Raw genomic sequence first — 57,671 nt, 5'->3', positions numbered from 1 at the left:
TTATTAAATTGGATAGTCTTGTGGGTTTAGATAGTTTAGAAAAAAATATCAGGCATAGCGTATAGAATATTTATAGTCTTGAAATCTCACTATGCATTCGAACATGTAGAATGAGTTTAACAACGATATGCTGACAGTTGACTCCATAAGGCCACTGCTTGCTGCATCATCGCTACATTATGCGTACGAATGATACTTGCGCCTTGCTGTAAGGCCAATAGCCCAGCTGCGGTTCCTGCCGAATCACGCTCTACCGCTTGCGTCGTACTTACGAATTGCACCCCACTTTTGGTCAATATTTCTGCTAAAAAACGCTTGCGAGAAATGCCAAACATTATCGGCAGCCCTAATGTTTTCAAGCTACTCAGCTGGCTTAATAATGCGCAGTGATGCTCATAGTTTTTGGCAAAACCAAAACCTGGGTCGATAATGATATTGCTTTGTTTGACGCCGATGCTCACTACTTCATTAATACGGTCGAGCAGCTCTGTACGCACTTCATCGATCACATCGTCATACTGTGCCAGATTATTCATTGTCGTTGGCTCACCGCGCATATGCATTAGCATAACAGGTATATCAAGTTTAGCCGCCAGCTCTGCCGCACCCGTACGTTTCAGTGCTCGTACATCGTTCCAAATGTCAGCACCTTCATTAAATGCTGCCTGCATGACTTCAGGGCTACTAGTATCAATCGATAACCAAATACTGTCGCCACAGTGCTGACGAATGGCTCGAATCACTGGCACAACTCGTTGTATCTCATCATCAGTCGCCACATTTTGCGCATTTGGACGAGTAGATTCACCACCGATATCAATAATAGTAGCCCCTTTATTTATCATCTGCTGGCAATGAGCGACGGCTTTATCTACTGCGTTAAACTGCCCACCGTCCGAAAATGAATCTGGCGTTACGTTCAGGATACCCATGACATGCGGCTGTGATAAATCTAAGGTTTTATCACGGCTAGATACTTGGTAGTTGGGTAAAGGTTGGAATAATGACATGAATAATCCATCGCAAGTAAAGTTTATAATGTAGCTTTAGTTATTGTTATCTACGCTTATGATACCAGTAAATCTTATGGGGTTCTAAATCCTTGATAAAATGATGACAATAAAAAGCCCTTTATCATAAAGGGCTTTCTATAAAACATGAATGTGCTAACACTTACATCGCTGGTAGTGGTGGCGGTGTAGCACCCGTTGTTTTAACATCATTTTTCGACAAGTTTACTTCGTTATGCTGGTAAACTCTTGGTGGACGTGGTTCCTCACCTGCTAAAATATCTTGCAGCTGATCACGATCAATAGTTTCCCAGTTCATAAGCGCATCAACCATTGCATGCATCTTATCCTGATTAGCTTCAATCAACTCACGAGCGATATCATACTGCTCTTCTAGCATACGACGCACTTCTTCATCGACTTTCTGCTGCGTGGCTTCAGAGATAGTACGCCCACCACCGCCGAAATATCCTTGCGAGTTGTCGTCATCTTCGTACACCATGATACCAAGTGCATCAGACATACCGTACTTTGTGACCATTGCACGTGCCATTTTGGTAGCACGTTCAAAGTCGTTCGAAGCACCCGTCGACATCTGATTGATAAACACTTCTTCAGCAATACGACCACCGAACAAAATAGCAATGTCGCTCAGCATTTTCGACTTATACATACTGGTCTGATCATGCTCAGGCAACTGCCAAGTCACACCAAGGGCAAAACCACGCGGCATAATAGTGACTTTATGCACCGGATCTGTACCTGGCAATAGCTCAGCTACTAACGCATGACCCGCTTCGTGATATGCAGTTGCACGGCGCTCTTCTTCGCGGATTACCATTGATTTACGTTCAGGACCCATATATAGCTTGTCTTTTGCATCTTCGAAGTCATTCATATCGACGCTAGTCTTGTTACGACGCGCAGCAAATAATGCAGCTTCGTTTACAAGGTTGGCAAGCTGTGCGCCACTAAATCCAGGCGTACCACGAGCAAGAGAACTGGCATCTACACTGATTGTGTTCGGCAGTTTCTTCAAATGAACTTTCAATATTTGCTCACGGCCTTTGATATCCGGCAAACCTACTTGCACCTGACGGTCAAAACGACCTGGACGCAATAATGCTTTATCCAGTACATCAGCACGGTTAGTTGCTGCAATGACGATAACGCCTTCATTGCCTTCAAAACCATCCATCTCAACCAATAGTTGGTTCAATGTCTGCTCGCGCTCATCGTTACCGCCGCCCATACCGGAACCACGATGACGACCGACTGCATCAATCTCATCAATAAAGATAATACAAGGAGCGCTTTTCTTTGCCTGTTCGAACATATCACGGACACGAGATGCACCAACACCAACGAACATCTCAACAAAATCAGAACCTGAAATTGAGAAGAACGGTACTTTAGCTTCACCAGCAATAGCTCTTGCTAGCAAAGTTTTACCTGTACCTGGAGGACCTACCATCAAGATACCACGAGGAATCGTTGCACCCAGTTTGGTAAATTTATCTGGATCACGTAAGAACTCAACCACTTCAACAACTTCTTCTTTGGCTTCTTCACAACCCGCCACATCTTCGAAGTTAACGTTGATTTGATCTTCGGTCAGCATTTTTGCTTTCGACTTACCAAAGCTCATTGGGCCGCCGCCTTTACCGCCAGCGCCGCCTTGCATATTACGCATAAAGAATAAGAACAGACCAATAATCAATAGAATTGGGAAGCTGGCTATCAGTAATTGCATTAATACGCTTTGGCGCTTTGGTGCAGTTCCTTGAACTTCGACTTGGTTCTCACGTAGCATTGGCATGAGCTGGTCATCTGACACAGCTGGTCTAATGGTCTCAAAAGATGAGCCATTTTTCTTTTCGCCGGTGATCTGTTCGCCGTCGATCTCGACACTGGCTACTTGGTTTTCTGACACTGCGGTCACAAACTCAGAGTAGTTAAGGTTATCCGGCTCAGAGGATTGATCAAAGCCGCTAAACACCAGCACCAAAACGCCGATTACCACCAGCCACAATAAGGTATTTTTTACCATGTCGCTCACTAGTTATTCCCATCCCTTACTTATTGGTGTGTTTATTAAACACGTGACATCTATAAACGTATTGCTCATTTTTAACGAATATCCCGATAATAAAAAGCTGCTAAATTAAACTTATATGATTTATAGGTAGCATAAAAATTGTTTTTATAAATAATCAGTATGAGATAAACATAGATATACGATCATTGAGCTTGTAAAACGCTTATTATCAGACGACTTTGCCTAAAACGTATGCTAAAAACAAAGGTAATATACCATGATATGTGGTGTTAACCCGCATAATTCAAGCAGGTTTCACGATTATTCATCTAACAATTGATGTAGCTTTTATATCGCGATAATAACACTTTATGGTGGTTTACCCTCACGCTTACAAGAGCAGCAACCTATTGATGTTAAAACTATTTAATCGCTATCCAAAACATCTCTTTTGAGCGTGGTCGTGACGCACCTGGCTTTATACTACGAATCTTACTAAAATCCTGCTGCATCTGCTTGCGTAATTCTTGTGTACCCTCGCCTTGAAACACTTTCATAATAAGTGCGCCACCTTCTGGTAAGGTTGCAAGCGCGAAGTCTACTGCCAACTCACATAAGTACATCATACGTGGCTGATCGATAGCACTGTTCCCAGCCGTATTGGGTGCCATGTCAGACAATACGACATCGACTTGTCTATCACCCACTTCTGCCATAATGGCATCAAACACTTCAGCTTCACGAAAATCACCCTGAATAAAGGTCACATCAGGCAAGGTATCCATCGCCAAAATATCAGAGGCAATCAAGATACCATCGTCACCTACCAATCGACCAGCGACTTGTGACCAACTACCAGGCGCACTACCCAAATCTACGACCGTCATACCTTTTTTGATTAGATTGGTTTTTTCATTAATCTCTAATAATTTATAAGCGGCACGGGCACGGTAGCCATCTTTTTGAGCCTTTTGCACATAATGATCGTCAATATGCTCTTTCATCCAAGCACTGCTGCTCTTTGATAGTTTTTTGTTTTCGATACGCGTGGCCAAAATACCTGCTCCTATTGCTTTACTAAATCTAACTGCTTTAATTGCTCTATCACTTACAAACTGATATTAATCCGTTGCGGATTATTCTAAATACGGTGTTAATCAAATTTTTTATTCATGGTTGGTTGCAAACTGACCAAATTCTATTGGTTAAATAACTGTTTTATAAGGCAGTAGCGTTTATAATGTACCAAATACTCAGTTTAACATTTTCGTCACGTAAAATCGTGCAAAATCCTGCTGATCTTATGCAAGATGGTCACAGATTATCTATAATGATCAATAACTGTTTTTGACAATACCATTTTTATTTTTACCAACACTTAGGAATTCTATGCAACTCGATAACGCTACCATCAAACGTCTAAAGGGCATCGGTCACGAGCTAAAGCCTATCGTTATGATCGGCAACAAGGGTATTACTCCAACCATTACTGAAGAAATCGATCGCGCGCTAACAGATCATGAGCTTATCAAAGTGAAATTGCCTGCTGGCACGAAAGAAGAGCGTGACATCGTTGGCGCTGAACTTGCTAAAGCGGCTAATGCGTCTTTGGTTCACTCTATTGGTCGTATGGCATTATTACTACGTAAAAACCCAAATGCCAACCCAAAACTGTCTAACCTAGCACGTCACGCGCAGTAATATGTCATGATAGACTGGCATTAAGTGACTGGGTTTTATGTTCACTTACATCATAGCTAAACGATGATGAAATACAAAAGCCGCGACGCATCTTGCTCGCGGCTTTTATTTTTTCTGATAGTCTCGGTTATACTTAACATATAGTATTAGTGCCCTGAATTAGTATGATTTCTCTTGTCACTACTACCTCTTTATTATTACCGTCGAGATGTACTCATAATGAACCAATCTTTTAACCTCTGTATAGCCACAGAGACGATAGCGAAAGACGCTCAGCAATTAGGTGTATCTATAGAAGCGCTTGAGAATATCTCTATCGAAGTAAGTGCAGAGATCATCCAGCAACCAGCTTTGCAGCTAGTGCTGACCTATCAAGTGACTCTGCCTAGTCAAATTCTAGCCAATCAACTCCATTGGCCAACAGGGCAACAAACTCAAGTAAATTTCACTGATTACCTATGGGAAGAAACTTGCCTTGAATGTTTTATTGCTGGCAGTAAAGTTGATGGTAGTAAGATTAATAACGAAGATATCGTAGCACGCCACCAGACAGAACCTCACAAGATACCATTTCAGCAGACAACCGCTTATATAGAGATTAATGCGAGTCCTGATGGTCGTTACGCTGTTTATCAGTTTGAGGGCTATCGTAACCCTGCGACACTACCGCCAGTACCATTGTACGAGACCGACGGAACCACACGCGCATCTATTAATTGGCATAACTGTAAAGAGCTAGCAGATATATCAGGGGAGAACCCGTTATCTAGCACTCCAATGGTAGCGCAGACACCTGCTCATTATGAGCGCAGCTTTAGACTGCCTATAATTCAACTACCGAATCAACAATACGCTATTGCCAATATGATGATTGAACAAATACATCCTTGTGTCATCTTATGGTTTGGCGAAACTGATTTATACTTTGCCTCGGGCCATGCCTCCCCGCCTGATTTTCACAAACGCGACTATTGGCCCAAGTTTGAGCTTTAATTCGGTTATATAAACTGTACTCACTTAGGCATCACCTTTTGAAACACAAAAAAAACCCAGCAATGTCATAAAGAGCATTACTGAGTTTGGAGAAAACTTTAGTCTTATTTAACTAATGCTTACTGCATCTAATCGATGTTTATTTGTCAGCCATCGCAAGGTAGATACCACGATCTGATGCATCATCAACATACCGCGAATCACGCCATGTCGTATAGCTGTAATTGCCGCTATATGGGCTGATGCTGTTTTGACGGAAATCAGATACCCAGTCGTTGCCATCAAAGATCTGGATATGACCATGTGGACGGCTTGACGTGCGGTTATAGACAACGACATCACCAACTTGTGGTGCCATGTCGTTACTGATCTTGGTAAAGCCGGCTTGGGCTAGCGTGCCACGAGAGGCGTACTGATAAGCTGAAGGGTTAGGCGTAAACTTATAACCTGCTGACTGTAATGCCTTACGCACATAGCGAGCACAGTAGCCAGAGCTTCTAGATAGAGCGACACGAGAGGCATTTGCTGCTGCAATAGCAGGAGCAGAGTTGCGGTCAGGTACACGGCTGGCTTGCTGCTGACGCTGCTCGTAAGACAAACGACTGGTCAGTGAAGCCAGTTGATATTCTTTTTGCTTAGCATGAGCGCTTAGATTGTCAATTGCTTGACTGATCTCATCGTTGCTATATACATGTGCACCACTGTTAGTGCTATAGATGTTGCGACTAGAACCATAGTTCGCAGAAGTAGAAATATTTGTGATGGTATGACTCAAGGTATTATTTGGTTGAAAGGTTATTTCGGCAGCACCACTCGTCTGTGCGATACCCATTCCCAATACTGACAAAATTAATAAAGCTTGTTTCATAAATTTACTACCTATTGTTAATACAAGTCTGCTCGTCATCCGTAACGAAGCATCAATTAATTTAGAGGATATAATCATCAAATAGACGTGATAAAATCCCTATTACAACGGTTCATTCTTTTCAAATAGTGACTAGTGCCAGTAGTACCTCCCACCTAGTCAACTATCTTATAAGCCATCTGCTATATATTGCTTTTAGCATGTCTGTTATGAGTATCGAGTTTGTCACCTATTAGATGAGTACTTACGATGTCAAAAAAACAACCTAATCGGCTTGCCCAGCTTATAGATCATCAAGCATTTGCTGGTAGCGCGCTACCTCAAACCCTTGCTAACAACATGCGACTATATATAGAAGCAACCAACGAGATAAAAGAGCTATTGGTAGACTGTCTACCTGAGGAAATCCTCAATACCTGTTGGGTTGTAGGCTTAACACCTGAGCAGTTGATATTGAGTGTTAGCTCAATGACAGCAGCAAATCATATTCGCTATTTACATAGCTCGTATTTGCAAATACTAACGGAGCAGTCAATTACATTTAAACAACTCAAGCAAATTCGCGTCGTTGTGGCTAAAAGCTCTGCCGATAATTATTCATCTAAACAATCATTAACATCATCACTGCACTTGCCAAATTCTCGTAAAGCCAATGAAAATCAGGCGCTTAGCCAGAACACAAAACGGACTATATCACAGGCCGCAGAGCATGTCACCACTGATGAAAATCTCAAAAAAGCCCTTTTGAGTTTGATTAATCATTAAAAATACCGACTATTAAATGTAAAGTTATGTAAATAAGAGCAGGTGATGGCATCGATAAAGATGGATTTTTGTAATGTATTAGATAAAAAAAATCCTTCGTTAGTTACATCCAGATTATGGATATAGCTAACGAAGGACTTAAAAATCATCTACAGCTTTTGTATTATATGCCTTAACGGAAAATTCGTATATTCATATAGACAATATATTCATAATATAAAATATTATATAAATGTAATTATGAGCCTACTATGTAATATTGCGTAAATGTTTCGATACTTCCTGTATATTCCTGTATTTATCCTTCAATAACCAAATCGTTAAGCGGTAAATACTCTATAGGACAGGTTACATTGTCATCAAAAGTTACAATTTCAAAGTTATCTGCGTCAGACAGTATTTCACGTACTAATAAATTATTTAGAGCATGACCAGACTTATAGGCGTTAAAACGACCTAAAATTGGGTAGCCAATCAGATGCAAATCTCCCAAAGCATCTAAAATTTTATGACGAACAAACTCATCGTTAAAACGTAAGCCTTCTGCATTAAGTATGTTGACATCATCGATAACGATGGCGTTTTCCATACTGCCGCCAAGTGCTAAGTTGTTTTGACGTAGTGCTTCTATATCACGTAAAAATCCAAAAGTACGCGCAGTGCTTAATTGTTCGATAAAGTTCTGTGTAGAGAACTGCAACTGTGCATGCTGAAAGTTCTTATCAAATGCAGGATGATCAAAATCAATTTCGAAATTTAATTCATACCCTTCATAAGGACGTAGCTCTGCCCATTTATCTTCTAGTTTTACTCGTACTGGACGTATAATTTTAATAAATTTCTTGGCCGCTTCTTGCTCACAAAATCCTGCATCAAGTAAGAGCGCAACAAAAGGCGCAGCACTACCATCCATAATTGGTATCTCTGAAGCAGAGACACGAACTAACAGATTGTCTACTCCTAGACCAGCGATGGCACTGAGCAGATGCTCAACCGTGCCCACTCGCGTACCACCAAACACTAAGTTCGATGACATCATCGTGTCTTGTACTAAAAACGCACTCGCTGGGATTGGTTGACTACCTTCTATGTCAGAGCGCTCGAAAACAATACCAGTGTCAATCGGCTGTGGATGAAACTCCAAGTCAACAGGCTGACCACTATGTAGACCAGTACCCGTAACGGCTATTGCTGTTTTTATGGTTCTTTGGTTCATGGTTGTCTTCTCACATATTTTGTTACAATTGACATAGTGTACCATTACCGACCCCTTATTCGCTATATATAAAAAGCGCTAATTTTCTTATCTCCTTGATTGATAACACTTATCGTCAACTTCCTATTGCTGATTTTTACTTTATATGGTCTATCTAATGCTATAAAAAAGTGAGACTCACATAATTTTCGACAGTCATATACATATAGATTACATAGAAAACTGTCATGACTTTTCTTATAGAAACGGTTCATCTTTCTTTAAACACAAAAAAACCAGCGTTGAAACGCTGGCTCTTTCTTACTTACAGTAAATTAGAATTACTATTTATTCTGTTGACGCTTTAAATAGTCCTGAATACTGTTTGTTTTCGTCTTAGGCTGCTCTTGAGGTGCACTTGCACTAGGACGTGCAACGCTATCTTGATACTGCTGAGCTTGAGACTGCTTCTGACTGTTTAAAGCGCTGGTATGCACATTAGGATCGACAGGTTGCGTGCTATTAACAGAAGGGACTGGTTGCTCTACTACTTCTGGCTCTTGACCTGCGTTTTCGTCTAATGTTAAGCCAGTTGCGATGACAGTTACATGTAAGTCGTCACCCATTTTTTCATCAATCACAGAACCGTAGAAAATGTGAGCGTCGTCGATGTCAGTAATTTCTTCGACTATTGCACTGATTTTGCTCATCTCATCTAATGACAATGACTCTGAAGAAATAACGTTAACCAGTAGACCTTTTGCATTTTCTAAACGCAAATCATCAAGTAGTGGTGATCTGATGGCTTTTTCAGTCGCTTGACGCGCACGATCATCACCGCTAGCACGGCCAATACCCATCATCGCATGACCTTTAGCAGTCATCGCCGTACGGATATCGTTAAAGTCAATGTTGATCATACCTTCGCTAGCGATGGTTTCCGCAATACCTTGAACGGCATGCAGCAATACATCATCCGCTTTTTTGAAAGCATCTTGCATAGAGATGTTGCCGTATACACTCATTAATTTATCATTTGGAATCGTGATAATTGAGTCGACAAAGTTAGTCAGCTGCTCAATACCTGCTTTAGCAGCTTTGATACGCTTACCACCTTCGAATTTGAATGGCGTAGTCACAACAGCAACTGTTAATACTTCCATTTCTTTCGCAATACGAGCAACAACTGGCGCGGCGCCTGTACCAGTACCGCCGCCCATACCAGCAGTGATAAATACCATATCTGAGTGCTCAAGCAATGCGCGAATCGCTTCTTCTTCGCTCTCTGCTGCTTCACGACCGACTTCTGGATTTGCGCCTGCCCCTAGACCACGGTTCGTTTTTGCACCTAATTGCAGTTTGTGCGGTGCAGTAAGACGATCTAGCGCTTGTTTATCTGTATTGGCACAAACGAACGTTACACCTCTGATGCCTTGCTGTACCATATGTTCAACTGCATTACCGCCGCCGCCACCAACACCGAATACAGTGAAGCTTGCTTGGCCATTGTTTTGAAGCTGATTATCATCTGGCATGGTGTATTTTGACATAAAAAAGATTCTCCAGTTGCAGATAGCGTGTAAGTCGATACATAGTAACGCACTCATGTGGCGCGCTATCGACATACTATATATAAATGTATTTAAATAAAACAGGGTATGACTAAAATCGATCAGTATAGACAATAATATGTCATTATCACTTAATACTTTATTTTTAAAACGAATTTATTCGCAATATTGCTCTATTTTTTTTGCTTAACCAACTTAGAGACATTCCATAACGTATGGATGCTTTAGATATGAGGTTAAACAAGTCTATAATATTTTCTTCAAAACATTTGCAAACCGTTGACCCGCACTCCGAAACACGCCTGATACTCGATTGTTTTGAATCGCTTCAGGTTCGCTTTTTTCGCTACGGCGGAATTGCTCACTCTGACTATATAGCAATGTGCCAAAAGCGGTCTGATAAGCACGATCATTTACTTGACTATTTAATAGCTTAAATGACTCGTCATTATCGAAATGATTATAAGCACTGATAGCAGGATGAGTATTGGTCAATACAACAGGCATTTTTAGTAGCTTTTTGGCAAAGGGTATCATACCTTTAATCGTACTACCGCCGCCAGTCAACACAATCCCTTTATCGATATAGCCTATCAAACCTGCTTCGTGTAATTGACGCGCTACTTCAGTGAATATCTGAACGTAACGAGCCTCAATGATGCGTGCTAGGTTATAGATGCCAATATTGATTTCGTCGCCCGATCCTTGAGGCTTGAATAAAAAGAATGCGCTTGGATCGACACTATTAACATCTGCTGTACCATGAGACTTCTTCAGCTTTTCAGCTTCAATCATGGAAATACCAAAATCAGCTGAAATATCCATTGTCACTTCATGACTGCCTGTTGCTATACAATGTGTAAAAATCAGTTTATTCTCTTTATACACACAAATGCTGGTCGTACTAGCACCGATATCGACCAAGCATACCCCTTGCTGGCGTTCCTCAGTCATCAAACTATACTCAGCACTGGTCACTGCATCGAAAACAATATGATCAATGCCGACGTCACAACTTTGCAATAGCTTTTGGATATTCTGACGGCTGGCAACAGGCATCATCATCATGTGGTACATCACGGTGATATTGTGTGCCATCATTTCGATGACATCATCCACCATAAAGTCTTGCTCATCGACATAAATACCTTGCTGACAGCAATGCATCAAATAATAGTCAGATGATAAATCACGCGACTTTGCATTGGCCAATGCTTGTACCATGTCTTTGGCACGTACAACTTCATCTTCTACTTTGACCTCTCCAGCACTGTTTTTGCTAGATAGCTCAGGGGTCGCAAGCGTTAACCAAACACTATGCACACGGCAGTTAGCGGTGTCTTCTGCTTCTTGAATGGCTTGCTTAATAGCACCTTGCAGACGTTCACGATGCTTTATTTGACCTTGATAAAAATCGCTGTTTTTAACTTGTCCTACGCCCAAAATACGAATGTCTTTTGCAGAGACAACATTGCCTATGACGACATATACTGCCGTGGCACTTAGATGGACAACAACCAGATTTTCATTATTTTTCATGGTACCAGACAAATTATCGCTAAATAGAAGAACAGGTAATGCTCTTCTATTAAATCATTAAAAAAAGCGTTACTAATACGCTATGATGTTGTACATATTTTCTTTAAACTAAATAAACCGTATTAGCTCACATCGGTTATGCATAGATGTAGTGCTTATTTAGGCTATTCTGATTCAGCACTCTGTGTCACGTTCCAAGCGATGGTAAAGCCATTTTTATACCGTAAATCTACAGACTGCATATCATCTCGACGCGTACTTAACTGATTGCCAAGCAGTTGGCTTAAATTCAGTAGTTTTTGCGCCGTATTTTCATTGTCTACAATCACACGTAGCCCATTGTCAAAGCGGATTAGCCAAGTCATTCTCGGTGACAAAATGATATCTTCGACCTGCATACCTAGCGGTGCATACCAATCATTGACCTGCTGCATTTGTTGCATAATAACTGGTGCTTGAGACATCTCACCCTGTAAGGTCGCAAAACGTTCTTGTGTTAAATCTCTACTATCAGCAGGAACAAACACAGCGCCTTTTGCATCGACCAAACGTTCTGTACCAAAATTAGCAACTGCTTGTTTGGGTAACGCATTGACGACGATGCCACGTTGCCAATCACGAGAGATACTCACTTGGTCTACCCAAGCTAAACCCATCGTGATGTCTCGCAATGCTTGCAAATCAGAAGTAAAGAAGCTACTTACTTGTTGTTGTTCCATCACGTCTTGTAATGAGCGATATTGAGCAGCAGACAAACCTTGATTACTGACATAAATATTTGCGGGCGGCGCATCACGTAACGCTTTGCCGCCCATCATTAATATTAGCACTAGCAAACCTAAGACCAGTACCATAAATAGATACTTTACCGTTGCCGGTATTTGGATCTTAGATTTTGGGCGACCGGCTTTATCACTCATCAAGTCAGTTACCTCGTTGACAGTTTGAGCCATAACGACCTTTGTCCCTATATTTGCATAAAACTGATCATGCTATTTATTGATATAAATCTGCGTATTTTTGGCAGAAGCTTATTAAGTCGATATGTTATCAAATTTTATTAAAAATATAGCTTATATACAGTGATTACGTTGATTTAAACGTAACATTTTTCTTAAATTATGAATAAGTTATCAGTTGTATTCACAAAACAACATAAATATCACCGAAATAGACTTATTCTTACAATATTAACGTATTTTATGGTTAAACAATAGCCAAACACCAACTAGCAGCAGCGAATTTACACAAGTTTACATGAAGCTGTGGTATAGCAGCTCTAGTGACACAAAGAGTCGCCACTATCTGCTCAATTTAGTTAATTTGAGAGTTATAGCGTTTGCGCCAAAATATGCCAGCATAGCGCGTCAAAATCTAGTCCGCGAGCTTTAGCCGCCATTGGCACCAAACTGTGACTGGTCATACCTGGTACGGTATTGATTTCAAGCAACCAAAAATTGCCTGCTTCATCTTGCATGGCATCGATACGTCCCCAGCCTTTTGCATCTACTGCACGAAATGCTGCAAGGCTTAAATCTTGCAGGTGCTTTTCATCAGCAGCGCTCAATCCACAGGGGATGTAGTAACTGGTATCGTTGCGATTATACTTTGCTTCAAAATCATAGAAGTTAGTAATATCGGCAGGCTCAAGGCGAATAACTGGATAGGCTTCGTCATCGATAATCACAATCGTAAACTCGCGACCTGTAATCCAGCGCTCAGCCATCACCGCATCACCACATTCCACTGCAGTTGCATAAGCGGCAGGCAGTTCGTCAAGGTGGTTGACCTTGGTCATGCCAATACTTGAACCTTCATGAACTGGCTTAATAATAAGTGGCAAACCTAGCATGTTAACCACTTGCTGCCAGTCCGTATCAGCCGTCAATAATGAAAATGGTGCAGTTGAGAGACCGCAACCTTGCCACAGTTGCTTGGTACGTACTTTGTCCATACCTAGTGCAGACGCTAGAATCCCTGAACCAGTTTGCGGTATATCAAACCACTGTAATACGCCTTGCAGCAGGCCATCTTCGCCGCCGCGACCATGCAACACATTAAACACGCGGTCATATTTGCGTAGCTCAGTAATGTCTTGATGCTTTGGATCAAAATGAGTCGCATCAACACCTTGGTTTTGCAGCGCTTGCAATACTGCCGCACCACTGTCCAAAGACACACTGCGCTCATTGCTACTGCCACCATAAATAACGGCTACTTTGCCAAACTGACTGGCATCTTTTGCATGAGTCGTCGTATCTACAGATGTATCATTGATAGCTGCATTTTGAGTGCTATTATTGTCTTTATTATCAGTTGTCATGAGGATCGTCCCTAAATTTTAGCTTACTTAATATAAAGGTTATTGGCAGCCAAATCGATAGCAATCTGCCCGACATTACCAGCGCCTTGGGTAATCAGCATATCGTTGGCTTTTAACAAACGCTGCATAACAGGGGCTAGATTGTCTTTATCAATAATAGTCGGTTCAACTTCACCGCGCAAACGGATACTGCGCGCTAGTGACTTGGTATCAGCGCCCATAATCGGACTCTCCCCTGCTGAATAAACATCTAATAATAATAGCTCATCAACACTCGATAGAACTTCTACAAAATCATCGTAGCAATCACGGGTACGGCTATAACGATGCGGCTGAAATAGCATCACCAAACGACGATCAGGGAAGCTTTGACGAGCGGCTTTGATGGTCGCATCGACTTCTTTTGGATGATGACCATAATCATCAATCAATAAGACATTACCATCATCGATATCGACAGAAGCATGCTGCTCAAAACGACGACCCACGCCTTCAAATTTTTGCAGGGCGCGCTCAATTGCTGCATCATCAACGCCTTCATCGGTCGCCATTGTAATAGCAGCAAGAGCGTTATAGACATTATGTGTACCAGGAATGTTCAACGTCAGGCGTAATGGCTCATGGTCACGGCGTAATACGGTAAAGTGAGTTTTGGTTCCCTCTGTCACCAAGTCTACAGCCTGTACGTCATTGAACGGCTCAAGACCAAAGGTCAATACTGGACGACCGATATCATCGATCATTGCATACAACTCAGGGTCATCACCGCAAACCACTGCTAAACCGTAAAACGGCATATTTTGTAGAAACTGGATATAAGCGGCTTTTAATTTATCAAAGCTGTTTTCGTAGGTTTCCATATGGTCTTGGTCGATGTTGGTCACAATCGCGGCCATCGGATGCAATGACAAGAATGATGCATCAGACTCATCAGCCTCTGCTACCAAGAAACGGCTGCTACCCAATGCTGCATTTTTGCCTGACGCATTTAACTTACCGCCGATGACATAGGTAGGATCTAGCTGTCCTTCTGCCATCATTGTGGTTAGCAAACTGGTCGTCGTCGTTTTGCCATGCGCGCCAGCAACTGCGATACCGTGACGATAGCGCATTAGCTCACCAAGCATATCGGCGCGGCGTACTACTGGCAGACGAGCTTCAAGTGCTGCTTTTACCTCAGGGTTGCTACGATCAATCGCTGATGAGACAACGATAACGTCAGCATTGGCAATGTTTTTGGAGTCATGACCAATCGATATTTCAATACCGATTTGCTGTAAACGCTTAGTCACTAAGCTTTCTGCGATGTCAGAACCACTGACTTGATAGCCTTGATTGTTCATCACCTCAGCGATACCGCACATGCCTGAGCCACCAATACCGATGAAATGCAAATGCTGAATACGGCGCATTTCTGGTATTTCAATCAAACGCTTAGGTAGAGCTTTCGCAGAGGTAGGCATAAGGATCTCTCTTTATTAAAGGTCAATAAAACTTAGTAAATTCAAATAAGGGGTATAAACGACAGACTATAGCGCTTGCCAAATGATATCAGCAACTTGCTTACTCGCACTACGGTTGGCCAATGCATGGCCTTTTTTTGCCATCGTTAAGCACTTCTCTCGATTGAGTACGCTAAGCTCGTCACTTAGACTCTTGGCAGTTAGCTCTGACTGCGGTAATAGAATTGCAGCATCATGCGAGGTCAGCGTGCGTGCATTGGCCGTCTGATGGTCATCCACTGCATGCGGTAACGGTACAAAAATAGCGGCGATGCCGACGTTTTGAATCTCGGTCACGGTCAACGCACCTGCGCGGCAAACGATGATATCTGCCCAGTTATAAGCTGCAGCCATGTCATTGATAAAGGGCTGTACAGTAAACTGATGGTTGTTTAATTCTTGTTCGCTATAAGCCGCTTGCGTGACTGCTTCATTATTGCGTCCGCACTGGTGTAGGACTTCAAACGGCTGATCTAGTAATGCTAATGCTTTTGGTACTGTATCATTTAATACCTGAGCACCAAGTGAACCGCCGACTACCAACAGTTTAAGCGGTGAACTGTCATTTACATCGTAGCGTACCGTTGGCTCTGCGACACCAGTAATGGCATTACGCACAGGATTGCCCACTGTCTCAAGCTTGGCATCTTGCTGACTATTGGCAAAGGTATTCTCGAACGCTTGTAATGTCTTGGTCGACAGTTTAGATAAGTAGCGGTTGCTCATGCCAGCGATGGCATTTTGCTCATGGATAATCAACGGGGTGTTAGTCATACGTGCAGCGATACCGCCAGGTGCACTCACATAACCGCCGAACCCAACGACCACGTCAATCTGATTACTACGAATCACTTTTACGGCAGCCATCGTCGCGGATAGCAGAGTCATTGGTAACTTTAATAGTCGACCAACGCCTTTGCCACGAAGCCCTTGCATATTAATAGCATGAAAAGGATAACCTGTCGGCTCAACCAAACCGTTTTCCATACCATTTGGCGTTCCTAACCAATGAATCACTGCACCGCGTTGGGTTAACTCGTCGCTCACTGCAAGCGCTGGAAAAACATGCCCGCCCGTACCAGCTGCCATCATCAATATATGCGGTGTTTTCATGAACGCCTGCCTATCTTTACTTTATTTATATGAAGGGTTTATCTCACTGCGGCGGTAACAATTATGAAAAATAATGACCTAGCCAAAGCCCGCATAGTATAGAGGAAATTATTGTCTTATATACAGTACTTTATGCAGCAAAAATAACAAAAATCCAAGCCATGATCGGTCATAGCTTGGCGTCGTGTAATACTAATAAACGGTAAGAAAAATAAATGACTAACAATACCTCAAAATATGTGTTTTACGTAGTCAAAATATTCTTAAACTCAAAACGTTCCTGAACATAGCGAAAGCTACGCCGTAAATTTATTCTCAATCGCCATGATAAAGTCGGTTGCGATATCTGTACCACATTGGTCATCAATCTCACGTACGCACGTTGGGCTAGTAACGTTAATCTCAGTGATACGCCCACCAATTAAGTCTAGACCAACGAACATTAGACCTTTTTCTTTAACGATTGGCGCCACAACTTCTGCTACTTGGCGTTCGATATCAGTCAATGGCATGGCAACACCGTTACCACCAGCTGCTAGATTCCCGCGGGTCTCGCCTTTGGTTGGAATACGAGCCAAACTATAATCTACCACGACACCATCGACGATCAACACGCGTTTGTCGCCTTCTTTAATCTCCGGCAAATAACGCTGCGCCATGATGGGCAAAGTCTCAAGCTCAGTCAGTATCTCTAACGTCACTCCGATGTTTGGGCTATCAGCGGTTAAACGGAAGATGCCAGTGCCGCCCATACCATCTAGTGGCTTGACGATTACATCCTGTTGTTCAGCGATGAACTTACGAATATGTGCTTGTTTGCTGGTCACAATCGTTGGGCTCATATAATCACTGAACCACGTCGCAAACAACTTCTCATTGCAGTCGCGAATCGCTTGTGGATCATTGACCACGAGCAAGCCTGCTGCTTTGGCATGGTCAAGCATATAAGTAGCATAAATAAAGCGCATATCGAACGGTGGATCTTTGCGCATCAAAATTACGTCATAGTCGCCGACTGGCCCTGTGCTTTTATCACCCAACGTATAGAAATCTGCAGGATCACGCTTTACCGTCAATGGCTGCGTATCGACCATCAACTGACCACGGTCCAACCACAAGTCATGAATCTGACAATAACCAAGCTGATGGCCACGGTCTTGAGCGGCCCACATCATAGCGAGACTGGTGTCTTTTTTATAATTGACCCGCTCGATAGGATCCATAATAACGAGTATTTTTAGCGATTTTTCTTGTTTTTTTTGGCTCATGATAAGACTCACTTACGTTATATTGTTGATATGAAACAAACTTATTAAATAACATTCGTGCCCAACTATACGCCGTACTGCTCACGATAGTGTTGCATTTTGGCTAACTGGGTCGCGTCTTTATATTGACTATTTTCATCGGCCAAATAACTGATCAAATCATCGATATCGACCAATGCACGTACAGGTACTTCTAGTGTCGCGGCAAGCTCTTGAATAGCAGAATGCTCGGCTTGACCTTTTTCTTTACGATCGAGTGCAACGATAATACCAGCAACACTTGCGCCTGCTTGCTCTAAAATCTCCACTACTTCGCGCATGGCTGTACCTGCTGTAATGACATCGTCAAGCACCCAAACGGCCTTGCCAGTTACATCAGCACCTACCAAATTGCCGCCTTCGCCGTGAGTTTTAGCCTCTTTACGGTTATAACCCCATTTGGCATTAATACCATGATGTAGCCATAACGCTTGCGCTGTCGCTGCGACAAAAGGAATACCTTTGTAAGCCGCACCAAAAATGACCAGCTCCTGCTCATTCTCGCCATTATTTGCACTCATTTGTTCAGCTAAGGCATCTGCATAACCACGTGCTAGCAGTGACAACATCTCACCAGTTGCAAGCAAGCCTGCATTAAAAAAGTACGGACTGATACGACCAGACTTTAGGACAAACTCACCGAATTTGAGCACTTGGTTGTCTAGAGCCAGTTGAATAAATTGATGAGATGAAAATGTAGGGTCTTGAGGGCGTGTTACATGAGACATTATGACATTCCTATCAGCAAAAAGAGGGGGCAAAAAATTTGCATTATTGTACGCATTATTGATCAGCTTGACCAACCATTGATCTCATAATCCTGCATATTGGCATAGCGAGTCAGCAAACCACTACGCGACGAGATATTAAAATAGCTCTGTCCATCTGCTCGGACCTGTATCTCCCAGCCCAAATGATAAGCGGCAACAATAATATGACCAGCAAATAGTCGAATCTGACGATATGCGTGGCGCTGCGATGGCTCACAAACGATCTGACTGAGCAAATAGCTACGCACATGCTGACATATGTCTGCTGCGCTATAACTATGGTTGATACTTTTACGGCTACTACACTGCTTTAGCGCATGGACAGCTACACTACATGCCATGATATCCGTGGCCAAACTACCCTCGCCTGTCTCAAACTGCTGCGGTTGTAATATCACTTGCCAATCGTCGGCATACAGACTGTTGAGTAGCTCATCAGGATTATAGCGTTTGGTCAATGCGCGCATAGATAATGCAGGCTTCTCAGCCTTGCTGTCATTATCTGAATCGTTGTTTGACTCAACCCCTGTAGCGCTATCAGTAGGCAAAAACCCATAACGGTTCAGTTTTGGATAAGCGCGAATCGCCTGTTGAATATCTGACATATCTAACAACGTCATATCCGATAATGTCGATATTAGTGGCTGCTCACTATGATTTTGATAAAAGCTATCCGGTAATTCAATAAGCTGTGCTGCATTCAGCAATGATAAATGCTCAGCCAGTGCCTCTGAAGCAATCAGCGACCATTTCGATAAGCTGTCTGCATTGGGCTGATAGAACCGCGTAGAGTTACCATAAAGCCTGCGCAGTTGACCATTTAGGCGACGAGCAGGCTCAGGTATATCACTTAATGGTCTGGCAGGGTCAAGAGGAGATTGTTTGGGATCAAAGTTAGGATGTACGATCGCAGGTTGCTGCGAATCAGCTAATATAGACGATTGCTCAGCCTTTTTTCGGACATTACCTTCTGCTAGCTGCCCACCCTCTGTTGCCAGATTAGCATGAGACAAACGGTCATCAGAAGTAGAAGGCTGGGACATGAAATCTCCATAAACTATAAAATATGAAACAAATAAAAACGATTGCATCAAGGGCTATTTTACTCTTTAGGACTTAACTCTTGATGATTTAAAATATCTCGGTAGCCTATCTGCCAATCAGCATAATCAAGCCAAGCTAACGGAATGTTGCTGTGCAAGCGTTTTCCTGTCACTGAGGTTTTTGTATTATCAATAGTAGGAGGTGTCTCACCAACCTGCTCACTAAGCCAAACCCCTAGCTCAAACGTAGTAACAGGTCGATAGTCTGTCGCTAGATAGACAGACTTTGGTGTTTCTATCGTCAACACTTTGGCAATGATATTGACCAAGTCGCGATCCATAATGCGATTGCTCCAATGCTCAGCTGGCACTGGATCTTTATTTGACTCACGAGCCTTGCGTAGTCGCATTAAGCGCTCGCGACCGTAGATACCACTGGGGCGAATAATAATGGCTTTATCACCAAAACCTTGTTGCAGTGCTTGTTCTGCTTGCAATATGACCTTTGACGCAGCGCGCGCTGGCGTGACAGGTGCAGTATGCTCATCAATCCATTCGCCATTATCCTGACCATAGACACCAGTAGAAGAAATAAATACCACACGCTCAAGTTTGGTAAGCTGTGGAGCAAGCGTTGCTAAATGCTGACTAATCGCTAGATAACTGTCGTGATAACCGCTGGTCGAGTACTCGTCAGGGGTGACGATAATCGCAATATGAGTAAATGCTTGTAGCTGCTCGGCCGACAAGGTCAACGCATCAGCCTGCAAAAAATCGGCACTATCTACTAAATCATAATGGTGGCGCTTACTACGAGCAAGCCCAGTCACACAATAGCCATCTTGAGCAAGTTTATTGGCAACCGGTAGGCCGATATCACCTTGTCCGATAATTAGTAAATTTTGCGTACTCATAAAGCATGTTTTCCTTTATACAACTTCCTTTATCCAACCATTACAGCGCTTAGAAGCCATTTTGTTTAAATTAATGTCTAAATCAACGGCTAAATCAGTGCCTAAAAATACCGTCTGTACGATAGCTGTATATCATCATTGGCATCGATACGATCTTGCCATTCGTAATTAGCATTGATACGTAGTGCTTGTTTTTTATCAATGTCGTATTGCAGCCCTAAGCTTGAGATTGGTTGCCAATAATGCCCACGGACGTTGGTTTCATCGTTATTGCCATGATACCAATATGGCAATTGCAATTCAGCTTGCGCGCGTAACTGATTGTTAATCTGATAACGGCAGCCAGCATTGATGCCTGCGCCTAGACGAAAACCTTTATTGATACCTCGTCCTACTTGCCCTGTACCTGCCAAAAACGTATAGCACAGTTGCGGCGGCATCTCACCAGTACCTGCGGCGGGTGTACCAAATGCCCATGACCAGCCTTTTTCGTAACCCACACTACCGACCAAATGATCCGTACCTTCCTCTTGCGATCCATCGTTTACTCGCGTCGCCTCGATACTGGCGCCCCAAGTATTGCCTTTTTTGGCAGCATTGACTGGATTAAAAGAGCGGCCTCGAATCAAAGTGACATTTTGCAAGACCACACTGTCTGGCTGATTGGCCTTATTATCATCTGTGTCATACAGTCGTAATGTCGCAGCCAGCCCTTCTAAGTTAAAGAATTGTGGATACCCTGAGGCGTGGTCAAGCGTATCATGAAACCCCGCTCGAAACCCAATATCCATATAGTCATCGTCACCACGCTGCCCTATACCTATGGTGCCCAATTGTAGCGGATGCCTGTCTATCGGATTATTATCCGATACGTCGATTTGACGCTTGAGTAGTGTTTGCCCATCAGCTGACATGCTAGATACAGGGTTGAGCTGCGCAGACTTAATCTCATTCACGGTTTGTTTAGCGCTATTATGATAGCCCAACTGCGTGCGCTGTTGTTTTTTATCATTGAGCTGAGATTGACGTACGGTATTATCAGCAGGCGTATAAAGCGTACTTGCCAGCAACTGCTCATCATTTAATAGTTGAATCACATCAGAAGGCACGACGGCGTAAGACAATTGGCTCAGTAAGTTTTGCTGCGGACGGACCACATCAATAAGACGCAGAATCTCAGAAGCACAATTGTCCGTGGTAAAGTAATACGGCATCTTTAATGCTTTGGTTTCCCAAACGTGACGCATAATCTGCTGCACTTCCGCTGGCGTCAGACTCAACTGATATGTCCACGTATCACGTTCATCATCTTGCAGGTATTTCGCTAGCATCTCTGGATAAGGATCAATTTCGATAGCGCTGTTGTAGCTACCAATCATTGACTTGGTAGCATAGACTGGAAAACTGTCGTTTGGATCACCGTCTACCGTATAGTTCAGCGCATAAGCCTTATCGATTTGATTTGGATCGGCGATGCTTGCTTTTGAGTCAATGCGTAGCAACGTATGAGCAAATGCAGAGAGCGGATTGTCCAAATATTCCTGCGCAAACATGATAGATAGCTGCTCAGGCGCTAATGTCGACATCCACTCATCCAATTCTGGACATTCAACAGATAGACTTGCAGCATCGATCGCTAGCACCTCTGTCAACCATGCCACTCGCGCTGGAAAACGACATAAGACAGAATTATTACTGGTATCAGTTTGGGCTTGGTCATTATCAGTCGCTGATGATGTCACCAACTCTTGTGCAAGTGCTACGAGCATCGCATCCAACTCTGCACCTGAATCTCGTTGACCATTCTTACTTAGAAAAAATCTCGGATCATCAACCAAACTCTCGGTTTTCTTTTTACCCAATACACTGTTTTTATCATCGTAAAAATACAACAAGCGTCGCCATGTTGTATGCTGTGCCAACTTGTCTGCTTTTACTTGCTGCCGCCATGTCAATAGCAGCTGTTCTGTCGCTAAGCTTGATTCAGATAAAGTACTCTTTTGAATGTTAGGTTCAGCACTACTGATGCTACCCGACTCAAATAATGCATCTGAATTAGAATAAGTAGGTGCTGTGCTAGTAGGTGCTAAGCTAGATGCGTCAGGTGACAATACATCTGATTCAAGGACAGACAGCGGCATTGGTAAAAATGCCTGTGTTTGAGCCGAGAGTAACAGCCCTGCTATAGCCAATGGCAGACGTGCTCGCAGGTCAATGGTCATTAGCGTACAATCGATAGGTATGGACGTCAGTTTTATAGACATGAGGTAAAATCTCGCACGTTATTATTCATACGCTATCAGCGTTATTAAAGTTGCTGGGTCAAAAAGTCGAACACATAGCCCGCTATCGTTTAGCTATTTAGATAGATTGTCTATCGCACCATTATCAATACTAGTATAAAAAGAGAGCATTATGCCCGTATTATCACCAAACTCATCATCTACGTCGCCAATGACTATCAAAGATGGTCTACTATCGGCAGCCACTTGGCTGGCCTCACCCAATTACAATGTAAGGCCAAAAGGTTTAAGTATTGACGCCATCGTCGTACACAATATCAGCCTACCACCGAATGAATTTGGCGCCTGCGACACTAGTGGCAGACATTATGTAAAAGCATTATTTACCAATCAATTAGACTGGGATAACCATCCTTATTTTCAAACAATCAAAGGTGCAGAAGTATCAGCGCACCTGTTTATCGAACGTGATGGCGCTATCACTCAGTTTGTCAATTTCAACGAACGGGCGTGGCATGCTGGGCGGTCTAGCTACTTGGGTCGACCTGAATGTAATGATTATAGCATTGGCATCGAGCTTGAAGGGTCGGATTTTGTGTCCTTCACCTCTGCTCAATATGAGCAGCTAGCCAAAGTAATTGCCGCCATCTATAAGACTTATCCCAAAACACGTCGCCACTTGACAGGCCATAGCGATATCGCGCCTGGGCGTAAGACTGACCCTGGTGATTATTTTGAATGGGCAAGGTTGCGTGAGAGTATCTCGAACTTATTAAAGCAGGAAGTGGTCTAATATGAATTACTGTCTGGAGAATTTATGACTTGGATTGAGGTAGTTGATTCAGCAGTTAAGATTGGCTTGGGTGCACTTATAACAGGCATTATTACTTTTGTTCTGTCTACAACTCAACATCGTAACGATCAAAAGAAAGCTAAAGTTGCACGTGAATTTGAGATGCTAAAAGAAGTCGCAGAAAAAGTAGAAACTTTCAATAACGTTGCTTTAAGGTATTGGTCACTATATTCTGATTGGCGTAGAAGGTTAATACTAGATAGCTCTGTTCCCAAATCAAACATTTTATTAGATGCTCAACATGATCTATTCAATAGCTTTAGTGAATTGACTACAGCAGAATCCTTATTATTGCTATTTGGTTATAGCGAAGCTTCAGTTTCACTAAGATTATATGGTGAAACAGTGATAGCCTTCAGAAAAAGAGTAGCATCTTTAGATATGCCTTTTGATGAAAATGACGCAGCTAGCTATAGAGAATCTATGATTGATAAGCGGGCTCAGTTATTTCAAATACTAAACGAAATTTATAAAACGATCTAAGGTAAGAAGTCTCAGTTTTCCACATATCATATTCCACACTCAATCCATTTATCTCAATGGTGAAAGTGATATAATTCGTCAGTTTTTCATCCATATCACATCGGCACATAACTCAATATACAACTTGGCAAGATAGGTTCTCATGGCAAAAAGTCGGTTATTTCGTTCAACCATGGTGGTCAGCAGTATGACCATGTTATCGCGTATTTTAGGTTTGGTACGTGATGTTGTATTGCTAGGGGTTTTTGGTGCAGGTGGTTTGATGGATGCCTTTTTGGTCGCCTTCAAAATCCCAAACTTCTTACGACGATTGTTTGCAGAAGGCGCGTTTAGCCAAGCTTTCGTGCCAGTACTGTCCGAATACAAAGAAAAGTACAGCTTGCAACAAGTACAGATTTTAGTCAGTCGAACCTCGGGTGCATTATTGCTAGTATTATCGATGCTGACAGTGGTGGTTATCTTAATCGCACCCTGGGTGGTAACGTTGTTTGCCCCTGGGTTTGCCGATCAACCCAATAAGTTTGCCATCACTGCTGAATTACTGCGTCTTACCTTTCCGTATTTGCTATTCATCTCTATGACAGCCTTTGCGAGTGGTATTCTGCAAAGCTACGGTCGTTTTGCAGCACCCGCTTTTGCACCAGTGTTATTGAACCTATGTATGATTGGTGGCGCACTTATTTTTGCGCCGATGTTTGATACGCCTATTATGGCACTCGGCTATGCCGTTGCTATCGCAGGTTTGCTACAGTTTTTGATTCAACTACCGCAGCTCTGGCAACAAAAGCTGCTTGTCGCACCAAAGATTGATTTTCAGCACGAAGGTGTTCGTCAAATTTTAAAATTGATGCTACCTGCTATCTTTGGTGTCTCTGTCACTCAGATAAATTTACTGTTGAACACTATCTTTGCCTCATTAATGATTGGCGGTTCAGTCTCTTGGCTCTATGCAGCTGAACGTATGAGCGAGCTACCATTGGGTCTGATTGGTGTGGCAATTGGTACCGTCATATTACCAAGCCTATCAAAAAGTGAAGCTCAAAAAGACGACGTTAGTTTCAAAAAGACCATCGACTGGGCAGCACGTCTTATTATCTTAGTCGGTGTGCCTGCCTCGGCTGCCCTATTTGTACTGGCAGATGTATTAATGCAAGCACTATTTTTACGTGGTGAGTTTACCTTACGTGATGCTCAGATGAGCTCACTGGCCCTACGTAGTATGGCAGGTGGTATCTTAGGATTTATGCTCATCAAGATCTTTGCCCCAGCGTTTTTTGCGCGTCAAGATACCAGAACCCCTGTCAAAATCGGCATCATCTCTGTCGTCGCCAATATGATCTTTAGTGTTATTTTTATCGGGATATTCTATTTCTTAGAGATACCGCTACATGGTGGTCTGGCATTGGCTACGACTGGCGCGGCTTTTGTAAACGCAGGCTTGCTATATTACTTCTTACATAAGCGTGATATTTTCCGTTTCGGTCCGCATTGGAAAAAGCTATTTACGCAGTTTTCTATCTCAACTGGCTCTATGATTGGCGTGCTTTATTTTATGCTACCTTACTTTCCTACCGATGAGGCTCAGTGGCAGCGTATCGTCGCGCTGATTATTATGTGTGCCGTCGGAGCGCTGGTTTACGGTGTGGTATTACTAGCGACAGGGTTCCGTCCGCGTCAGCTAAAGCACGGTTAGGATAAAGTAAAAGTAAATCCATAACGGGCTTACGAAACCAAAACAAGCCTGTCATGAGAAATGACAATGCACGCTGCTGATAATTGTCATAATAGATCACTAATGAATAAATGACATTTGAGGTTTAATATGACAACGAAACAGCTAATCTTCCAGCGCTTACCAATTCTGTTAGCAACTGGTGTACTCAGCACTGGATTACTTATTAGCGGTTGTAGCAATAATGAGTCGGCTGAAACTGCTACCGATAATGAAGATGTGGCAGCGACTGTTGATACCTCAGAAGACGTCACATTAGACAATGATACGACTGACCAAGCGATGGCCGATGAAATTGCTAGCGAAACAGGCGAAATTACAGATGGCACTGAAGATAAGACAGCGATTGATAGTGACAATATTAATCCAGTTACTGATGAGACTAAACAGAAAAGCCTAGTGACCAATCCAACTCAAGCCGGTACGCCAGAGGATACTGTCAAGCAAGCCCTAAACAGCTTATATTATGGTGACGTGAAGGATGCGGCGTCATATTACCAAGTTGATATGGCAAACTTTGAAGAAGAGCTTGCCAATACTCAGTCTGCGTTTCAACAAACGGTGGATGGCGTTACGATTACTGATACCAAATACAATGATGACAAAACTCGTGCCACCATCACTGGCGAGCTGATGCTAAAAGGACAGAGCGAACCTGCACCACTGACCTACCAGCTACAGAAGATAGAAGGTCAATGGAAGATTTTAGGTTAGAGCGTTTTAAGTTAAATTGTTTCAGGCGTTTTATCTGAGATATCGTCTGATGTCACTGATTTACCCAGCATCACAACATCAGCGATAAACCCTTCCATATCGCAAACTTCTGGCATATAACCCCATTGCTCAAAGCCAAGCTTACGAAATAATCCTAAGCTCGGATGATTATGAGCAAAGACAAGAGCGATGATATTTCGAATACCCAAGCTTGGTGCTTGTGTCAACATCCAACGGGTCAGTAAACTGCCTAACCCTTTGCCCTGATAATCTTGATTTAGATAAATACTAATCTCGGTACTGATGTGATAGGCCGTACGCGCGTACAAATCGCTAAAGCTACCCCATGCGACTATCGGCGCCTTTGTTTGCTCTACATTATCTGATGGTTGCTCTTTGACCACATATATCGGTCTGGTTACGCTATCCAAATGTTCATTAAACCAAGCAGCACGCTCCTCTACCGTAACCAATGCAAGATTGGCTGTTGCTTGTTTGCCCGGTATGCTTTGATTATAAATGGCTAAGACTTCTGCTAAATCTTCTTTATTTGCACGCTGCACAACGAACTGATCGGTGAGCTGATATGTCAATAGTTCGGTTGGTATAGTATTTAAGGCAGCAGCAGACATAAGATCTCCATCGTTGTTGAGATTGTTGTTAGGATCGGTATTAGCATCATTGGCAATAAAGAATAGCCACCCTACGTGCCATACTTGCATTACACGTAGACTATAGGATGTTAGTGTGGCTATTTTACTTTATAATGGCTGGTTTTAGACACATCAACTTTAAGCATAGATGTGTTTTTTCGTTTTTTATTTGGTCTAATCATAGCTGAAAACTTATGAAAACCTATTTTCTTGAGCAACTGATTTCATCGCCACACACCTCATCTACGGACACTGTCCCAGTAGAGTTGGCATCTTGCGTGCTCACTATCGGCAATTTCGACGGTGTGCACCTTGGTCACCAAGCCATGCTAGCCCAAGTTCGTGAAATTGCGCATACCCAAGATTTGGGTGCAGCGGTCATGATATTTGAGCCGCAGCCACGCGAATTTTTTGCACCTGCTAAAGCGCCTGCGCGCCTGACCAATCTGGCAGAGAAGCAAGCTCTGCTAGCAGAATATGGCGTTGAGACGTTGATCGTAGCAGGTTTTGATACAGAGTTTCGCTCGCTATCAGCACAAGCATTTGCCGATATATTAGCCAAGCGTTTGAACGTCAAAGCATTGGTGCTAGGTGATGACTTCCGCTTCGGCCATGACCGTACTGGCGACAGTCAGTTTTTGCGTGGTTATGGCTTGGATGTGACCAACTTGCATACGGTCACTGATAGTAGTACTGATAGCGACAGTGTTGATACTATCGATAACGACGCTGCCCGTATTAGCTCTACTCGGGTTCGTGATTTACTATTGGCAGGTGATCTTCAGGCGGCCAACAGGTTACTTGGTCGTGACTATGCAATCACGGGAATGGTTGTGCGTGGCAACCAGATAGGTCGAACAATAGACTTCCCTACCGCAAATATCGATTTGCAACGTATAAAGCCTGCCCTGCATGGTATTTTTGCAGTCGACGTGGTGAGCTTAGATGATGATGGTAATGTGATCGCTGATGGTTTGACTGAGCTTGCCACCGACGGTCATAAAGGTGTTGCCGGCTTGCGTCCGCATAGTTTGTTTGGCACGGCTAATATTGGCAAAAGACCTTCTGTTGATAAAGGTGATGACTGGCGACTAGAAGTCCACTTTCCGCAGTTGCAAGCTGATTTATACGGACTGAACTTACACGTACGTTTCCTGCACTTTTTGCATGGTGAGCGTCGCTATGATGGAATAGAAGCATTAAAAGCGGGTATTCATCAAGACGTCGCTGATTTACTTGAGTGGCGCGAAAAGAAAATTTGATGTTTAGGGTTACTCCAGACATAAAAAAACCTCGCGATATTAAGACTATCGCGGGGTTTTTTATGTCTATAAATATCTATGCATTAGGATGCAAACGGACATTTAGCTCGTCGATAGTTTCTACCCATGCTGCATCTTTTTGCCATTCTTCTTGCAAGAACATACGCTGATTATCCGTCCAAATGCTAGCCTCTGTCAGTTTTTCTTCGCTAGCTAGTTGGTTTTCTGCGATAAAATTATCGATTGCTTCATCAGAGCTGTCTAGACCTAACTGAGCAAATAACTCATTCATACTATATTCTGGTTCACCCAACATAATTTTCTCCTTAAATGGTACGAATATGGTCGTACTTATTGTTTAATGTGCTTATTATTCAAATTGACATATTCATTGTAGCAAGCTTTACTTTAATAGCTGTTAATCAACGTTTATCTAACGTTATCAATTGTATTAACGGTAAATCACTTTTACCAGTTTAAGGCAATAAGCTAAATTGCTCTCATTTGCCTATTTCTTATAGACATAAAAAAAAGCCCTCATATTTCAGAGGGCTTTTTTATACTACTTATCTTTGCTACTTACATCATAGCTTACTGCATAACAGCTTAGATTTACGGTAGTAAATGTGCTACTGCATCACGCTCTTCACTAAGCTCTTGCTCGGTGGCAGCCATTTTCTCTTTAGAGAAATCTGATGATACATCAACGCCGTCTACGATAGACCAGTCGCCGTTAGCGCATGTGCATGGGAATGAGTAGATCAAACCTTCAGCAATACCGTATTCGCCGTTTGAGTAAACGCCCATAGATACCCAATCGTTCTCATCAGTACCTAGTGCCCACGTACGCATATGTGCGATAGCAGCGTTGGCAGCAGAAGCCGCAGATGATGCACCGCGAGCTTTAATGATTGCAGCACCGCGCTGTTGTACTTCTGGGATATAAGTTGCTTCGTACCATTCGCGATCAACTAAATCTAGAGCAGGCTTACCGTTTACTGTACAAGCGGTTAGATCTGGATACTGAGTTGACGAATGGTTGCCCCAGATGATCATTTTCTTCACGTCATTTACAGTGCTGTCAGTCTTGCCAGCCAACTGTGCCATAGCACGGTTATGGTCTAGACGAGTCATTGCAGTGAAGTTGCGTGGATCAAGATCTGGTGCATTGCGCTGAGCGATAAGTGCGTTCGTGTTGGCAGGGTTACCGACTACCAATACTTTTACATCACGGCTAGCGACTTCGTTCAATGCTTTACCTTGTGCTGAGAAAATCGCAGCGTTGGCTTCTAGCAAATCTTTACGCTCCATACCTGGGCCACGAGGACGTGCACCAACCAGTAAAGCATAATCGATATCTTTGAATGCGACGTTAGCATCGTCAGTTTGGACGATACCAGCCAACAATGGGAATGCACAGTCTTCTAGTTCCATGACCACACCCTTTAGGGCGTCAAGAGCTGGCGTAATTTCAAGTAATTGCAAAATAACTGGCTGATCTTTACCTAGCATCTCGCCAGATGCAATACGAAATAGCATCGCGTAGCTGATATTACCAGCGGCACCAGTGACGGCAACACGTAAAGGCTGTTTCATTGACATTGAATACTCCCTAATTAATTATTAGATAACTCTAATGAACGATTATCATTTTAGATATCGACTTGTTTGCCGCATAGCAGCATGTATAAACCGAGAGCTAGTGTAGCACTTCATCGCAGTGACCGTCTAGATACAGTCATAGACCCGTCAGGGATTATATTGTTACATTTTATACGAGAGGATTTTTATAGAGGCTAAGCGCTTATAGATAAAGCGCTAGAGGGTTTTAGGACATGATAACTTAAGCATATTTTCACTGTGCTATACGTAGATACAATGGTCAAAATGGGCAATTTGCACCATTAAATTCGGCTAAGTGAAATGGAAAACGGTATCAAAAAATAGGTTTAAGCAGATAACTAAATAAAGGCTATCGTCCACCTGAAATGATAAATTTACTGCCACAGCTGTCTACAACGTCATGACAAGTACCAAAGTCACTACCTTCATAACACACATGTATATCAGTAAGTATCGATTGGCGACGGCTGCCTTCTTGACAAATGAGGTCTACACTGTTTGATGACATACCACTATTGAGACGGGTCATTTGACTGACAAACCGTGACTTGGAAACGGTATAACTATTACCCGTATTTAGCTCATTCGGTAATTTCAACCCACCTGCATAATTGGTAATCTGGCGGAAGTAACTGCTAGCGCTAAGCGGACTACAAGCTCCATAACGTTGCCACGTTTGGCTACGTACCGTTGTGTCAGGCATGATTCGGTTAACGACTTTTAGTTGTAGGGGTGTAAGGCGTGGCTCACTACCGCGACCGCAGCGCTCACCGTATCCCATGTCTAAACCAGATACGGTTAATGAATAACCTTCTAAACACTGGCGCATACGTGCCCGCGTCGGCTGCATATTACATAATGCTGGGGTCATCTCAATCATCAATACGCGCTGACCAGTCTTAACCGTGCTAGCCGCCTGTACTGGCAGCAATACAACACCTTGTATTAGTAGTAAAGCGCCGAAGCTCATCGTCGCTTTACTACTGCCTACGCTATGTTTGCTAGCCAAACCTGCACGCAATTGCACCATAGAGTTAGCAGCCTTGTTGCTTGCGTTTGTATCTGTCTTTGTATTTACCTTCGATAAAAAGCATATCCGATTAGATAACGAATATTTGGTTTTTGGCGACGTAGACTGACTAAAATATTTTTTGATCATAGGACTGAGGGCAGTTAGTTAGCAATGATAAGACATAGGCTATAACTTAAATCATTAGACGCGATACATAAAATACGCATTGACCTAAGAACAAGACTGAAAAATAGGGTTTCCCATTAAGGCAATGGTAACAAAACGTTTTTTTTAATCTATAGCAAAAACGTAAACGTTGACGACATCGTCAGGAATCTCGATAAATGTTAATAAAGTACTGAAGGATAAAGACTGTGAAATTTACCTTAGCCAAATGAATGCTACTTTGGCAAATCAGAGTTGATCAATTGACAATTAGCAAAGCAAATCAGCAGATAAAAATAAACCACTAACAATAAATCATTAGTGGTTTATTAAATACAAGTTCAGTGATTAAAATCCAGCTGGCACCGTACCCATACGCTGGCTAATCGGCTGACCACGACCCAACAAACTGCTATAAATAGTGGCGTTTTCCATTACGTGTTTGACATAGTTACGTGTCTCAGGAAATGCAATCGACTCTACATACTGATCTGCGGCGAGCGAACCATAAACTGGCTGCCAGCGTTTGGCGTTATTAGGACCAGCGTTATAGCCTGCGGTTGCCAATACTGGTTGATAATTGAGTTTGCCCAAGATATCACCCATATACCACGTACCATAACGAATATTGGTATCACCGCTGTTGGCACGGCTCGCACTATACATCTCGCCTAGATTACGAGCGATATATTTTGCGGTATCAGGCATAACTTGCATCAGTCCGCTCGCGCCTACGTTTGAGCGCGCAGAAGATACAAAACGGCTTTCTTGACGCATAATACCGTACGCCCATGCTGGATCAATACCTGCTGACTCACTATAACGCACAACTGCGCTTTGATGCGGCATTGGATGCGAAAGTGCTAAGCTATCCACTCTATCAGTATTATCAACCGCATAAATCGCTCGATCGAGCCAGCCCATATCATAGGCTTGACGAGCAGCGGCAATAATCAAATTGTCATCACGATTGTCACGAGCTTGCTTCACTGCCCAGTTCCACTCGCGGTTGGCATAAGCACGACTAGCCTCAGAGTTATATAACGCAAACGCACGAGCAAAGTTAGCATCTTGCATGACGCGCGCGCGGTCAGCTGTACTGACGTTAGGCAAATTACTACCGCCTAAACGGCTAGCATCAAAACGTTGCCCTATTTTATCTTTTGCCATCAGGCCATAGTAGTCATTACTTTTTGCTAAGTTCTGATACATTTTCTTAGACGTATTGCGCTTATTACTATCGCTTGACTGCTCATACGCACGAGCTAGCCAATACTGCCACTGAGCTTCTTTTTGCGTTTCGCCGTCCATTTTTGAGATAGCTTCTACCACATCATCCCAACGACTGAAGCGAATCGCCGCCATGGCATAGTCTTCAGCTTCTTCAAAATTAAAGTCATTGTCCAAACTATTGCGGAACCAATCGACTGCTTCAGCGTTAAAGCCATCATCAGTGTTGTGATTCATACGCTGTACGCCAAGCGTACGATAAGCATAGCGTCGGGTTTCGTCATTCAACAATTTGACCGCGCGCTGATTGTCTTGCTTGATATCAAAGTCTAATTGTAACGCCGCTTCGCGATACGACTTGTCAGCCACACGGCCAATAGCATACAGATACAAATACTGATTGGTTTGACTGGCAGGCTCACGAGCAAAACGGCTAAAGAAAGAAGACGGATTTAGCTGAATTTCACTGAGCGCCGAATAAGCAATTGGCGTACCAAGGCGTGAGGACAATGCCATAATATCACCGGTCTTGCCTTTACGTAGCATACGCTTGAGACGAGCCGCACGATCTTGGTTACTAATCAGTGCGTTGTTGTTCATCTCCATCGCTAGCTGATCGCATAATGCTGGTTGCTTTTTGGTGGTTAGCCAAACATCAGATTTGGCTGCCATGGCACGCATGGTGTCACCACCATTATTAAACCCAAGCGCAACGGCACAGCGCTCACTGGCATCGGCATTGGTAATTAAATTGGCTACCTGTCTAACCGAGGCATAATCATTCGATCCTGCTTTAGTCTCCGCAAAATCAGCCACTAATTTCTCAGCCATGACCGTATCTGGATACTGACGCACAAACTGCGAGACCGCCGCTGAACTCTGTGAATTGAGATCTAGATTCATACGCCAATAGGTCGGATACATCGCAAACAAGCCGCCGCTCATGACTTGCTCATAGCTATAGAGCGCACTCACATCACCGCGATCTGCGGCGATAGCGGCTGCCATAAATGAGTCGATACTGGTGTCTTGCTGATAATCTTGTTGATAGTTACTTTCTTGTTGGTAGCTTTCCTCATCGCCCCACGTCAACTCGGCACAAGCGACTTGTGACACACCAAGTGCACTTACCGCTGTTGCCACGCTCAACGCGCTCAGCCGTAGCGTCCCTACTGTGATTCGCTTTGACGCGTGTTTTTGACTGATAGACTCTTCATCCTTGATGCTATGCGCAACACGCAACTTTGTCATACTGACTCTCTTTATGATATCTCTACAAATATGTGAATAACGGTTCGCTAAGTACCGCCAAGGGTATAGCAATCATCATACTATACTCATTGTGCTTTCAACTATCTCCTTTACCTTTTGTTAATAAATAGGACAGCACGGTGTAACATAGAAGTGATAACGAGCCGCAGTTTTTATGAATAGTAATATGAACGACAGTAAATAATTGATACTGCTATGAATTATTTATCATATTGATACCTCATCGCTCGTGCTAATTTTTCACATTGGCACAGGGTTGTGATAAAATACGCCACCTGTTAATCGGCTACTCCGCTATATTTTTGGTCAATCATGGACTTATCCTTATGAGTGTTACTGTATTCAATCCCCGCATCGATGACGATGCTGTTGCTGAGACGACTGTCACCGCACGTGCTGTCACTGCACTCAAAGAAGCAAGTTCAGCCCAAGCGCCCGTCGAAAAAGCAGCGACAAAAAAGGTCTTTGTCACGACTCAAGGCTGTCAGATGAATGTCTATGACTCTGGCAAAATGCTAGACGTGCTAGGCGACTCACATGGTATGGAAGTGACTCATGATATCGATGAGGCCGATGTACTACTGATGAACACCTGCTCTATCCGCGAAAAAGCGCAAGAAAAAGTCTTTTCGGAATTGGGTCGCTGGCGCAAACTAAAAGAAAAACGCCCTGACCTCGTCATTGGCGTCGGTGGTTGTGTCGCTTCACAAGAAGGCGATAATATTCAGAAGCGTGCGCCTTATGTCGACATGGTATTTGGCCCGCAAACCTTGCATCGCCTGCCAGAGCTGTATGATCAATCAAACGAACAACGTGAAATCGCACCTAAAAATCGTATCGGTACGATTGATGTGTCATTCCCTAGCATCGAAAAGTTTGATTTCTTACCAGAGCCAAGAGTAGAAGGCTACAAAGCCTTTGTCTCTATCATGGAAGGTTGCTCAAAGTATTGCTCATTTTGCGTGGTGCCTTATACGCGTGGTGAAGAATTATCGCGTCCACTTGATGACGTCTTGGCTGAGATTGACAGCCTTGCCGCTCAAGGTATCCGTGAAATCAACCTATTGGGTCAAAACGTCAACGGCTATCGCGGCGAAAAAGACGATGGCAGCATTTGCCGTTTCGCTGAGCTATTACACTATGTATCGCATGTCGATGGTGTCGAGCGTATTCGCTATACGACCAGCCATCCGCTAGAGTTCACTGATGATATCATTGACGCGTACGCACAATTGCCAGAGCTAGTATCGCACTTACATCTACCGGTTCAGAGTGGCTCAAACGCTATTTTGGCAGCGATGAAGCGCAACCATACGATTGACGTTTATATTAATCAGATTAATAAGCTAAAAGCCATTCGTCCAGATATTCACTTGTCGAGCGACTTTATCATTGGCTTCCCAGGTGAAACTGATCAAGACTTCCAAGATACCTTGAACTTGGCAAAAGAGTTGAACTTCGATCACTCTTACAGCTTTATCTACTCTAAACGTCCAGGCACGCCAGCCGCTGAGTTGCCAGATGATGTAAGCTTCACGACCAAAAAAGCTCGCTTGGCTGAATTCCAGAAAGTCATCATTGACTCAACGCTTGCCAAAACTCATGAAATGGTCGGCACTACGACTCGCGTCTTGGTTGAACAAGTTGCTAATCGTCATCCTGATTGCTTAATCGGTACAGCAGATAACACTCGTACCGTCATGTTCCCTTATGACGAAGACAAAATGGATGAGTTACTTGGTAAAATCGTCAGCGTGCGTATTACTGATTTCGTTAGTCCGCACATGGTCAAAGGTGAGCTAATCGAAGTATTGGCATAGCGGTTAAGGTAACAATGGTTAAGTTTGAATAAGAATAAAAAAGCCGTTCACTATAATAGCGAACGGCTTTTTTGTGCGTGAATATTAACTACCACTATTCTGATAACCAATCTGTCTTCCGTAACTGCTGCTTGGTCTCGCGGCGACGTTTTTTGCGGACGATATCGATATCTTCTTTCTCATGAATACCACCTTTTCTTAACAGTGGATCTAGTGCCAAATAGTTGCGTGGTTTGACAGTACTTAGCGACTGTTGCGCACCTGTCATATTTTGACGTTCTAACTGCGCTTGCTGCTCTAACTGCCGTTCAATTTGTTTGGCCTTTTTTAAGGTTTGTTTTAAGCTCATGTTTTTACCTATATTTTCAATAATTCTAAATCTGTTTTATATATTCGAATGACAGCATAGTGAGGTCACGACTAGGAAATCGAGCGCAAATAGTACACTTAGTACATTTAGCTCGATTGAAACTGTCGTGACTCGCTATGGTTTTATTCGCTAGCCTTTAATACACATGACCTGCTTTAGCGTATGCACCACTTCGACCAAGTCAGCTTGATTGGCCATCACTTCATCGATGTCTTTATAAGCGCCGGGTATCTCATCGATGACGCCTTTGTCTTTGCGACACTCGACTCCATCCGTCTGCGCCTTTAGCTCATCGATAGTGAACGCTCGCATGGCTTTGCCTCGACTCATCTGGCGCCCTGCCCCATGTGAACATGAGCAAAACGATTCAGCCTCGCCCAGACCACGTACGATAAAGGACTTTGCGCCCATAGAGCCTGGGATAATACCTAGCTCACCTGCATAAGCACTGATAGCGCCTTTACGCGTCACATAGACCTGCTCACCGAAATGTACCTCTTCATTGACATAATTATGATGGCAATTAATGGCTTCTTTGGTCAGCTGAAATCGTGGCAATCCTGCTTGTGGCGACTGCAGTGACTTAATCACTAAGCGCATCATCTCGCGGCGGTTCTCTAACGCGTAGTCCTGTGCCCAGCTTACTGCTTCGACATAATCAGCAAAGCTATCAGACCCTTCGGCAAAATAAGACAAATCTCGATCTGGCACATGACCGAAGCGTGATTGACGCTCTTTTTTTGCAAGGTTAATAAAGTACTGACCGATACAATTACCGATGCCGCGACTGCCAGAATGCAGCATCACCCAGACATCGTTGTTTTCATCCAAGCACAGTTCAATGAAATGATTGCCACCGCCCAGCGTGCCAAGCTGCTTTGCCCACGTACGTTCAAAACCTTTGAGCATTTTGAGCAAGCCGGGATGCTTATCAGTAATCGGTTTTAGGCGTTTACCCAATGGATCAAGCGTTGAGTTCTTGGCTTGGATTTGCTTGTGCATGTTGAAGCCGACGGGCACTTGCTGCTCAACGATCGATCGCAATGACCGTAAGCTATCAGGCAGATCACTCGCTGTCAGTGACAAACGTACTGCGTTCATACCGCAGCCAATGTCTACCCCAACTGCGGCAGGAATGATGGCTGACTTGGTCGGAATCACGCTGCCGACTGTAGCGCCTTTGCCAACGTGCACATCAGGCATCACCGCAATGTGTGAGTGTACAAACTCTAGCTGGGCTAAATTGCGTAGTTGCTGCATCGCACCTTGCTCAACGTCCGAGGTATAAATCTTGACGGGTACACCGTGTTTACGATTTTCGTTTAATACTAATTGAATGCTCATTATTTATTACTTCCATTTTATTATTTTTATAACCATACGAAATATTTTTATTTTGACTATTATAGTTTTTAGATATTACTTACCCATCTCAATTAAAAAAAACGTTTAATGAGCACATAGGTTAATAAATCATAAAATAAAGACAATAAAATACCGTTTTTTATTAATTAAAAAATCAATAAAAATTCATGGTTAATTTATTATGGACATTTTAAAGAAAGATAATATAGATCAGCACCGTCGGCCACAGCGTAAATATTATACGCATAGAAAAGCTTTAGCTAAACAATAGCCTGAGTCGCTTTATTAGCAATAACGGTAAAGAAAAATATTAGGTAAACAGATAACAGCAGGCGCAATATGGCTTAGCACAATCGCAGAGCAAATTTAGCACAGTAGACTTAGAAAAGAGATAGCGCAAGTAGATACAGAAGGCTACTCGTTGATATCGATAGATGGGATATCACTCAATAGCTTATATAAAAATTTAGCCAAACCTTTTCGAAGGTGTCATTGCTGTCATGTGGTTTACATATTCAATCTTTAAAAATGTCTTGGTAGTTAAATAGGACACGATGATTCCTCCATAGGTTATGGCTAATGTCAGGACGACAATAGCAGGTTAATTGAAACGATTTATCGCTTATGAAAGATAAGCGATATAAATCAATGAGCCAATAATAACGATTTAAAAATTAAAGTCAATAATTAATTTGGCTTGTATAGAAAATAATTTAATAAACGTGTGTTTAATTAATCACTTTAATTTGAAATCTTATCGGTAGTTTTTAAGCTATAAAACTATTTAACACTTCAACCAATAAAGCAGCAGCGATAATTATAAATATCACCCCACAACCACGATTGAGCCACGCTAAACGATTACCTACATCGAGCCAACTTGCCAGCTTTTTGCCACCTAGCGTATATACGATTTGCCAAATCGTTTCGCTCAAAAACAAGCCGATGGTCAATAGGACATATTGTGGCCATAGTGGCGCACTGAAATTGATAAATTTAGGGAAAAAGGCCGCAAAGAACAAGATAGCTTTCGGATTAGATAGTGACACCCAAACACCAGTACGAAACAAGGTCGTGTTGCTCGGCGCTATTTTAGTAGCAGCACTAGAGAGTGAGCGCGGCTGTGGTGTAGGCAATCCATCAGTAGCAGCATAGTCTGCTGCTACCTCTGCACTCAACTCTTTAGCATCACTCATCAAGCTACTGTCACCAGCATCGCGCCAAGAGCTGATACCCAAATAGATTAAGTATACTGCACCCACGGCCTTGATAATGGTCAGTAGCCACGGTGACTGGCGACTGATCACGTCCAAGCCAAGTAGTGTCGATAGCAGTAATACAAACAAGCCAAGGCTCAGACCTGCTAGCGTCCATAAAGTTCGTTTGACGCCATAGTTCATGCCGTACTGAAATGCCAGCAGCATATTAGGACCAGGGGTCGCTGAGATAAAAAAAGTACTTGCGAAAAACACTGCAAACAGATGCCAAGACATCAACCCACCCCTACTTTGTCATGTATAAATGGTTCTAATACGAACAGCTATACGATTCAAATATGCGACTAAAAAATAAACACCGCCATTAAGACGGTGTCACTTATACCTATATATCAAAAAGTCTCGAAAAAACTATTAAAGAAAATACATGCCTTCTTCTGAATAATTATGATTGCATGGACGGCTGAGTCGTACAGCTATCTAACAATTTCTTTAAAAACGCATCGCAGCGTTCGATTTCGATGAGTTCGACATACTCATCCGCTTTGTGCGCTTGTTCAATACTACCAGGACCACAGATGATCGTTGGAATACCTGCATTGGTAAACTGTCCGCCTTCTGTGGCATAAGCGACTTTATGACGCTCGTCATCCCCTGTCAGCGCAGCGATTAACGATTGTAACTCAGCGCTATCGCTATCGGTCATGGCAGGGACGCTTTCTTCTTGCATCAGCTCGATGCCCGTCTCAGGCGCACGTGCTTGCATTTGAGCATTTAGCTCAGCGACTTTTACCTGAATAGGCTCGAGTATATCGTCTTGCGTCATGTGCGGCAGGTTACGATAGTCAAAGGTGAACTCGCACAGATTGGGTACAATATTGGTAGCTGTGCCGCCGTGTATAGTCCCTACTGATAAGGTAGAATAAGGCACTGTAAACAACGCATCGTTATCATCACGAGCACTCAGCTCTTCAGCAAGCGTATCTACATAGCCCACCAGTTTGCTGGCATAGCTGATTGCATTGACCCCTTGAGCAATCAATGACGAATGCGCTGATTTGCCATGAACACGGCAACGATAAACCGCAATACCTTTATGTGCGACCACCATCGCCATATTGGTGGGCTCACCGACGATACAATAATCAGGCGTGATACCACGTGCTTTTAGGTCTGCCAAAATCAATGGCGCACCCAAACAACCAACCTCTTCATCGAACGACAAGGCCAGATGCAATGGACGACGTAGCTGACCGCTATTCGATAACTGCACGGCTTGTGGCAATACCGTAAGCGCACAAGCGATAAAGCCCTTCATATCACACGCACCGCGTCCGTATAGCTTGTCACCACGTATCGTCGCGGTGAACGGCTCTGATGTCCAGTCCTGACCATCGACTGGCACCACATCCGTATGACCAGATAAGACCAGACCGTTATTGATAATATCAGCATTTTCACCAGCTGGTACGGTCACAAACAAGTTGGCTTTGGTTTTAGCTTCATTAAAGGTCAAATCTACCGTCAAACCCAACAGCTCACAGTACGACTTTACATCATTAATCAAAGCCAAATTAGAATGGCGACTAACTGTATCAAAGGCGATGAGACGTGTTAACCAATCAAGACTTTGAGTAGGATGCTCGACACTTTTCAGCTGGACATCGCTGCTACTGTCAACGTTATCGCTATTAATGACGTTGTCGCTATTACTACTGTTATTTTGGATCATAAAATATCCTTACTACAATTTTCAGAACTATGATATGTCAGAGCTGACTTACGATGGATTGTTATGATTCATCACATCAACCACTGGCGGCATTGGTTTTGGTAGCTTACCTTCTGCCTGTAGCTCTTTGGTTGTTTTGGCATCGATAGACAAACCAGCGATGAGCGCGATATCTTTGACAGCCTTACGTTTACGCGTGGCAAAGCTTACGGGTACCATACGAGCAAATTCATAGATATAGAGATAAGACTCTTCGCCACCTTCAAAATCTTCATCATCTTCGAGACGAATTGCGCCAATCTTAGCCAAATCAGATAGCATCTCGTTTTCTTCACTGGTCAAACCACAATCGGTAATACCGAAACCGGTCATAAAACCGTTTGCCCACTGTTTCAACGCCATCACGCGCTCGTATAAATCATGTTCATCATCTGGGATGAGCGGCATATACGCGTAGGCATCATCTTTGTCTTTGAGCTGAAACACGATGTCTTCCGCTTCTTCTGTCAGCAAGGTCAATGCAGGCTCTGGTAGCGGGGCAAAGCTGAGCTCTTCAAATACCTTAGCCCAAGTTGCTTCGTCAGGCGCATTACAAGCCGTCATAAGCCCTGTCATCATGCCATGCACTTCGCTGATAGACACGTCAGTCCAATCATCAAACGCGGTCAGCCAAGTATTCCAGCCAGAGATATTATCATTCATAATAGATGTCCTAGTAATTGATTACTGCTTATAAAATAAAAATAGTCGCGATAAAATGTCATGGACAAGTCATCGAAAAATAAAAGTGAAAAGACAAAGCCTGATGCTTGTAATTACTTTGTTGATATAGATATTATGCGGTCACCTATGGCATTATTAAATGCAGCGAACAAAATTCATTCACGCTTACTTGTTAAGGATAAAAACTGACTATGTATGATCAACTTAGAATATTAGAAAAAATGGTACTCGACATCAAAAAACAGTATCAGCTTGTCAGTGCTGAACTTAGCAGCTTAAAACAACACCCTGTTACTGATTCAAAAGAATTTGCCGCACTAAAAACCAAATTAGACAACAGCCATAACGAACGTGACGGTGCCAAGAAACAACTGAACGATCTCGACAAGCGCTATCAGAGTCTTGCAGAAGCGCACCATATGATCGGTGAAGAACAAGACAAACTACAAAAACAGATCAGCCAATTACAACAACAAAACAGCGAACTGCAACAACACAATAATGAGCTAAAGCAGCAGTATAGCGATATCAAACAACAAAACAGTGAACTGCAAAAGAAGAACCAATTGGCAGCCGAGCGTACGCAAGTCGTATTACAGCGCCTAACCCGTATCGATCAAGCAGAAGGCTAACGTTTTCTTGTAGCAGATAGCAAAGACGTACTGTTTATTCAACTGCATAACGCTATTTGTAAAATCTGATATCACTCATTTCACTGACCAGACATTGTAGGATTTATCATGACCGATGACCAAAGCAAACCGATAGAAAAGCAACCAAAAAATACTCAAGCGCCAAGTGCTCCAGTAACAAGTGCTCCAGTACCAGCGCAAAAAACGACACCAGCAGCATCAAATATATCAAGCTCCATGGCACAATCTAATACCAAAACACCTAAAGCGCCTGAACCACAAATCAAAAAAGTTGATATTGCGATTGCTGGAGTTACTTATCCGATATTTTGTCCTGTACATGAGCAAGAAGAGCTACTGTCAGCGGTTTCGTATATCAACAACTATGCGCTCGATCTAAAAAGAGATGCGCCAAGCCTTAGCCAAGAAAGCATACTGGTACTGTGCTGCTTAAACTTGTATGAAAAAATCCATGCCAATCAAAGAAGTGACGAAGATCGCTTGCAGAAAGACAAACAGTCCGAGGCATTGCTCAATAAAATCATGAAAGATGCTCATTCTATTCTGTAGATGCATCGTATTGTATTAAACACATAAGCGCCTAGCCAATAAAGTTAGGCGCTTTTTTATGGTCAATCATTTATCTATTTATGCATAAGGTGTATAGGTCTTGCCTGCGTGAAAGTCTGCCTGATGCTCATAATTGCAAAAGAATAACTCTTGGTTCGCTTCAACGTTGCCATCGGTAGCTGTGCTTGGTTTGGTTTCAAGTACACCGCGATATTCAGCCAAGCTGTTGCCACAGAAATTGCACTGACGCGGAGTGGTCACATCCCCTTCTTTTGGCATCATACTTTTAGGTGCACGCGGGTACATAAACTTATAAAAAGCCCACATTGAAGCCCAAATAATAAGGATGACGATAATAACAGCAAACACGGCAGTGCTCCTTCGATTACGGGTAAACGTGAGAAATAATGAAATCTACTAAATAAGATTATTTAACAGGTCTTGATAGCATAAATTTTACCGTCAATAATAGCGATAATACAATGCCTTTACCGTTTAATTGCTAATTGCGCTAACTGACTGGCTATATCTAACGGATAACTATATGAGTAAACCAGTCAACTGCATAGAAAAAAACCTGGCCACGATAAGCCAGGTTTTTTATCAAAAGTAACTGTCAAGTTAAAGCAATAATCAGGTTAAAGTAACTATCAGGCTAAAGTAACAATTAGCTTTTAGCAGAGTTACAGCTGTAGCTCGCTAATATCAGCTACCGTCAAGAACAAGGCGCGAACCTGCTTTAGTAATGCCAAGCGATTGTTTTTAAGCGCAGCATCTTCACTATTAACCATTACTTGATCGAAGAACTGGGTCAACGGCTCATCTAAGCTAGCCAGCGTTTGCAATACTTGCGTATAGTCCGCTTGCTCCAGCAGTGGTTGTACCACTGTCTGTGCTTGTTTCACATTCGCATATAAGTTTTGCTCAGCAGATTCAGACAGTAGTGCTTCATCTACCGTATCAGCAACATCACCTTCTGACTTGGCCAATATATTAGCAACACGTTTGTTTGAATCAGCCAACATCGACGCTTGTGACAGCTCGCTAAATGCTTGCACGGCACGGATACGCTGATCAAAATCAAGCGGCATATGCGGGTTAATCGCTTGCACTGCTTGAATCGTATCGACACTAACGCCTTGCTCTGTATACATCGCACGATAGCGCGAGTTTAGGAATGCCATGACTTGGGTAAAAGTATCACCCATTTTGGCAATCTTACTACCTTCAGCATCGCTATAGCCTTTGATCGCTTGCTCAACGAGCGCTACCAGATTAATCGGCAACTGCTTTTCGATCAAAATACGCAAGATACCAATAGCAGAACGACGTAAGCTAAACGGATCTTTTGAACCCGTTGGCGCTTGGTCAATCGCAAAAATACCAACGAGCGTATCTAAACGATCAGCCAATGCTAAGCAGATGCCAATCGGTGTCTGTGGTAATACATCACCGCTAAACTTGGGCAGGTACTGCTCTTCTAAGCTTGCCGCAACCGCTTCAGGTTCCTCATTCAAACGCGCATAATACGTACCTGCGATACCTTGCAATTCAGGGTACTCGCCGACGAGCGAGCTGGCCAAATCTGCTTTAGATAAAATACCCGCACGTACGGTTTCATCGACATTAATATCGTGGCCTTGCTGCTGCATCAACGTGGCGATAAACGCAGCAAGCTTGGCAATACGCTCAGATTTCTCCCAAATCGTACCCAGTTTGTCTTGGAATACGCGAGTTTTCAGACTCTCTGTGAGTGCAAACAACGGCTGCTTTTGATCCTGCAAGAAGAAAAACTCGGCATCAGCCAAACGTGGACGCACGACTTTTTCATTACCTTCGATAATCTGATTGGGGTCTTTAGACTCAATATTGGTGATAAAGATAAAGTAAGGCTGCAATTTGCCCGCTTTATCGGTCAAGCAGAAATATTTCTGATCCGCTTGCATGGTCGAGATAAGCGCTTCTTGCGGCACTTGTAAAAAGCGCGCCTCAAAGCTTGCTCGTAACGCAATGGGGAAATCAACCAATGCGGTGACTTCGTCTAACAAATCTTGCGGTACGATGGCATCAGAATTGACTTCATCTGCCAATGCTTTGACTTGGTTTTTGATCAGCATCTGACGCTTATCAAAATCCGCCACGACTTTTAGACCATCTAATAGTTGCTCATAGTCATTGGCATGAGCAATATCATGGTAGTCAGGGCTATGAAAGCGATGACCACGAGTTTGCGAGCCTGTCTCATGCCCTTGGATAGTGGCATCAATGACAGTATCATCCTGCATCAATACGACCCACTGTACGGGACGAACAAACTCGTTGCGACTTGCGCCTGAGCGCATACGTTTGGCAATCGGTAGGCTATCTAACGCCGTTTGAAAAATAGCCGGCAGTAGCTCGGTAGTCGCTTGACCACTGATCGTTTGCTCAAAACCAACATAGTCACCTTTATCGGTGTTAATGGTCGTAAGCTCGCTGGCTTCAATACCCAAGCCTTTAGCAAAACCCATCGCCGCACGGGTTGGATTGCCATCGCTATCAAATGCCGCTTTAATCGCTGGTCCGCGTTTTTGCTCAGTACGATCAGGCTGTTTATCGCTAATACCTTGAATCTGAATGGCCAGACGGCGCGGAGCAGCAAAGGCTTTGATACTATCAAAGGTAATATCTGCTGCCGTCAATTGCTCAGTAACACTGGCTTGTAGTGCATCACGTAATGGTTTTAGGCTCTTTGGAGGTAGCTCTTCACACCCCAGTTCAAATAGAATAGTACTCATGGGATGCTCCTATTTATCGTTAGTAGATTGGTTAGTGTCAGTATTTTCTTTTGCCAAGCTGTCTTTTGACACGTCTTCTTTTGGCAAATACTTATCAAGCGCGGCTTGGCGATGCTCTTCATCAGCCAATGGGAAGCCCAATTTGGCACGAGCTTCGACATAACCAAAGGCAACCTTACGAGCAAGCGTACGCACACGTAGGATAAAACGCTGACGCTCAGTCACTGAAATAGCGCCGCGTGCATCAAGCAAGTTAAACGCATGAGATGCTTTTAATACCATCTCATAAGCTGGCAATGGCAATCCTGCATCGACCAATTTGTCTGCTTGTTGCTCATAAAAATCAAACATCTCACCCATCATTGGCACATCAGCGTGCTCAAAGTTGTAGGTAGACTGCTCGACTTCGTTTTGATGAAAGACATCGCCATATGTGACACGGCCAAACTCACCATCTGCCCAGACCAAATCATAAACGCTATCGACGCCCTGTACATACATAGCCAAGCGCTCAAGTCCGTACGTGATTTCGCCAGTGACTGGGAAACATTCAATACCGCCGACCTGCTGGAAGTACGTGAACTGCGTGACCTCCATACCGTTTAACCAGATCTCCCAGCCCAATCCCCACGCACCAAGTGTTGGCGATTCCCAGTTGTCTTCTACAAAACGCACATCATGCACCAATGGATCAATACCAATGGCTCGTAGTGAGTCCAAATACAGCTCTTGGATGTTCGGTGGGTTTGGCTTTAGTACAACTTGGAACTGATAATAATGCTGCAAACGGTTCGGGTTATCACCATAGCGCCCGTCAGTAGGACGACGTGATGGCTGTACATAGGCCGCATTCCAGCGCTCAGGACCTAATGAGCGTAAAAACGTCGCGGTATGAAAAGTACCTGCACCGACCTCCATGTCGTAGGGCTGCAATACAACGCAGCCTTTATCGGCCCAATAATTTTGCAAAGTTAAGATTAAATCTTGAAAAGTCATCGGTTGAGAGTCTTTATCTTGTGTCATCGGGGTTATCGCTTGGGATGTCATAGTTTCGGTTTTCATAGTAAAGCCATTGTGAAATGAGTATTATTAAATAAATCTCTGATAGCGCACGCGCGACCTATTCGGCAACGACTCTATCTGCCTGCTCACCTTACTAAAAATTGACTATTTTATCCATATTTACATCAACTAAATTTGCATAGTGGGCACAAAACCTCGGTTGTATAGCGTATTTTCAGGCAAATCATCATGGAAGTCGCACTAATACAATAAATAAAAAAATACCCAAATGCGCTAGCATTCGGGCAGGAGGAAAATTGTATCTTGGGCATCCTGATTAATCAGGCTTTTTATTTTTTGGAGGTCTACTGTTTTTAACAAATACGTCTAACTTAAACTTGACTCTTTAACTGGTTCAGAAAACCTAATTTTAAAAATAACTATCAAGCTCCTATTATTGATAAGACTGACTATTTGCTTTTGGCATAATTATCCATAGGATGATATAAATCAAAATGCCTGGTACTGCTGCGCTTAACGATGAGATAATGACAAATAATACTCTCACCCATGTTGGCGACCAACCAGCATATTCTGCAATGCCACCCATCACACCTGCTATCATGCGATTGTTTGGTGAGCGATGTAATTTTGCTAACTTAGCCAAATCAAATACCTCTCTATTTTCTATTCTTGTTTATTTTTTATTCTATTTTTCTTACGTATCTAGCTAAAACATTATCTTGCTTTGCTAACTTACGAATCAGTATATCAATAATTCAGGATTTATCTGTTGAAGGTATAGCAGTACTTTGTGAGTTTATGCTACTCAAGCTTACCCTAATCTGTCATAGCACCATGCAAGCCCCTGATTTTAAATAGTTATTTCAAAATGTTTCAAAACGATCTTTGTTGCTACAACCTTGCAATCTCGCTTCACGTATCTTGTTATTTTTAATTTAATCAAAGAGATAAGCTCGCTTTATAACGCTAAAATCGAGTCAAACTTTTGATAGTCTGAATAATATTTTAGCTAACCAACTTTGCTCAGTTAAAAAATCCTCAATTAAAAAACGTGCGATTCCGTGTACGTGCGATATACCCTATTTTTACAATAACCCACCTGCAAATCATCCAAAAGCTTTATACCATGCTGATAAGCAACTCATATTTCAGATATTCTATGATGAAAGCTAGGACAGTGCTCAACTATTAGATAAGAATACCTTTATGAAGAATAGTAGAAGTAAAGAACGTGGTTGGTATTACGATTCTTAATAGATTTCTGATTTGGATCTTGATAGATGTCTAGTTTGGATTATCCAACTTAGACAGCATTGACCGTATTTTTTGGAATAGACATGGAACACTGAGAGTAAAATAAAAAAATAATAAGGATAACTATGTACGACACTGGATTGATGATTGGACATTTCGAGCCGCTGCATTTAGGACAGATGCGCAGCATATTGGATGCAGCAGGACAAGCCAAAACCTTGCATATCGTCATTATGGCGCATCCATCGCCGCATCCAGACTTTACTATCACCTTACAAGACAAAGCGCGTTGGCTACAGATGGCTTGTGCCGATTTACCATTTATTCATATTCATACGACTCATGAGATAGAGCTACCGCTGCACGAACATCTGTATAGCACTAGCGATGATGTCAGTATCGATGTCGCTGCTAGTAATGCCAAATTGCAACGTTTGATGGACGCCTTATCACTATCAACAGAGACTGTATTGTTTATGGCGGAAAACCATCCGCTCACTCGCAATGACATACAAGAGCAGCTGCTTTTGCCAGTCGTTACTACGCCGCTACAGCCGGAATTTGACTCTTATGCGATTGCGCGTGATCCCGTTGCCCATTGGTCAGCACTTCATCCGCAAGCACGCGCCGACTATACCAAGACTGTCGCTATCGTCGGCGGTGAAAGCTCAGGTAAGACAACGCTAGTCCATAAGCTTGCCAACTATTATGGTGCCAGCTTTGCCCTAGAGATGGGACGTCTGTATGTCGGTACAGATTTGGGTGGTAGCGAGGTTGGGCTGCAATATAGTGATTATGGTCCTATTTGTCTCGACCATGCTGAGGCAATCCGAGAAGCTAAAGCCAATGCAACTGCCCCTATCACCATCGTTGATACTGACTTTGTCACTACGCAAGCATTTTGTGAAGAATACGAGGGTCGCACGCATCCTTTTGTAGCTGCTTGCATTGATGAGTTTCGTTTAGACCACACCATTATGCTAGATAACAATACGCCATGGGTTGATGATGGTATGCGATCTTTGGGTACGCCTGAAGCGCGTGGACGCTTTGAGCAGCGTTTGATCGATATTTTTGCGCGTCACGATATTGCACCGCATATGATTGATCAGCCCGACTATGACGCTCGCTATCAACAAGCACTACTATTGATTGATCAATATATCTATGGCAAAAAATCATAAACTGTACTTAGCATATTTATAATAATTTATTCAATTAGCACATGTTATTTAACTAGCACACTTTATTTAACTAATACATGACAGTTAGCACTATATTGATATCAGTATTTACTTTAGGGGAAAAGCGATGCGTATTCAGCTATTGGACAACATCACCGGAAAATGGGCGATGCAATGGATTATCATTTGGTTTATTTGCGGTGTTATTGCCTTATCCGCAGGTTTTTGGCTCACGACAGACCATACCACGCTTGATTGGTTTTACTTGGCGGTCTCGTTCATTGGTTTGGTTTGCGTGGTCTCGTTATCATTCCGCAAAAACGTCATGGGCAATGGCTTTGGTATGGGGGCAACGGCTGGCGAAGTCATCGTACAGGCAACGTCTGGCGCAGTTGGTTTGATGCTTGCTCCATTATTTAACTTTTTTACCCATGTTTACGGTATTTTTTATTGGTCGAAGCACACCGATCCTGATGGCGACATGATACCCAAGTCAGCAAGTAAAGCTGTTTGGTTGATTACCGCTACCTTCATCATCGTTGGACTTGCACTGTTCCCTACGGTAAATGATTTATTAGCGAGCTACGGCTATGCGGTCGTACAGGATGATAGTAGTCTGTTTTTGGGATTTATCTCTTTCTTTTGGATTAACGTCATTGCCTTTGTGCTGTCCATCACCGCTCAGGCAGCTATGATTTTGCGTTATTCATTTAACTGGTGGTTATGGACTATCGTCAACTTTGTCTGGCTCATCGTGAATCTGATGTCTGGCAACTATATCTTTGCTATTCAGACTATGGTGTATCAAGTAAACGCCTTTATCGGCCTGTATGAATGGCATCGCAGCGAGCAGGGATAATGCGTCTCTTATAGAAAAACCCCTTGGGAATTTGAATAAAATCTTGCTGATATAGCATCAATAGCACGATTGAACTTGACTGTGCCGTCTATCAGATAACATGGTAGACAGGCGCAATTAGTGCTACAACTGATATTAACAATTGTCTTCGCATTGAGTTTAGTAGCGAGTCCATTAGCGAGTATGAGTTACTTATCTTATTTACTAACAGGGAGGTTAGTATGTCTCGTCAACCAAAAATGTCCAAACGTACGCTAGAGCAATGGCTTAGTGAGTACTCTGTCAGTCACCAAAACTTGGTCAATAAAAAAATCCATTGGTTATGTGTGCCAACCATCTTTGTCAGTCTGCTAGGTATGGGCATGTCGCTATCCGTGTGGTTTACCTTGGTACTAAGCGCATTAGTATTATTGTTTTATATGCGTTTATCTACGCCACTGTTTTTAGCGATGGGGATGTTTATTCTTATCTGTCTATCAGTGATGGCAGCGATGCCATGGGGCTTTAAAGCATGGGCAGCGGTATTTGTCGTTGCATGGATTGGCCAGTTCATAGGACATAAAATCGAAGGCAAAAAACCTTCTTTCTTTAAAGATTTACAGTTTTTATTAATCGGTCCAGCATGGGTGGCTAATAGTTTGATGCAACGCAAATAGTCGTTGGTCTCTACGTAATTTTGTAGAGATTTAACGTAGCTGTATGCTATTGATAACATCTACAACCTTTACCCTTAACAAAATAATGTCACTAACAAAAAACGCCACCCAGAGATTACTGAGTGGCGCTTTCTGTTTTACATAAGCTTTCAGGACTATATAAAATAGAATAAACTAGCTTACCTTAAGCACCAAACACTTTCATACGCTCTTCGACTGGCTTAAATGCTTTTTCGCCCGCTGGCTGCTCAATTGTTCCAAATACCAATTGTGCATTTAGCGTCCAGTCTTTGTCGATATCCCAAGCACTAGCTACTTTTTGATCGATTACTGGATTGTAGTGCTGTAAGTTTGCGCCAACATCGATACTGGCTAGTGCCGTCCAGATAACATACTGATGCATGGCGCTGGTTTGACTTGCCCAGATTGGGAAGTTGTCAGCATATAGTGGCGCTGCTTCTTGCATGCCTCTGACGACTGCTTGATCTTCAAAGAACAGCACCGTACCAGCACCATTACGGAAACCATTGACACGCTCTTTGGTCGATTTGAACTTCTCTTCATCACCAACGATTTCGCGTAACGTATCTTCGGTCATATCCCACAATTTACGATGGTCATCGCCGAACAATACAACGATACGTGTCGATTGCGAGTTAAACGACGATGGCGTGTGCAAAATAGCATGTTCAACTATTTTTACGATTTCGTCGTTAGCTACTGGCAGTTGGTTGCTTAGCGCATAGATAGAACGACGTTTCTCTGCTAGCTGCTGTAATGTTGTTAAATCTGACATAGTGTTTCTCCATGTGGTTAGTAAAATAGTTGTTAATAAAAATAATTTTTAGCGTCAATATTTACTGGTATGAGTACTTTAATTGATAAATCGCTTTGCTTCTCAATGACTACATAAATAGCGGTACTTCCATCACTAGCACACGGCTAGCTACTGTTGCGTCCATCATAAAGCTCTGAGTATCCCAAATGCAAAGGCCGTCACGAGTAGACAGGACTTGGCCATTTATTACGACTTTGCCGCTGAGGACAAATACGTAGACACCGTTGTTAGGATTATTTAATTGGTAAGTTTGCGATATACCTTCGTCAAAATCACCCATGCTAAACCAAGCATCTTGATGAATCCAAACCCCTGCATCATCAGAATAAGGTGATAGCACTTGGCTAAACTCGTTAGGTCGCATGATATCGCCCATATGCACTTGCTGATAACGCGGTGCGACATCCATTTTGTTTGGCATCACCCAAATCTGCAGAAACCTCACAGCCTCTGCATCGTCACCATTCATTTCACTATGGGTAATGCCTGTACCCGCTGACATTACTTGAATTTCACCAGTTTCTATGACGCCCTCGTTGCCGATACTGTCGCCGTGAGCGAGTTTGCCGGATAGAGGAATACTGATAATTTCCATGTTACGGTGCGAGTGATTGCCAAACCCCTGACCGCCAATGACAAAATCATCATTAATAACGCGTAAGGCACCAAACCCCATACGTTCGGGATTATGGTAATTGGCAAAGCTAAAGGTATGTCTGCTTTTAAGCCAGCCATGATTGGCATCGCCACGTGAGTCTGCTGCATGATAGATTGTTTTCATAGTTTATCCTTTGCTATCAACAGATTAATCCTCTATATACTTATTATCGATTAATCTATTTAAACAATGGGCTTATTATAATTATTAATTCTACATAGATAAACAACACTAAATGCAATTAACTATTCTTTTTTATAGAACAATCAGAGCGGTTTTAACGTAATATAGATTTTTTACATATATTAGCACAGCTAACTTTGTATAAATTACTTTAAGTTATGCTTATATAAAAAACTGTCTGCTGTTGAGATTTTCTGTGAAAATGTTCATGACGGTCTTTATTTGAGAGTAACCCTTTATGATTGTTCTTCATAAGTGTATAAGAGGTAACTCAGCCACTTATTGTTTATCGCTTATTGTCTATTGAGTAAGCACCCGCACCATGAGCAAAAATCATTAAAAACCCACCTGCGATTGAAATATTTTTCATAAATGAGATCATCTGTGATTCGTCAGTCCAGAACTGATGAAAAAGAATAGCTGACACTATGCTAAACCCAGCAAACAAGAAAGCGATTGGCCGAGCTTTATAACCTAGCAAGATAGCGATACCACCTAGTACCTCAAACGCGATTACCAATGGTAGTAACATACCAGGCACACCTACTGACTCCATATAGCCTTGAGTAGTCGCATAATCTGTGATTTTACCAATGCCTGCAAAGATGAAAATGGTTGATAATAATAGACGACCGAGCGGTGCGCTAAATTGCTGTAATTTGTCCATAATAATGCTCCAAAAGTGTGTTTAATCATGTCTCTAAGTAGAGAATAGCGCGATTATAGGCGTTGACTAGCATGGGATAAACAGCAATAATCACAAATATAAGTTCTTGGTTTAAGAACAATCATGAGGCATCGATAATGGGTCAATTAGAAGACATGGCGATGTTTGTACGCATTGTTGAGGCAGGTAGTATTACGAAGGCTGCTGAGCAGTTAAATATTGCAAAATCGGCCGTCAGTCGCCGACTTAAAGAATTGGAAGAGCGTTTAGGCAGTCAATTAATCAGCCGTACTACCCGCCAATCTAAATTGACGCAAGCTGGTGAGCAATATTATCAGCAAGTGAACAATATCTTGCGTGCAGTTGACGCTGTCAATGAGCATGCTACTGACGCTCCCATGCGTATTGAAGGTACGCTAAAAATGACAGCGCCGTTGTCCTTTGGACTCATGCATCTGAACGATGTGATTGATAAATACGCCAATCAGCATCCCAATCTGAGATTCGATCTGGATTTTTCTGATCGGCGTATCGATTTGATTGAAGAAGGCTATGAGTTGGCCATTCGAATCGGAGAGCTACAAGATTCTAGTTATCAAGCAAAGCCACTGGCACGGATTCGTTGCGCCATCTGCGCCAGTCCCGACTATCTAAAAAGAATGGGCACACCTGATACATTAGAAGATTTGGAGGGGCATGAGTTTTTGCAATACAGTCTTGGTCAAACAAACAGTATAGAGCTGATTGATGCACAAGGAAAAAAGCATTATCACGCGATGAACGCCAAAATTAAAGCCACCAATGGTGAGTTTTTAACAGATTTGGCAGTCAAAGGACATGGCATTACCATTATCCCAACTTTTATCGCTTATAAAAAACTGGCGCGTGGCGAGCTTGTACCGATTTTGCAGCAGTATCAATTGCCAATACTAAACGCGTATGCCGTCTATCCAAAAAATCGTTTTTTATCGCAGCGGTGTCGTTATTTGATTGACTTCATTGCCGAGCGCTTTGGTGATCATCCCTATTGGGATGATTTTTGATAGGATTTGCTTGAGCAAGGTTGATCTTTTACAAAGTATAGCGCCGTAGTTACTCTACGAAGCGCTCTACTATCAATAATTTGACTTTACTCAGTAATCGCTGAGATTTCACCAATCAGCTTCTTAGTCTTGTATCTTGCTTCTGCTAATGCCATTTTGTCCTGTGCCACAACGGTCAATACACATGGCTTGCCGATATAGTCTGTTTTGACAAATAGCATGTTGCCAGACGTGGCTTCAACGATCGTGATATCGCACTTACCTTGTTTCATCTGGGTGGCTGATGAGTCGCTGAGCGCTGATAGCGTACTACTCATCGCCGCAAACTTGTCGGATTGGTTGCTCAACTCTTTGATCGAGAAGCAGCTGATAGGAAAACCATCTGTGGTGCATAGGCTGACCAATATGATTTCTCTATTGGCTTCACACAAGGCTTTCATGTGATCTAAAAGTGCTATTTTCGCTGGTGATTTTTCGTTTTGTGTAGTCATATCTAACATTAACCTTGATTGTTCAGGGTATTAAATAATGATAATAGAGACACGGCGGACTCTTTATTTCTAGGATCTGTATTGATTACTGGAGCCACTATGTCGTGTTGCATCAGCATGACTCTGATTTCTTGTCCGAGTGCTGCCAAGCTTTGTTTATCAGCATCTTCGCAATGTGTAATACCAATAATACAAGTCGTCTGTTTTTCTGCTGGTGCAAAAAAATGTAGCAGTTTATCTAAGTTAGCATAATCAGGCGTCTCGCCATGCTTGATCAAGATCAGCAAACCCCACAAGGAGTGATTGACGAACTCCCACAAAAACGAAAAACGCTCTTGACCTGGCACCCCATAGATACCTAATGCCATATCATCAGACAAGGTAATTCTTCCATAATCAATGCCGACGGTGGTGTACTCTTTACCAATATCGATACTAGATTTTGCTTCTGTCTCGAAAGGACTGATTTCACTCAACGTCTTAACCATTCGAGTTTTTCCGGCGCCCACTTCACCAATGATAGCTAGCTTTTGATAATTCAATTTTTTACCTCATTCCTAAGAATCTTTTGATCGCACCGTAAAATTTGTTAGGCTTTTTTTCACTAACCTTTTGCTCATCTAATGGCTGTGCGTCTGTCACATTTAGTATACCTGATTGCTCAAATCCTACTATCATTTTTGTGACTTGATCAAGTGAGCCAAACTCACCACTATCCACTAACGCGTCAAATGGATACGGTTTTTTGGTCAATTTAACACACAAATCCATAACCATTTGAGGGTTACTTTCATGATTTAAGTCAGGCCAAGCCAATAATTTGAGACTTTTGCCTTTATAATCCTCTTGGGAGGCGTTATTAGATTTTTTTATGTCAAAGAAAGGCTGAATACGCTTGGTTTGTAGTTCATCAAAACTATTTAAAACCGCACTGTTATTTTCAATAAAAGTATCAAAAAAAGTGCCTTTATCTACAAAGTCAAATACGCTGACGCCCCAATTATCAAAGCTGCGCTCTGTCACATCCTTTTCAAGAAAAACCCAAATATCTTTATGTCTAGGATCAGATGCTATCTTGGCCATCAACTTATCTACTGCCGCATAAGGGCCTTCAAGTACTTGAAGATACTGCCCTTCGCGATAGGATATGATACCAGTGATTTGCAACTCTGGATTATGCTTGCTAGAGACTCTGACAATATCTGATAATCCAGCAGGCATACGAACACTGCGATCTTTGATAGGCGCTCTGCTGACATATGCAACACATTTCATTTTGTCACCATTTGATAGAACATCCAAAACTCAATAAATTCTTTATAACTATATATAAAATAATAATTCGTTATACACAGTACGCATATAACGAATTTGACCTTATTGCTGATAATGTTTGACACACTATCAGCAATAAGCTGGACTCAACAAACCAACGACGGTTTGATTGATGTTAGCCAAATTATACTTCCAATTTGCTTTCAATTGATTGTACTTTACGGCGTGCCAATGCAAGGTTCGCTTTTGATTTATCAAGTACTAGGTAGATGAATAAATCTTCATGACTGGCTGTCGGACGAATGATATGCAGCTGAGACTCTAGTGTGATCAACATATCTTCGATTTCACCTTTGATGTCCAGTGATTTCATCGTTGCTACTTTTGCTTTTACAACTTGCGAGTTACCAGCAGCAGCCAGCTCTAAATCAACACCACCGCCAATCATACCCAGCACCATACCTGACATGTAGTCAACGATACAGGCACCCATAGCGCCATCAAGATCCATTAATTCTTTCAAAGACTCATTGATATTTGACATACTTTTTTCCTATCCATTTGTTTGTGTGTAGATGAGATAATTTCTCTTGAAAACGCTTGTACAATTCAATCACGATAAACTGCATGATACTTATTCACTACTTACCTAATTATTAGCTCAACTTAAATTCTTCTACTTATACTGAAGAAGGTAATGATAATTCAATACAGATATTTAAGTGTTTTTTTAGGTACAGGAACTATAGCGTGCTCGTAAACAAAGCCGTCATCCCATATCAATTATTATATTCTATATTGCGACTCAGAGCACATTTGTACTTAACCACTTAAGAACAAATAACGACCGCTGAGTAGGAAAAATCATACCAATCAATAATCATTCTATTTTAAAGCGTAAAAATTACATCTTTAACTTTGAATTTAATAGATTTTTCGCCGACCTCATAAAACAATAAGAGAAACATAATGTCAGATTTACTCATACAAAATGCCCGATTGGCCAATCGAGAAAACTTGGTCAATATCAGTATAAATGGCTCTCATATTGAGAGTATTGACAACATCTCGGAGGCATTTGTTGATTTTCATCTCGATTTTGATTTGGACCCACAAAACTCCAGTATTCCAAAACTGGTTGAAGAAACCATCAAACGCCATTACCAAGGCCGTGTGTCTATCGGCCATGTGACCAAACTGTCCGCAATGGACAAAAACAAGCGCACAGAGTTGGCAGTGTTATTGAAACTCGCTGATATTACTTTGACCGTTTTACCTGCCACCGATATATTTTTAAATGGGCGTGATTATGATTCTCTAATTCCTAGAGGCATGGTGAATGCTAATGAGCTTTTAGAGATGGGCATTAATACGACCCTCTCTAGTAATAATATTTTGAATGCTTTCACACCTTATGGCGATGCCTCATTGGTCAGAATGGCGAATATGTACGCCAATGTCGCACAGTTGGCAAAGGATAAGCAGATAGCAGATGTGTTAAATATGATTACCAAAAACGCAGCTCAGCTACTCTCAAAGCAGACAGAGATAGTAGTAGGAGCACCAGCGACGTTAGTGGTACTAGAAGCAAAAGACGCGGTAGAGACGATTAGAACCAACGCTCAAGCATTGGCAGGCTTTAAAAATGGTAAGCAAACATTCTGTAATGACGCCGCTCGCATTTGTTTTGAATGATATAAGTAGTATCGCTTGGAGATATTCAATTAATTGAACGATTCAATCTATCAGAGCGCCACACTTCCAAAAGTTCTCATCAATTTAAAAGTTATCAAGAACTGTCATACCTAAAATCATAAAAGCATCATCCGACTACTCATTAGATGATGCTTTTTGCGACTTATATACGCCTACTTTACTGTCACGCTCAGATATCTACACGCTCAAATGAAGCAATATGTGTCTCATCACAAATAACTGTACTCATATAATGCTTCGGATCTTAAGATAAGAAATAAGTTAACTATTATAAAAATAGCACTATTTATAAACTGTCCTTATTAAAATCACTACCTGCTTACCCTCTTACTAATCGTCACCCCCGTAAAGCCAAACAGCAGTGTTAATAGCAATGACAAATAACAGAAGAATGCATAAGGCAAATACTCTAATACCGGCACCCCTAACGCCTGACTGATAAACACCCCGCACACACTCCACGGCACCAATGGATTGATCACCGTTCCTGCATCCTCAATCGTCCGCGACAAATTCTTAGGATGTAGATGTAAGCGCTCAAACGTCGACCGAAAGGCCGTACCTGACAGTAGAATACTCAAATACTGCTCACCGATCAGCACGTTAATGCTTAGTGCCGACATCGCTGCCGCAAATATCGCTCGCCCTGATGTCGTCAATGTGTCCTTAATACCAGATAGCAGTGCTGGCAAAATCCCTAATGCCGTTAACAGACCACCTA

At 42.6% G+C, this 57,671-nt stretch carries 54 protein-coding genes; 16 read left to right on the top strand and 38 right to left on the bottom strand.

The features are described 5' to 3' along the window. Positions 1-116: 116 nt before the first annotated feature. The 3 genes from folP to QL898_RS07460 form a co-directional block, all read right to left on the bottom strand. On the bottom strand, positions 117-1,010 hold the full coding sequence (gene folP, locus QL898_RS07470; protein WP_290176356.1) for a dihydropteroate synthase: 894 nt from the start codon (positions 1,008-1,010) through the stop codon (positions 117-119). A 163-nt stretch (positions 1,011-1,173) separates the two neighbouring features. Continuing rightward, positions 1,174-3,069 (bottom strand): ATP-dependent zinc metalloprotease FtsH, encoded by a 1,896-nt coding sequence (gene ftsH / locus QL898_RS07465; RefSeq protein ID WP_057761422.1) that lies wholly within the window; start codon positions 3,067-3,069, stop codon positions 1,174-1,176. 401 nt (positions 3,070-3,470) lie between these two features. Continuing rightward, positions 3,471-4,103: an SAM-dependent methyltransferase gene (locus QL898_RS07460; protein WP_057761424.1), complete on the bottom strand. Its 633-nt coding sequence runs from the start codon at positions 4,101-4,103 to the stop codon at positions 3,471-3,473. A 334-nt stretch (positions 4,104-4,437) separates the two neighbouring features. Here QL898_RS07460 and QL898_RS07455 point away from each other — a divergent pair, with 334 nt between their 5' ends. Beyond that, positions 4,438-4,749, top strand: coding sequence for a YhbY family RNA-binding protein (locus tag QL898_RS07455; protein ID WP_057761426.1), 312 nt, complete (start codon positions 4,438-4,440; stop codon positions 4,747-4,749). A gap of 219 nt (positions 4,750-4,968) precedes the next feature. After that, the gene (locus QL898_RS07450) at positions 4,969-5,742 is read left to right on the top strand and encodes a hypothetical protein (protein WP_290176355.1); all 774 of its coding nucleotides are present in this window, start codon (positions 4,969-4,971) and stop codon (positions 5,740-5,742) included. 139 nt (positions 5,743-5,881) lie between these two features. On the opposite strand, the gene QL898_RS07445 is transcribed toward QL898_RS07450, so the two are convergent. Beyond that, a complete protein-coding gene (locus tag QL898_RS07445) occupies positions 5,882-6,610 on the bottom strand; it encodes a CHAP domain-containing protein (protein WP_290176354.1) in 729 nt (242 codons plus the stop codon). Positions 6,611-6,859: 249 nt separating this feature from the next. Between QL898_RS07445 and QL898_RS07440 the strand changes: the two genes are divergently transcribed. Continuing rightward, complete coding sequence (locus QL898_RS07440) at positions 6,860-7,375, top strand: hypothetical protein (protein ID WP_201548759.1); 516 nt, start codon at positions 6,860-6,862, stop codon at positions 7,373-7,375. Positions 7,376-7,673: 298 nt separating this feature from the next. Here the strand turns inward: QL898_RS07440 and lpxC are convergent, their stop codons facing one another. From lpxC to QL898_RS07380, 12 genes are all read right to left on the bottom strand, one after another. After that, positions 7,674-8,591: a UDP-3-O-acyl-N-acetylglucosamine deacetylase gene (gene lpxC / locus QL898_RS07435; protein WP_290176353.1), complete on the bottom strand. Its 918-nt coding sequence runs from the start codon at positions 8,589-8,591 to the stop codon at positions 7,674-7,676. A gap of 323 nt (positions 8,592-8,914) precedes the next feature. After that, positions 8,915-10,120, bottom strand: coding sequence for a cell division protein FtsZ (gene ftsZ / locus QL898_RS07430; RefSeq protein WP_057761433.1), 1,206 nt, complete (start codon positions 10,118-10,120; stop codon positions 8,915-8,917). A gap of 267 nt (positions 10,121-10,387) precedes the next feature. Then, positions 10,388-11,680 (bottom strand): cell division protein FtsA, encoded by a 1,293-nt coding sequence (gene ftsA, locus QL898_RS07425; RefSeq protein ID WP_057761435.1) that lies wholly within the window; start codon positions 11,678-11,680, stop codon positions 10,388-10,390. Positions 11,681-11,844: 164 nt separating this feature from the next. Further along, on the bottom strand, positions 11,845-12,633 hold the full coding sequence (locus QL898_RS07420) for a cell division protein FtsQ/DivIB (RefSeq protein WP_290176352.1): 789 nt from the start codon (positions 12,631-12,633) through the stop codon (positions 11,845-11,847). A 377-nt stretch (positions 12,634-13,010) separates the two neighbouring features. Continuing rightward, positions 13,011-14,003 carry a D-alanine--D-alanine ligase gene (locus QL898_RS07415; RefSeq protein WP_227684579.1) on the bottom strand — a complete coding sequence of 331 codons (993 nt, stop codon included), beginning with the start codon at positions 14,001-14,003 and terminating at the stop codon, positions 13,011-13,013. A 23-nt stretch (positions 14,004-14,026) separates the two neighbouring features. After that, the gene (gene murC / locus QL898_RS07410; protein WP_290176350.1) at positions 14,027-15,466 is read right to left on the bottom strand and encodes a UDP-N-acetylmuramate--L-alanine ligase; all 1,440 of its coding nucleotides are present in this window, start codon (positions 15,464-15,466) and stop codon (positions 14,027-14,029) included. Between the two features lie 66 nt (positions 15,467-15,532). Further along, positions 15,533-16,618 carry an undecaprenyldiphospho-muramoylpentapeptide beta-N-acetylglucosaminyltransferase gene (gene murG, locus QL898_RS07405; protein WP_290176349.1) on the bottom strand — a complete coding sequence of 362 codons (1,086 nt, stop codon included), beginning with the start codon at positions 16,616-16,618 and terminating at the stop codon, positions 15,533-15,535. A gap of 296 nt (positions 16,619-16,914) precedes the next feature. Further along, positions 16,915-17,886, bottom strand: a complete 972-nt coding sequence (gene gshB / locus QL898_RS07400) for a glutathione synthase (RefSeq protein ID WP_201548748.1) — start codon at positions 17,884-17,886, stop codon at positions 16,915-16,917. 65 nt (positions 17,887-17,951) lie between these two features. Then, positions 17,952-18,653, bottom strand: coding sequence for an orotate phosphoribosyltransferase (gene pyrE, locus QL898_RS07395; RefSeq protein WP_201548746.1), 702 nt, complete (start codon positions 18,651-18,653; stop codon positions 17,952-17,954). A 62-nt stretch (positions 18,654-18,715) separates the two neighbouring features. After that, the gene (locus QL898_RS07390; protein ID WP_201548744.1) at positions 18,716-19,738 is read right to left on the bottom strand and encodes a hypothetical protein; all 1,023 of its coding nucleotides are present in this window, start codon (positions 19,736-19,738) and stop codon (positions 18,716-18,718) included. A gap of 59 nt (positions 19,739-19,797) precedes the next feature. Next, positions 19,798-20,652 carry an SDR family oxidoreductase gene (locus QL898_RS07385; RefSeq protein WP_290176348.1) on the bottom strand — a complete coding sequence of 285 codons (855 nt, stop codon included), beginning with the start codon at positions 20,650-20,652 and terminating at the stop codon, positions 19,798-19,800. Between the two features lie 101 nt (positions 20,653-20,753). Continuing rightward, the gene (locus tag QL898_RS07380; RefSeq protein ID WP_290176347.1) at positions 20,754-22,916 is read right to left on the bottom strand and encodes a DUF4105 domain-containing protein; all 2,163 of its coding nucleotides are present in this window, start codon (positions 22,914-22,916) and stop codon (positions 20,754-20,756) included. 151 nt (positions 22,917-23,067) lie between these two features. On the opposite strand from QL898_RS07380, the gene ampD reads away from it, so the two are divergent. From ampD to QL898_RS07360, 4 genes are all read left to right on the top strand, one after another. Continuing rightward, the gene (ampD, locus tag QL898_RS07375) at positions 23,068-23,688 is read left to right on the top strand and encodes a 1,6-anhydro-N-acetylmuramyl-L-alanine amidase AmpD (RefSeq protein WP_290176346.1); all 621 of its coding nucleotides are present in this window, start codon (positions 23,068-23,070) and stop codon (positions 23,686-23,688) included. A 24-nt stretch (positions 23,689-23,712) separates the two neighbouring features. Then, positions 23,713-24,231, top strand: a complete 519-nt coding sequence (locus QL898_RS07370) for a hypothetical protein (protein ID WP_179797584.1) — start codon at positions 23,713-23,715, stop codon at positions 24,229-24,231. 142 nt (positions 24,232-24,373) lie between these two features. Then, positions 24,374-25,924 carry a murein biosynthesis integral membrane protein MurJ gene (gene murJ, locus QL898_RS07365; RefSeq protein WP_290176345.1) on the top strand — a complete coding sequence of 517 codons (1,551 nt, stop codon included), beginning with the start codon at positions 24,374-24,376 and terminating at the stop codon, positions 25,922-25,924. Between the two features lie 129 nt (positions 25,925-26,053). Further along, complete coding sequence (locus QL898_RS07360; protein ID WP_290176344.1) at positions 26,054-26,677, top strand: hypothetical protein; 624 nt, start codon at positions 26,054-26,056, stop codon at positions 26,675-26,677. Between the two features lie 11 nt (positions 26,678-26,688). Here the strand turns inward: QL898_RS07360 and QL898_RS07355 are convergent, their stop codons facing one another. Next, the gene (locus tag QL898_RS07355; protein WP_290176343.1) at positions 26,689-27,399 is read right to left on the bottom strand and encodes a GNAT family N-acetyltransferase; all 711 of its coding nucleotides are present in this window, start codon (positions 27,397-27,399) and stop codon (positions 26,689-26,691) included. Positions 27,400-27,524: 125 nt separating this feature from the next. On the opposite strand from QL898_RS07355, the gene ribF reads away from it, so the two are divergent. After that, entirely contained in the window at positions 27,525-28,592 is a 1,068-nt protein-coding gene (gene ribF, locus QL898_RS07350; protein ID WP_290176342.1) for a riboflavin biosynthesis protein RibF, read from the top strand. Positions 28,593-28,668: 76 nt separating this feature from the next. Here ribF and QL898_RS07345 read toward each other — a convergent pair whose 3' ends face one another. The 4 genes from QL898_RS07345 to QL898_RS07330 form a co-directional block, all read right to left on the bottom strand. Next, on the bottom strand, positions 28,669-28,908 hold the full coding sequence (locus tag QL898_RS07345; protein WP_290176341.1) for a DUF2789 domain-containing protein: 240 nt from the start codon (positions 28,906-28,908) through the stop codon (positions 28,669-28,671). 296 nt (positions 28,909-29,204) lie between these two features. Next, the gene (locus QL898_RS07340) at positions 29,205-30,188 is read right to left on the bottom strand and encodes a malate dehydrogenase (protein ID WP_102092813.1); all 984 of its coding nucleotides are present in this window, start codon (positions 30,186-30,188) and stop codon (positions 29,205-29,207) included. 376 nt (positions 30,189-30,564) lie between these two features. After that, positions 30,565-31,245, bottom strand: a complete 681-nt coding sequence (locus tag QL898_RS07335; RefSeq protein WP_290176340.1) for a hypothetical protein — start codon at positions 31,243-31,245, stop codon at positions 30,565-30,567. A gap of 495 nt (positions 31,246-31,740) precedes the next feature. After that, positions 31,741-33,873 (bottom strand): lytic transglycosylase domain-containing protein, encoded by a 2,133-nt coding sequence (locus QL898_RS07330; RefSeq protein WP_290176339.1) that lies wholly within the window; start codon positions 33,871-33,873, stop codon positions 31,741-31,743. Positions 33,874-34,220: 347 nt separating this feature from the next. Between QL898_RS07330 and miaB the strand changes: the two genes are divergently transcribed. Continuing rightward, positions 34,221-35,714 (top strand): tRNA (N6-isopentenyl adenosine(37)-C2)-methylthiotransferase MiaB, encoded by a 1,494-nt coding sequence (gene miaB, locus QL898_RS07325; protein ID WP_290176338.1) that lies wholly within the window; start codon positions 34,221-34,223, stop codon positions 35,712-35,714. A gap of 94 nt (positions 35,715-35,808) precedes the next feature. On the opposite strand, the gene QL898_RS07320 is transcribed toward miaB, so the two are convergent. The 5 genes from QL898_RS07320 to QL898_RS07300 all read right to left on the bottom strand — a co-directional run bounded on the left by QL898_RS07320 (position 35,809) and on the right by QL898_RS07300 (position 41,100). Further along, positions 35,809-36,063, bottom strand: a complete 255-nt coding sequence (locus tag QL898_RS07320) for a hypothetical protein (protein ID WP_201548149.1) — start codon at positions 36,061-36,063, stop codon at positions 35,809-35,811. A 150-nt stretch (positions 36,064-36,213) separates the two neighbouring features. Then, positions 36,214-37,428 carry an RtcB family protein gene (locus QL898_RS07315; RefSeq protein WP_290176337.1) on the bottom strand — a complete coding sequence of 405 codons (1,215 nt, stop codon included), beginning with the start codon at positions 37,426-37,428 and terminating at the stop codon, positions 36,214-36,216. A 788-nt stretch (positions 37,429-38,216) separates the two neighbouring features. Further along, complete coding sequence (locus QL898_RS07310; protein ID WP_290176336.1) at positions 38,217-38,942, bottom strand: LysE family translocator; 726 nt, start codon at positions 38,940-38,942, stop codon at positions 38,217-38,219. Positions 38,943-39,111: 169 nt separating this feature from the next. Continuing rightward, positions 39,112-40,398 (bottom strand): acetylornithine deacetylase, encoded by a 1,287-nt coding sequence (argE, locus tag QL898_RS07305; protein WP_290176335.1) that lies wholly within the window; start codon positions 40,396-40,398, stop codon positions 39,112-39,114. 48 nt (positions 40,399-40,446) lie between these two features. Continuing rightward, positions 40,447-41,100 (bottom strand): UPF0149 family protein, encoded by a 654-nt coding sequence (locus QL898_RS07300; RefSeq protein ID WP_057761477.1) that lies wholly within the window; start codon positions 41,098-41,100, stop codon positions 40,447-40,449. 212 nt (positions 41,101-41,312) lie between these two features. Here QL898_RS07300 and QL898_RS07295 point away from each other — a divergent pair, with 212 nt between their 5' ends. After that, positions 41,313-41,753 carry a hypothetical protein gene (locus QL898_RS07295; RefSeq protein WP_057761479.1) on the top strand — a complete coding sequence of 147 codons (441 nt, stop codon included), beginning with the start codon at positions 41,313-41,315 and terminating at the stop codon, positions 41,751-41,753. Between the two features lie 108 nt (positions 41,754-41,861). After that, on the top strand, positions 41,862-42,323 hold the full coding sequence (locus QL898_RS07290) for a cell division protein ZapA (RefSeq protein ID WP_290176332.1): 462 nt from the start codon (positions 41,862-41,864) through the stop codon (positions 42,321-42,323). A 78-nt stretch (positions 42,324-42,401) separates the two neighbouring features. Here the strand turns inward: QL898_RS07290 and QL898_RS07285 are convergent, their stop codons facing one another. The 4 genes from QL898_RS07285 to QL898_RS07270 form a co-directional block, all read right to left on the bottom strand. Then, complete coding sequence (locus tag QL898_RS07285; RefSeq protein WP_224737782.1) at positions 42,402-42,692, bottom strand: hypothetical protein; 291 nt, start codon at positions 42,690-42,692, stop codon at positions 42,402-42,404. A 314-nt stretch (positions 42,693-43,006) separates the two neighbouring features. Beyond that, positions 43,007-45,100 (bottom strand): glycine--tRNA ligase subunit beta, encoded by a 2,094-nt coding sequence (gene glyS, locus QL898_RS07280; RefSeq protein ID WP_290176331.1) that lies wholly within the window; start codon positions 45,098-45,100, stop codon positions 43,007-43,009. A gap of 9 nt (positions 45,101-45,109) precedes the next feature. Beyond that, positions 45,110-46,096 carry a glycine--tRNA ligase subunit alpha gene (gene glyQ, locus QL898_RS07275; protein ID WP_180952677.1) on the bottom strand — a complete coding sequence of 329 codons (987 nt, stop codon included), beginning with the start codon at positions 46,094-46,096 and terminating at the stop codon, positions 45,110-45,112. A 460-nt stretch (positions 46,097-46,556) separates the two neighbouring features. Beyond that, complete coding sequence (locus tag QL898_RS07270; RefSeq protein WP_057761485.1) at positions 46,557-46,769, bottom strand: PspC domain-containing protein; 213 nt, start codon at positions 46,767-46,769, stop codon at positions 46,557-46,559. Positions 46,770-47,505: 736 nt separating this feature from the next. Between QL898_RS07270 and nadR the strand changes: the two genes are divergently transcribed. The 3 genes from nadR (at position 47,506) to QL898_RS07255 (ending at position 50,079) form a co-directional block, all read left to right on the top strand. After that, positions 47,506-48,564 carry a multifunctional transcriptional regulator/nicotinamide-nucleotide adenylyltransferase/ribosylnicotinamide kinase NadR gene (nadR, locus tag QL898_RS07265; RefSeq protein ID WP_290176330.1) on the top strand — a complete coding sequence of 353 codons (1,059 nt, stop codon included), beginning with the start codon at positions 47,506-47,508 and terminating at the stop codon, positions 48,562-48,564. Positions 48,565-48,691: 127 nt separating this feature from the next. Beyond that, positions 48,692-49,423: a nicotinamide riboside transporter PnuC gene (gene pnuC, locus QL898_RS07260; RefSeq protein WP_290176329.1), complete on the top strand. Its 732-nt coding sequence runs from the start codon at positions 48,692-48,694 to the stop codon at positions 49,421-49,423. A gap of 221 nt (positions 49,424-49,644) precedes the next feature. After that, positions 49,645-50,079 (top strand): Mpo1-like protein, encoded by a 435-nt coding sequence (locus QL898_RS07255; RefSeq protein ID WP_102091859.1) that lies wholly within the window; start codon positions 49,645-49,647, stop codon positions 50,077-50,079. A gap of 184 nt (positions 50,080-50,263) precedes the next feature. Here QL898_RS07255 and QL898_RS07250 read toward each other — a convergent pair whose 3' ends face one another. The 3 genes from QL898_RS07250 to QL898_RS07240 all read right to left on the bottom strand — a co-directional run bounded on the left by QL898_RS07250 (position 50,264) and on the right by QL898_RS07240 (position 52,425). Further along, positions 50,264-50,875 (bottom strand): nitroreductase family protein, encoded by a 612-nt coding sequence (locus tag QL898_RS07250; protein WP_057761493.1) that lies wholly within the window; start codon positions 50,873-50,875, stop codon positions 50,264-50,266. A 109-nt stretch (positions 50,876-50,984) separates the two neighbouring features. Beyond that, complete coding sequence (locus QL898_RS07245) at positions 50,985-51,698, bottom strand: pirin family protein (protein ID WP_290176328.1); 714 nt, start codon at positions 51,696-51,698, stop codon at positions 50,985-50,987. 346 nt (positions 51,699-52,044) lie between these two features. After that, positions 52,045-52,425, bottom strand: a complete 381-nt coding sequence (locus tag QL898_RS07240; protein WP_290176327.1) for a DoxX family protein — start codon at positions 52,423-52,425, stop codon at positions 52,045-52,047. 137 nt (positions 52,426-52,562) lie between these two features. Between QL898_RS07240 and QL898_RS07235 the strand changes: the two genes are divergently transcribed. Then, positions 52,563-53,468, top strand: coding sequence for a LysR family transcriptional regulator (locus QL898_RS07235; RefSeq protein WP_290176326.1), 906 nt, complete (start codon positions 52,563-52,565; stop codon positions 53,466-53,468). 86 nt (positions 53,469-53,554) lie between these two features. Here the strand turns inward: QL898_RS07235 and QL898_RS07230 are convergent, their stop codons facing one another. From QL898_RS07230 to QL898_RS07215, 4 genes are all read right to left on the bottom strand, one after another. Beyond that, positions 53,555-53,959 (bottom strand): hypothetical protein, encoded by a 405-nt coding sequence (locus QL898_RS07230; protein ID WP_290176325.1) that lies wholly within the window; start codon positions 53,957-53,959, stop codon positions 53,555-53,557. Positions 53,960-53,967: 8 nt separating this feature from the next. Further along, positions 53,968-54,501: a hypothetical protein gene (locus tag QL898_RS07225; protein ID WP_290176324.1), complete on the bottom strand. Its 534-nt coding sequence runs from the start codon at positions 54,499-54,501 to the stop codon at positions 53,968-53,970. Between the two features lie 4 nt (positions 54,502-54,505). Continuing rightward, on the bottom strand, positions 54,506-55,261 hold the full coding sequence (locus QL898_RS07220) for a BLUF domain-containing protein (RefSeq protein WP_290176323.1): 756 nt from the start codon (positions 55,259-55,261) through the stop codon (positions 54,506-54,508). A 157-nt stretch (positions 55,262-55,418) separates the two neighbouring features. Then, complete coding sequence (locus tag QL898_RS07215; protein WP_290176322.1) at positions 55,419-55,778, bottom strand: hypothetical protein; 360 nt, start codon at positions 55,776-55,778, stop codon at positions 55,419-55,421. A gap of 425 nt (positions 55,779-56,203) precedes the next feature. Between QL898_RS07215 and QL898_RS07210 the strand changes: the two genes are divergently transcribed. Then, positions 56,204-56,929, top strand: coding sequence for an amidohydrolase family protein (locus QL898_RS07210; protein ID WP_290176321.1), 726 nt, complete (start codon positions 56,204-56,206; stop codon positions 56,927-56,929). Between the two features lie 332 nt (positions 56,930-57,261). Here the strand turns inward: QL898_RS07210 and QL898_RS07205 are convergent. After that, positions 57,262-57,671 (bottom strand): Na+/H+ antiporter NhaC family protein (locus QL898_RS07205; protein ID WP_290176320.1); only part of this gene is annotated, 410 nt, incomplete at its 5' end.

Source organism: Psychrobacter sp. APC 3279 (genome assembly GCF_030407795.1).
Lineage (GTDB): Bacteria > Pseudomonadota > Gammaproteobacteria > Pseudomonadales > Moraxellaceae > Psychrobacter.
This window is presented reverse-complemented; position numbering and strand designations above follow the sequence as displayed.

What these genes read in the sequence shown, in the direction of transcription:
- glyQ (WP_180952677.1), bottom strand. Translation starts at nt 46,096, where the DNA reads ATGACTTTTCAAGATTTAATCTTAACTTTGCAAAATTATTGGGCCGAT.
- QL898_RS07215 (WP_290176322.1), bottom strand. Translation starts at nt 55,778, where the DNA reads ATGTCAAATATCAATGAGTCTTTGAAAGAATTAATGGATCTTGATGGC.
- QL898_RS07385 (WP_290176348.1), bottom strand. Translation starts at nt 20,652, where the DNA reads ATGAGTACGCAAAATTTACTAATTATCGGACAAGGTGATATCGGCCTA.
- gshB (WP_201548748.1), bottom strand. Translation starts at nt 17,886, where the DNA reads ATGAGCCAAAAAAAACAAGAAAAATCGCTAAAAATACTCGTTATTATG.
- QL898_RS07340 (WP_102092813.1), bottom strand. Translation starts at nt 30,188, where the DNA reads ATGAAACAGCCTTTACGTGTTGCCGTCACTGGTGCCGCTGGTAATATC.
- QL898_RS07360 (WP_290176344.1), top strand. Translation starts at nt 26,054, where the DNA reads ATGACAACGAAACAGCTAATCTTCCAGCGCTTACCAATTCTGTTAGCA.
- QL898_RS07355 (WP_290176343.1), bottom strand. Translation starts at nt 27,399, where the DNA reads ATGCAAGTATGGCACGTAGGGTGGCTATTCTTTATTGCCAATGATGCT.
- murC (WP_290176350.1), bottom strand. Translation starts at nt 15,466, where the DNA reads ATGCCTACCTCTGCGAAAGCTCTACCTAAGCGTTTGATTGAAATACCA.
- QL898_RS07345 (WP_290176341.1), bottom strand. Translation starts at nt 28,908, where the DNA reads ATGTTGGGTGAACCAGAATATAGTATGAATGAGTTATTTGCTCAGTTA.
- QL898_RS07245 (WP_290176328.1), bottom strand. Translation starts at nt 51,698, where the DNA reads ATGAAAACAATCTATCATGCAGCAGACTCACGTGGCGATGCCAATCAT.
- lpxC (WP_290176353.1), bottom strand. Translation starts at nt 8,591, where the DNA reads ATGAACCAAAGAACCATAAAAACAGCAATAGCCGTTACGGGTACTGGT.
- QL898_RS07315 (WP_290176337.1), bottom strand. Translation starts at nt 37,428, where the DNA reads ATGAGCATTCAATTAGTATTAAACGAAAATCGTAAACACGGTGTACCC.
- QL898_RS07445 (WP_290176354.1), bottom strand. Translation starts at nt 6,610, where the DNA reads ATGAAACAAGCTTTATTAATTTTGTCAGTATTGGGAATGGGTATCGCA.
- folP (WP_290176356.1), bottom strand. Translation starts at nt 1,010, where the DNA reads ATGTCATTATTCCAACCTTTACCCAACTACCAAGTATCTAGCCGTGAT.
- QL898_RS07450 (WP_290176355.1), top strand. Translation starts at nt 4,969, where the DNA reads ATGAACCAATCTTTTAACCTCTGTATAGCCACAGAGACGATAGCGAAA.
- QL898_RS07255 (WP_102091859.1), top strand. Translation starts at nt 49,645, where the DNA reads ATGTCTCGTCAACCAAAAATGTCCAAACGTACGCTAGAGCAATGGCTT.
- pyrE (WP_201548746.1), bottom strand. Translation starts at nt 18,653, where the DNA reads ATGTCTCATGTAACACGCCCTCAAGACCCTACATTTTCATCTCATCAA.
- QL898_RS07330 (WP_290176339.1), bottom strand. Translation starts at nt 33,873, where the DNA reads ATGACAAAGTTGCGTGTTGCGCATAGCATCAAGGATGAAGAGTCTATC.
- argE (WP_290176335.1), bottom strand. Translation starts at nt 40,398, where the DNA reads ATGATCCAAAATAACAGTAGTAATAGCGACAACGTCATTAATAGCGAT.
- QL898_RS07210 (WP_290176321.1), top strand. Translation starts at nt 56,204, where the DNA reads ATGTCAGATTTACTCATACAAAATGCCCGATTGGCCAATCGAGAAAAC.
- QL898_RS07310 (WP_290176336.1), bottom strand. Translation starts at nt 38,942, where the DNA reads ATGTCTTGGCATCTGTTTGCAGTGTTTTTCGCAAGTACTTTTTTTATC.
- QL898_RS07370 (WP_179797584.1), top strand. Translation starts at nt 23,713, where the DNA reads ATGACTTGGATTGAGGTAGTTGATTCAGCAGTTAAGATTGGCTTGGGT.
- QL898_RS07235 (WP_290176326.1), top strand. Translation starts at nt 52,563, where the DNA reads ATGGGTCAATTAGAAGACATGGCGATGTTTGTACGCATTGTTGAGGCA.
- QL898_RS07300 (WP_057761477.1), bottom strand. Translation starts at nt 41,100, where the DNA reads ATGAATGATAATATCTCTGGCTGGAATACTTGGCTGACCGCGTTTGAT.
- glyS (WP_290176331.1), bottom strand. Translation starts at nt 45,100, where the DNA reads ATGAGTACTATTCTATTTGAACTGGGGTGTGAAGAGCTACCTCCAAAG.
- QL898_RS07230 (WP_290176325.1), bottom strand. Translation starts at nt 53,959, where the DNA reads ATGACTACACAAAACGAAAAATCACCAGCGAAAATAGCACTTTTAGAT.
- QL898_RS07415 (WP_227684579.1), bottom strand. Translation starts at nt 14,003, where the DNA reads ATGACAACTGATAATAAAGACAATAATAGCACTCAAAATGCAGCTATC.
- ftsA (WP_057761435.1), bottom strand. Translation starts at nt 11,680, where the DNA reads ATGAAAAATAATGAAAATCTGGTTGTTGTCCATCTAAGTGCCACGGCA.
- ribF (WP_290176342.1), top strand. Translation starts at nt 27,525, where the DNA reads ATGAAAACCTATTTTCTTGAGCAACTGATTTCATCGCCACACACCTCA.
- QL898_RS07240 (WP_290176327.1), bottom strand. Translation starts at nt 52,425, where the DNA reads ATGGACAAATTACAGCAATTTAGCGCACCGCTCGGTCGTCTATTATTA.
- murG (WP_290176349.1), bottom strand. Translation starts at nt 16,618, where the DNA reads ATGAAAACACCGCATATATTGATGATGGCAGCTGGTACGGGCGGGCAT.
- QL898_RS07440 (WP_201548759.1), top strand. Translation starts at nt 6,860, where the DNA reads ATGTCAAAAAAACAACCTAATCGGCTTGCCCAGCTTATAGATCATCAA.
- QL898_RS07290 (WP_290176332.1), top strand. Translation starts at nt 41,862, where the DNA reads ATGACCGATGACCAAAGCAAACCGATAGAAAAGCAACCAAAAAATACT.
- QL898_RS07320 (WP_201548149.1), bottom strand. Translation starts at nt 36,063, where the DNA reads ATGAGCTTAAAACAAACCTTAAAAAAGGCCAAACAAATTGAACGGCAG.
- QL898_RS07390 (WP_201548744.1), bottom strand. Translation starts at nt 19,738, where the DNA reads ATGTCCCAGCCTTCTACTTCTGATGACCGTTTGTCTCATGCTAATCTG.
- miaB (WP_290176338.1), top strand. Translation starts at nt 34,221, where the DNA reads ATGAGTGTTACTGTATTCAATCCCCGCATCGATGACGATGCTGTTGCT.
- QL898_RS07380 (WP_290176347.1), bottom strand. Translation starts at nt 22,916, where the DNA reads ATGTCTATAAAACTGACGTCCATACCTATCGATTGTACGCTAATGACC.
- ampD (WP_290176346.1), top strand. Translation starts at nt 23,068, where the DNA reads ATGCCCGTATTATCACCAAACTCATCATCTACGTCGCCAATGACTATC.
- ftsZ (WP_057761433.1), bottom strand. Translation starts at nt 10,120, where the DNA reads ATGTCAAAATACACCATGCCAGATGATAATCAGCTTCAAAACAATGGC.
- pnuC (WP_290176329.1), top strand. Translation starts at nt 48,692, where the DNA reads ATGCGTATTCAGCTATTGGACAACATCACCGGAAAATGGGCGATGCAA.
- QL898_RS07250 (WP_057761493.1), bottom strand. Translation starts at nt 50,875, where the DNA reads ATGTCAGATTTAACAACATTACAGCAGCTAGCAGAGAAACGTCGTTCT.
- QL898_RS07335 (WP_290176340.1), bottom strand. Translation starts at nt 31,245, where the DNA reads ATGGTGCAATTGCGTGCAGGTTTGGCTAGCAAACATAGCGTAGGCAGT.
- nadR (WP_290176330.1), top strand. Translation starts at nt 47,506, where the DNA reads ATGTACGACACTGGATTGATGATTGGACATTTCGAGCCGCTGCATTTA.
- QL898_RS07420 (WP_290176352.1), bottom strand. Translation starts at nt 12,633, where the DNA reads ATGGCTCAAACTGTCAACGAGGTAACTGACTTGATGAGTGATAAAGCC.
- murJ (WP_290176345.1), top strand. Translation starts at nt 24,374, where the DNA reads ATGGCAAAAAGTCGGTTATTTCGTTCAACCATGGTGGTCAGCAGTATG.
- QL898_RS07295 (WP_057761479.1), top strand. Translation starts at nt 41,313, where the DNA reads ATGTATGATCAACTTAGAATATTAGAAAAAATGGTACTCGACATCAAA.
- QL898_RS07455 (WP_057761426.1), top strand. Translation starts at nt 4,438, where the DNA reads ATGCAACTCGATAACGCTACCATCAAACGTCTAAAGGGCATCGGTCAC.